This window comes from Algicella marina (assembly GCF_009931615.1).
GTDB lineage: Bacteria > Pseudomonadota > Alphaproteobacteria > Rhodobacterales > Rhodobacteraceae > Algicella > Algicella marina.
Window position 1 is genome coordinate 506,386 of record NZ_CP046620.1, and the last position, 57,304, is coordinate 563,689.

Below are 57,304 nucleotides of genomic sequence, written 5' to 3' on the forward strand. Positions count from 1 at the left end.
CTCGCTGTTCCAGCCGGATTGCAGGCCGAGGAGATGAGCGGCATCGCTGGGGGTGAAGGCGGCAATACGGATGAGACCGCGGCTGGCGAGGCGGCGGAGGTGGGCGCGGTCGGTTCGGTTAACCAGCAGGACGGAGAGGGGTAGCGGCCCGGCGGCGAGGCGGCTCAACAGCGACGTTTCCGAAGCTGGAAGGCTGCCAGGCACCGTGTGGCCGGTGGCGCGGGCAAAGCTGGCATCAAATTCAGACGGCAACGGGCGAGCGGCTTCCGCCTCCAGTACGGTCAGGAGATGCGGGTGCTCGCTCACCAGCAGCGAAAGCGGCAGGGCGCGGTCCGGGCCGAGCGTCAGACTCGCTTCGAGGGTGGGATCCAGTCGGACTCGGCTGTCGCCGCCAAGACCGACTGCCCGCATGTCCACGGCCTCGACCATGGTGCGGAAGCCGCCGACCTCGGCACCGTCGGGACTGAGGCGAGGGCGACCGCCCTGAAGGATGGCGATGTCCGTGGTGGTGCCACCGATGTCGGCGACGACGGCATCCTGCGCACCGGTCAGCACGGCGGCCCCGACAAGGCTGGCGGCGGGGCCGGAAAGGATGGTTTCGATCGGGCGCTGGCGGGCGAAGGCGGCGGAGACGAGGGCGCCGTCGCCCCGCACCAGCATCAGAGGTGCGGTGATTCCGCGGGCCGCGAGCGCGGATTCGGTGGCGGAGATCAAACCGCTGATCAGGCCGATGAGCCGGGCGTTGAGCAGGGTCGTTACCGCACGTTTAGGTCCGCCGAGGCGCGCCGAAAGCTCGTGGCCGCAGGTAACGGGCAGGCCGGTTGCCGCGCGGAGCAGGCGGGCCGCTTCTTCCTCATGGGCGGTGTTGCGGCTGGCAAAGGCGGAGACGATGGCGATGCCCTCGACCTGTCCCTTCAGGGTCTTCGCTGCGTCTTCCAGTTCCGCGAGACCGAGGGGCACGCAGGGCTGGCCGGATGGGGAGTGACCGCCAGGAACGTGGATGAGCGGGTCACCAGCAAGCGCTTCTGCAAGGCCGCCGCGCGTGGCGTCGGCCTCTTCGAACCCGATGAAGACGAGAGCAGCTCGGCCTCCGCGACCTTCGACAAGTGCATTGGTGGCCAGCGTCGTGGACAGCGAGACAAGGGCAATGGTGACCGGATCGACGTCACCATCCGCCAGAACGGCATCAATGGCAGCGGCGAGACCGCAGGAAAGGTCTTGGTGGGTGGTCAGGGCCTTGGCCGTCTGGCGTACCGGCTCAACAGCGCCTTCTTCGAACAGAACGGCGTCTGTGTAGGTGCCGCCGGTGTCGAGGCCGAGAAGCAGTCCCATTTCAGAACCGGCCCAGCCGGGTTTGCAGCAGGTGCAACAGTACGCCGATGACCAGCCCCCAGACGGCCGCACCGAGGCCCAGGATGGTGATGCCCGAAGCGGTGACCACGAAGGTAATTGCAGCCGCTTCGCGCGTGATCTCGGGTGTGAGGGCGGCGGTGGCGGATTTGATGAACACGCTGATCAGGGCGATGCCCGCGAGGGTGCCAAGCAGCAAGGTTGGTGCCAGGCCCGCGAAACCGGTGATCACTCCGGCGAAAATACCGAAGACGGCGTAGAACAGCCCGGCAAACACAGCTGCCCAGTAGCGCAGGGCCGGGTCGGGGTGGGCCTCGTCGCCCGAACACATGGCCGAGGTGATGGCGGCGAGGCAGGTGGCCGGCGCGCCGAACGAGGCCGAGAGCAGACTGGCGACGCCAACAGCGGTGAAGCCGTGGCCGGCCTCCGGTGCGTATCCGTTGGAGCGCAGGACGGCGACACCGGGGATATTCTGGGTAGCCATCGTTACGATGAACAACGGAATGCCGATGGAAATGGCAGTGCCGGGATCGAGCGCGGGTGCAATCAGGAGAAACGGGGTCACCAGAGTCGGTGGCAGTGTCGCGCCGCCGGCATGAATCAGGGTGACGATGGCGGCGGCGATGACGGCAGCAGGCACGGCGAATAGCGGCCTGATGAAACGGGCGGCAATCCAGGTGAGGACGACGGGCAAGGCAAGCAGCGGGATTTCGGCGATGCCCTGAAAGGGCTGCATCGTGATCTTCAGAAGTACGCCGGCAAGCATGGCATGGGCGAGCGGGATCGGGATGGCGGCGGCGAGTCGGGCGAAGGGACGCCAGAGGCCGGCAATGACAGTAAGTGCTCCGGCAAGGATGAAGGCGCCGATAGCCCCGGCAAAACCGCTCTCGGGCGTAGCGGTGACGGCGAGGAGGGCGACGCCGGGTGTCGACCAAGCTACCGAGATCGGCTGGCGTTTCCATAGCGCAAGAAAGACGCCCGTCAGTCCCATGGCGATCGCGGCAGCAGCAAGGGCCGAGGCGGCCTGCGCATCTGTCGCGCCGACCTGCCGGACGCCCTGGAGGACGATGGGAAAAGAGCTGAAGAAGCCGACGATGGCGACGACAAGGCCGGTAGTTATGGTCTGAAACGGGGGCAGGGACATTCGGGCCTCGGCGGTCGCGGTCGGGCGGACCTTAGGAGGCGGCAGAGGTGAGTGCAATCTCCGCCATGTTCAGAATCTGAAGCCGGGAGGGTAACTGTGCTGGCCATCAAAATCCGACTTGCCGATGGACACGCCCTGTGCGCGGAGCGTGGCGTAGCCGAACGTGAGGTGGAAGAAGAAATTCGGCAGCCCGTAGCATGTGGCAAAGGTATCCGCGGTCTGACGGAGTTCGGCGAAACCGGCGGTGTGGGTGATGGTGCGGGTAGTGGCTCCGGCGAAGTCCGCCTCTGTGAGCGGTGTCAGATGCGCACGGGCCGTATCCGCGCGGGCAGCGAGCGCGGTTTCCGGCAACTCCGGGGCATCGCGCCCGATCAGCGGAAAGACGGTGCGGAGCGTGAAGCCTTGGGCGGTGGCGAAGTGCTCCGCTGCCGTGCCTGTGTCCTCCGTCAGTCTGGATGCCAATGCGGTGTCTGGTGCCTTGGCGATGATTGAGTTCAGCCGTCCGAGATAATGGAGAAACACCGGGACGGTGGCGCGAAACAGACCCGCGTCGCCAATTCCCATGCTGGCTCAGCCCGGACTCATGCCACGCAGACGCTCCGACCGGCGGCGAAGGAGTTCGATTGCTGTCAGCAACATCACCGAGAGGACCACGAGGATCGTCGCCACGGCCAGAATCGTCGGGCTGATCTGTTCGCGCAGGCCGGTGAACATTTGCCAAGGCAGCGTTTTCTCGGCCGCAGATCCGACGAAGAGGACCACCACGACTTCATCGAAGGAGGTAATGAAGGCGAAGAGCGCGCCGGAGATCACGCCGGGCAGGATCAGCGGCATCTGGATCTTGAAGAAGGTGCGAACCGGGCCTGCGCCCATATTGGCTGCAGCGCGGGTAAGGCTTTCGTCGAACCCCACCAGAGTGGCGGTGACGGTGATGATCACGAAGGGCACGCCGAGCGCGGCATGGGCAAGGATCACGCCGATCTTGGTGCCCTGGATGCCGATGGTGGAGTAGAAGAAGAACATGCCCGTGGCCGAGATGATCAGCGGCACGATCATCGGCGAGATAAGGATCGCCATGATTGCGCCCTTGAAGGGCACATGGCGTTGCGAAAGGCCGATGGCGGCGAGCGTGCCGAAGGAGACCGACAGAAGCGTGGCCCATGGCGCGATCGTCAATGAGTTTTTGAGCGCCAGTTGCCAATCGGAATTGGAGAAGAAATCCCGGTAGTGCTTGAGGCTGTAACCTTCCGGATCCAGCGCCAGCATTTTCGGCGTGAAGGTGAAGAAATTCTCTGCATTGAAGCTGAGCGGGATGATTGTGAGGATCGGGAAGATCAGGAAGAAGAAGATCAGCCCGCAGATCACCCGGAAGCTGTAGTACCAAAGTTTCTGATGGGGTGTGGCGTAGACGGGAAGGCTCATGTTTCTTTACCCCAGCTTCACGTTGTCGATGCCGACCATCCGGTCGTACACCCAGTAGAGCGCCAGCACGATGACCAGCAACGCGGTGCCAAGGGCCGCGGCGAGGCCCCAGTTCAGGCTGGTCGAAATGTGGTAGGCAATGCGGTTCGAGATAAACGTTCCGTCTGTCCCGCCGACGAGTTCGGGCGTGATGTAGTAGCCGATGGCGAGGATGAAAACGAGGATCGAACCCGCGCCGATTCCCGGCACTGACTGCGGGAAATAGACCCGCCAGAAAGCTGTCCAGTTCGTCGCGCCGAGCGATTTGGCTGCGCGGAGATAAGTGGGCGGGATGGTCTTCATCACCGAGTAGAGCGGCAGGATCATGAACGGCAGCAGAATGTGCGTCATCGCGATGACGGTACCAAGCTGGTTGTTGATCATGACGAGGCGGCCGCTGTCGGAGACGATGCCGACCCATACAAGGATGTCGTTGATCACCCCCTGTTGTTGCAGCAGCACCTTCCACGCGGAGGTGCGGACGAGAAGCGATGTCCAGAACGGCAGGAGCACCAGGATCATCAGAAGGTTCGCCGTACGCATCGGCAAGTTCGCCAGTATCCAGGCCACCGGGTAGCCAAGCAGGATGCAGGTGCCGGTAATGGTAAGCGAGAGGATCATCGTACGGATGAACAGCTTGATGTAGATCCGCTCGTCCTCTGGCTTGAGCGCGATGCCCTCGCCGGTAAGTTCAAGATCGGCGGCATTGAGGAAGTAGCCGGACGTGAACGGCGGCGAGAAAGTCTTGATCGTGGCCCAGGTCTCGTTGTCACCCCAGTCTTCGTCGATGTCGATGAAGGCGTCCTTGGTGCTGATCGGCGTGAAGCCGGAAACAGCGTCCGCCGCGGCGGAGAGCCTGGCATCGCCCAATGCTTCTGCGGCAGCCGGGTCGGCGCTGAGATCGTCGTAGAGGGACAGATAGACCATGTGCCATGGGTCTTCTTCGTAGGCGCTTTCCTCATCCTCGGTCCGAAGGGTTGCGGCAAAGGCGGCGTAGGCGTCGGCCGTGCGCGGCAGCGCCTCTCGGGCGGCATCGGAAAGGCGCGGCACGGGGGGAAGTTCATCGAAATCTCGGCCTTGCTCTTCCTTGCGGGCAATCCAGTCCTGCGTATTCGCCAGCCAGGCTTCACCACCGAGCAGGGTGGCCAGTGTCCGGGGTTCCTCCCACGCGGGGTCGAGCGCCACGAATTGCTCCGTGATCTCTTCGCCGATGTCGTCGACGCTGCGGCCGGATTTGCGGAACAGCGACGACATGCCTGCGCTCTCGTAGTTCAGGCGGCTGCCGAGCCGGGTGTGCATCTTGCGTTCCGTCGCGATCATCAGGTCACGGGTCAGGGCGGCGAAGACCGGCTCTCCCGGCGTTCCACTCTCCGGCTCCCAGTCGGCGACCACGCGTACCGTACGGGGTATCGTGTCCGCCACGATCTCGTTCTTGACCGAGCGGAACAACATGTCGGCAATGGGGGCAATGAAGGTGATCAGCACGAAGAGGAGCAGCGGGGCGATGAGCATCAGCGCCCGCAGTTTCTGGCGGCGCAGGGCGCGGGCGAGCGACTTTTTCAGCGGAACACCCTGATTGTCGACCATTATTGCCGTTGTTTGGCCGGTATCGGACATCAGTGACCCTCCACGATCAGAATATCGGACATGGCGTTGGCCTGACGGATTTTCAGAACTTCCTGATATTCATCGGAATAATAGGCTTTGCGTGCGGTCTGGTAATCGGGAAACTCGATAATGACGTGGCGCTCCTTCATGGGGCTTTCGGGTGTTTCACTCTGGCCGCCGCGGACCAGGAATATGCCGCCGAAACTCTCGATGATCGGGGTGTCGCGCTCGACATATTCCTTGTACGCGTCGGGATTGGTGACCGTGATGTGGCCAACCCAGTAGCCTTTGGGCATTCGCATTCTCCTGGATGAAGCGGGGCCGCGCCGGGTGGCGCAGCCCCAAGGGCCGATTACTGGATCAGCCAGGCTTGGAATTTCGCATCCAGATCGTCGCGGTTGTCTGCCCACCATTCATAGTTGAACAGGAAGGTGTTTTGCGCGTTGGCCGGATCGGTCGGCATGTGCGGAGCCATGTCGATGCCAAGTTCGGCGTGCTGGCCGACGAGCGGTGCAGAGGATGCACGGGCCGGACCGTAGGAGATGTAGGCTGCCTGATCGGCGAGACGCTGGGTGTCGGTCGCGAAGTAGATGTAGTCCAGCGCACGAGCCTGACGTTCGTCGGACAGACCGGCGGGAATGATCCAGCCGTCCAGATCGAACATCTGCCAGTCCCAGAGCATCTTCACCGGCTGGTCCTGCTCCTCGATCACGGAGAAGAGGCGGCCGTTGTAGGTGGAACCGATGGCGACTTCACCATCCGCCAGAAGCTGCGGCGTCTCGGCACCGGCCGTCCACCAGACGGTCTGATCCTTGATCGTGTCGAGCTTGGCGAACGCGCGGTCAACGCCCTCGTCCGTCTCCAGCAGGTCATAGACCTCCTCGATGGAGACACCGTCACAGATCAGGGCCCATTCCATGTTGGCGATCGGACGCTTTTCCAGCGCACGCTTGCCGGGGAATGTTTCCGTGTCGAACACGGCGCAGACGCTGTCCGGCTCGGAATCCCAGCCTTCATTATCGGTGCGGTAACCGAATGTGGTGGAGTAGACGATCTGCGGAATGAAGCAGTCGGAAACGATCAGGTCGCCGAAATCTTCGGACGCTGGGGTGCCGTCCGGTGCCGGAGCAAGCTGCTCGTCCGCGTCGATTTCCAATGCAAGGCCTTCATCGCAAAGGCGCATTGCATCTGCGGCAACCACGTCCACGACGTCCCATGTGACGTTGCCGGCTTCTGCCATGGCGCGCAGCTTGGCGACGGCTTCTGCGGAGCTTTCGTCGTTGACGATCGAAACGCCGGTCTTCTCCATATAGGGGTCGTGATACGCTTTCTGCTGCGAATTTGAATAAGCGCCGCCCCACGAAACGATCGTCATCTCGTTTGCCATGTGGCCGTCGGCACTGGCTGCGGAGGCAATTGCCATCGCGCTGGCTGCGCCTGTGAGTGCATATCTGAGTTTCATTCAACTCTCCCGTTACGTTTTGGTTGGTCCTTTGACTTCAACTTCACGACGCGCCGGACACTCGCGCGTCGTTGTTCCGGAAATTTTTCAGGCCGCGTCGAGGGCGCGGCAATCCTCACGCGCCCATGTCAGGCGGGTGGTTTCGCCGACGACCAGATGCTTGTGGCCAGCGGCGTTCGGAACCTTGACGATAAAATCCTCATTGCCGTGCACGTTTACGCGGCAGCGGATGTGATCGCCCAAATAGATGAGTTCCAACACCTTGGCATCGACACTGTTGTGATCCGCCGGGCCGTCGATCACTACCCGCTCGGGTCGGATCGACAGCAGCGTTTCGTCGCCCACGTCGCCGCAGTTCACGGCCAATGCGCTGCAGTTCTCGCCGTTCGCGAACTGAACATTCACCGTGTCGCCCTCGCGTGCCGTGATCTTGCCCGACAGCTTGTTATTTTCGCCGATAAACTGGGCGACGAAACTGTTCTCGGGCCGCTCGTATAGATCCTCGGGCGGGGCGAGTTGCTGGATGCGGCCATCGTCGAACACAGCGACGCGGTCCGACATGGTGAGCGCCTCGGACTGGTCGTGCGTGACGTAGACCACAGTGACGCCGAGGCGTTCGTGGATGTGTTTGATCTCGAACTGCATGTGCTCCCGCAGCTGCTTGTCGAGTGCGCCGAGCGGTTCATCCATCAGTACCAGTTCCGGCTCGAAGACCAGCGCGCGGGCCAGCGCGATTCTCTGTTGCTGGCCACCTGAAAGCTGGGCCGGACGGCGACCGGCGAATTCGCCCATCTGAACCATGTCGAGCGCCCGCATCACCTTGGCTTCGCGATCAGCCTTGCTCATTTTGCGCACTTCGAGCGGGAAGGCGAGGTTCTCGCCAACCGTCATGTGCGGGAAGAGGGCGTAATTCTGGAAGACCATGCCGATTCCACGTTTGTGAGGCGGAATGTTGTTGATCGGTTTGCCGTCGAGGCGGATATCGCCGGTTGTGGCAGTCTCGAAACCTGCGAGCATCATCAGGCAGGTCGTCTTGCCGGAGCCGGAGGGGCCCAGCATGGTGACGAATTCGCCCTTGGAAATGAAGAGGTTGAGATCTTTGACGACGAGGGTTTCGCCATCATAACTTTTCTGGACGCCATCAAAGGCGACAAATGCATCCTCGGGGGAAGCTACCATGTAATATTCCCTGTTCGTGTGGCCTTTTGTGACCTTGGCTAAAGCTAAACAGCTTCAAACCGGTGTGTAAAGTCGATTGCCGGTTATCTGGGCAACTCTCTGGCAGCTTCGGGCAATTGCGTGCATTTGCGACAGGTTCTTTATGAATATTGTGCAGAACCGGATTTAGCGGCAGCTTTCCGTAGCAAGAACGCGGGGTTGCGGCGTGCGCTTGCACGAAGCGGGACAATCGCCTAAGCGAAAGGCCGCATCAACGTGAGACGGGAATACGGGCTGTGGCCGCGATGAAGCTGACCCTCCATTTCGGGGCGCACAAGACCGCTTCCAGTTACCTGCAGCGCACGCTTGCCCACAACCGCGACCTGTTGCGTCGCAATGGCGTCGGATACGTACATCTGGCGATGATGCGCCAGAAAGTGACCAACCCGCTGGCATGGGCGCGCAACTTTCCCGACGACAAGGCCCGGGTGAAGGCATCGAAGACGCGGGCGGCGAATTTCCTTCAGCGTATGTGGGGGGAGCGGCTGCTGGGAGATGGAGAGACACCCCAGCGGCATCTGTTGTTGTCCGATGAAAATCTGATCGGTGTGCCCCGAGAAATGGTCAACTGGCGACGCCTATACCCGACGCTGACAGAGCGGATGGAGGTGTTGCAACCGATGCTTGGCGACGCAGTGCCGCGCATCTATCTGTGCATTCGCAATCCCGTCACTTACGCGCCCTCGATCTTCTGCGAAGCCCTTGTCGCCCGCAACGCGGCGGAATTCGACCTGCGTAGCTATCGCAAGGACTGGCTGAAGCATCAGCCACGCTGGAGCAACGTGATCGGAAAGCTTCGGCATACCTTTCCGAATGCGGAAATTCGCGTCTGGGATTTCGCGGACTTCCGGGCGTTGGAGAGCCGCATCCTGCACGAGATGGCCGATGTGCCGAATGGCGAGACGTTCGAACCGCTGACTGACATCATCCGGCCCTCAATTACCGACAAGGCGGCGCGCAAGTTGTTGTGGATTCAGCGGTGGAAGGGCAATCAGGCTCGGTTCGAGGCGTTGCCGGAGGTTCGTCGCCAGTACGCCGACGGGCCCAAGCTGCAGCTCTGGAAATCCAAGGACTTGCCGCTGCTGGAAGACCTGTATGCCGAAGACCTGGCCGGGATCGCGGCCATGGAAAACGTGGTGTTGATCCGGCCCTGATCGCTCATTTCGAAAGATCGGCAATGAGGCGGCTGATGAACGCGCTGCCCGCCGCCAATTGCGAAACCTCGATGAATTCATTCGGCTGGTGGGCTTGCGCGATCGAACCGGGGCCGCAGATCACGGTGGAATAGCCGCCGTCCTGAAACTGGCCCGCCTCCGTGGCGTAGGAGACGACATGGGTGCCGTTGTCACCCGTCAGTCTGCGGGCGATGGTTTCGGCGGTTCCGTTTTCTTCCGCCCGGCAACCGGGGACGGCGCCGACGATTTCGACGGTGATGCCGGCCTCGGGCCTTACTTTGCCGATCCTGTCGGCCAGACGGGCGGCTTCGGCCATATAGGCCTCGATCCAGCTGGCCTGGCTTTCTGTTGGCAGGCTGCGGATGTCGCAAGAGAAGGTGCAGTCGCGGGCCGTAATATTGTGGGCGGTGCCGCCCCGGATTTCGCCGACATGAAGGGTGGTCCATGGCGGTTCGTAGCCAAGTGTGGTGCCGGCGGCTTCGCGGCGGTTCGCCTCTGTCTGCGCGGCGATCCAGTTGATCATTTCCGCTGCGGTCATCACGGCCGAGACGCCTTGGTGCATCAGGCTGGAATGCACTTCGAAGCCGCGAACGTGCGTATGGAGTTCGCAGATGGCCTTGTGACCGGTGACGACTTGCATCTCCGTTGGTTCGCCGACAATGACGGCTGCGGCGCGGGGAAGGACGGCCATGGCCTCGATCAGCGGCGGTGCGGCGAAGCAGCCAACCTCCTCGTCATAGGTCAGGGCAAACTGGATCGGCCGTTTCAGGTCGGCTGCAAGCATTTCCGGAACGGCGGCCAGTGCGCAGGCCAGAGACCCCTTCATGTCGCAGGTGCCGCGCCCGTAGAGGCGTCCTTCCCGCTCCGTCAGCGTGAAGGGATCCGAATCCCACGGCTGGCCGGCGACCGGCACAACGTCGGTATGACCCGACAGAATGACCCCTCCGGCGACCTCCGGCCCGATCTGAGCGAACAGCGAGGCCTTCATGCCCGTTTCGTCGGGCACGCGCGTTGTCGCCACGCCGTGGGACTGGAAATAGGATTCCACGAAGGTGATCAGGTCGAGGTTCGATAGGTCCGAGATGGTGTTGAAGCCGACCAGTTCGGCAAGCATGGCCTTTGGTTCAATGGACGTGGACATTCGGGGGCGTGCCTTTCGATTGGGCATCACCTTTAAAACCGCACATCGTGGCGTCAAGCGAAGAAATTGTGCATTGCGGAAGTACAATTTGCGTGCTTCTTTGCCGCTCAGGTGATTGAATTCACGTCAGATGGTTCCGCAAGAGAGCCGCAGGTAAAGACAGGGGTCTATATGCGAGATGGGTCTGCCCCCATCCTCGACGTGCATGATCTGAAAACGATCTTTCGCACCCGCGACGGCGAGGTGCATGCCGTCAACAACGTGTCCTTTGCCGTCAATCCGGGTGAGCTTCTCGGGGTGGTGGGTGAGAGCGGCTCGGGCAAATCGGTGACCATGATGTCACTGATGGGACTTCTGCCCAGCCCGCCTGCCGAAATCGTCAGTGGTCAGATCCTCTTCGATGGTCGTGATGTACGTGCGATGACCAAGGCGGAGATGCGTGACTTGCGCGGCGGCGATATCGGTTTTGTATTCCAGGATCCGATGACATCTCTGAACCCGGTCTTCACCGTCGGCTATCAGATCATGGAGCCGTTGCGTGTGCATCTGGGCCTGTCGAAGAAAGCGGCGCGGACGCGTGCGGGGGAACTGCTGGCCCTTGTCGGCATTCCGGACGCGCATCGGCGCCTTGGCGACTATCCGCACGAGTTTTCCGGCGGCATGCGGCAGCGGGTCATGATCGCAATCGCGCTGGCCTGCGACCCGAAGGTTCTGATTGCCGATGAACCGACGACGGCGCTGGACGTCACCATTCAGGCACAGATCATAGAATTGGTGAAGGACCTGCGCGAGCAACTGGGCATGGCCATCGTCTGGATCACCCATGACCTCGGGGTCGTCGCCGGCATCGCCGACCGGGTTATCGTGATGTACGGTGGCCAGATCGTCGAGCATGGGCCGGTGCGCGACCTGTTCGCCCGGCCGCAGCATCCTTACACGCGCGCACTTCTGGAAACGGTGCCGCGCGTCGACGGCAGCCGCGATGCCCGTCTGCGCTCCATCGAGGGGCAACCGCCAAATCTGGCCGCGCATCCGGCATTCTGCCCGTTCGCGCAACGTTGCAGCCATGTGATGGACAGGTGCCGGGTGGAAAACCCCCTGCGCCGACCCGTGGGCAACGGCCATGATGTCGCCTGTTTCTGGGATGCCGAAACCGGAGGCATGGCCCATGTTTGACGCCGTCGGTACGGACCGCAAGGTGTTGGTGAGGGTCGAGGGGCTGAAGATGCACTTCCCGATCCACGCCGGGGTGCTGCGGCGGCAGGTTGGTACCGTCAAGGCTGTCGACGGGCTGACGTTCGATATCTACGATGGTGAAACGTTGGGGCTGGTGGGGGAGAGCGGCTGCGGGAAGTCGACCGCCGGCCGCGCCATTCTGCGCCTCTACGATCCGACAGAGGGGCGGCTGGAGATCGAGGGCAGGGACATCAGCACTTTGCAGGGTGACGCCCTGCGACGGATGCGGCCGCGGATGCAGATGATCTTTCAGGACCCACAGGCCTGCCTGAACCCGCGGATGACCGTTGGTTCGATCATCGCCGAACCGCTTGACGAACACGAGGGTCTTACCAAAAAGGACAAACGTGCGCGGGTGCACGAATTGATGGATCAGGTCGGGCTGAACCGAGATTTCGCCAACCGCTATCCGCACGAATTCTCTGGCGGCCAGCGGCAGCGCATCGGTATCGCCCGTGCACTTGCACTCAACCCGAAATTCATCGTGTGCGACGAGCCGATAGCGGCGCTGGATGTCTCCATCCAGGCGCAGGTTGTCAACCTGCTGGAGGATCTGCAGGAAAAGCTGGGGCTTACGTATCTGTTCATCAGTCACGACCTGTCGATGGTGCGGCATCTCGCGACACGTGTGGCGGTGATGTACCTTGGCAAGATCGTGGAACTGGCCCCGCGGGAGCGGCTGTACGCAGCACCGCAGCATCCCTACACACAAGCACTTCTGTCAGCAGTGCCCAACCCTGACCCGGAGACGGAGGCTGACCGTCGGCGCATCATTCTGAAGGGCGATGTTCCAAGTCCGGCCGATCCGCCGAAGGGATGCAACTTCTGCACCCGCTGCCCGAAGGTGATGGATATCTGCCGGGAGGTCGTGCCCGAATTCAAAGATGTCGGTGGCGGAACGCGCGCGGCTTGCCACCTGCTGGAAGAGGCGTAACATGCTTCGCACGGAATGCGGGACCAAACCCGCGACCATTTCAACCAACAGAAACAGGGAGTCATTCATGACACTTGCAAGAATGCTGACTGGCGCAGCCGTGCTCAGCCTGACCGCGGGGGGTGCTCTGGCGGAGCGGGCCTCGGACGGCCAGCTGAACATTCTCTACTGGCAGGCGCCTTCGCTCCTCAACCCTTACCTTTCGGGCGGGACAAAGGAACTCGAAGCGGCCTCCCTCGTGATCGAGCCGCTGGCCCGCTATGACGAGACCGGCACGATGGTGCCCTATCTGGTGGATGAGATCCCGACCGTCGAAAACGGCGGAGTGGCCGAGGATCTGACGTCGATCACCTGGACGCTGTCCGAGGGGCTTGTCTGGTCCGACGGCACACCCGTGACGGCTGCGGATGCCGTGTTCACGTGGGAATACTGCACCCATCCGGAGGGCGGCTGCGCGCAGGCCTCCAACTTCACCGACGTAACGAACGTGGAAGCGGTGGATGACAGCACCATCAAGATCACCTTTGGTGTCGCAAAGCCGTTCCCCTACGGCCCGTTTGTCGGGGGACAGTCGCCAATCCTGCAAAAGGCGCAGTTCGGCGATTGTCTCGGCGCCAAGGCCGTGGAATGCACGGAGCAGAACTTCGCACCCATTGGCACCGGCCCGTTCACTGTAACGGAATTCAAGGCCAATGACGTGGCGCTGTTCGCAGCAAACGAAAATTACCGAGATGCAGCGAAGCCGGCATTTGCCACCGTGCTGTTCAAGGGGGGCGGAGATGCGGCCGCGGCGGCCCGATCCGTGCTTGAGACCGGCGAATTCGACTATGCCTGGAACCTGCAGGTGGAGCCCGAAGTGCTGAGCCAGATGCAGGCTGCCGGCAAGGGCGAGATCATCTCTGCGTTCGGCACGTCGGTCGAGCGGATCATGGTCAACCAGACAGACCCCGACCCGGCCCTGGGTGACGAGCGCGGCACCGTTGCGCATCCGCATCCGTTCCTGACGGACTCCCGCATCTCCCGCGCTCTGAGCCTCGCGATCGACCGCGAGATCATCGTCGAGGCTGGTTATGGTGCTGCTGGTCAGGTGACCTGCAACGTGCTGCCGGCGCCTGCGGCCTATGCTTCCACCAACAATGACTGGTGCAAGACGCAGGACGTGGAAGCGGCCAAGGCATTGCTGGATGAGGCGGGCTGGGTGCCCGGATCGGATGGCATCCGCGAGAAGGACGGCGAGCGTTTGTCGCTGCTGTACCAGACGTCCACCAACTCCGTGCGTCAGGGCACGCAAGCACTGATCAAACAGATGTGGAACGAGATCGGCGTGGAAGTCGAACTCCGCAACGTCGACGGGTCGGTGTTCTTCGGCGGCGATCAGAGTTCTCCGGACACGTTCCAGAAATTCTTTGCCGACGTCGAGATGTACACCAACAACTTCGACGGTACCGACCCGGAAACCTATATGGCGAACTGGGCCTGCAACGAAATCCCTTCACCCGAAAACCAGTGGCTGGGCGACAACATGCCCCGCTTCTGCTCCGAGGAGTATGACGCGCTGGTGGCGGAGTTCGGCAAGACCTCCGGCATTGAGGCACGCGGCGAGATCGCCAAGAAGATGAACGACATGCTGATGGAAGCCGGCGTGATCATTCCTCTCGTTCACCGCGGCAATCCGTCGGCGAAGTCGAACACACTCGGCGGTGTCAAGATGTCCGATTGGGACAGCGAGTTGTGGAACATCGCTGACTGGCACCGTATCGACTGATCCGTCAGGCAGAGCCATTTCCCCGCCCGGATGACCGGGCGGGGGACGCTCATCCCCAGAGGTGTCAAAATGCTTCCGTTTTTCCTTCGATGCACGTCCCCTGCCACGCAAACTTTCCTTACGAAATGCGACCGGTTCAACCTCGATGAAGCGCTCGTTCTGCGTAGTGGCCGGCCAGTGACAAGTGCGCACATCGGCGCGCCGGCCGATGTCGTGTTCGGGTTCACGGCGAAGAAAGACTAGCCGATGCTCAACTACACCATCCGCCGCCTCCTCTTTGCATTCCCGACACTTCTGGCGATCAGCTTCGTGATCTTCGCGATCCTCGACCTCTCTCCCGGCGACCCGACAGGCAACCTGCCACTGACGATCCCACCGGAGGTGCGTGAGCAAATTCGCGTCTCGCTGGGCCTCGGTGAGCCGTTCCCGATCCGCTACCTCAAATGGTGCCAGCAGTTCTTCATCAACGAACCCTTGAACATGATCGAGCACTGGTTCGGTATCACCATCGGTTCAGGTGACCGCCTTCGCGTGCTCTCGTGGTCCACCCGCTCACCCGTGGTCGATCTGGTGGTCGAGCGGATGCCGCAGACCCTGTGGGTGGTGGGCATGAGCCAGGTCGTGGCGGTGATCATCGCCGTACCAATCGGGGTGATCTCGGCCTACAAGCAATACTCGATCTTCGATCAGGTCGGCACACTGATATCCATGATCGGCTTTTCGGTGCCGACCTTCTTCACCGGCCTCGTGCTGATCGTCATCTTCTCGGTGCATCTCGGCTGGCTGCCATCGGTCTACGACACGACGCTGGTGGTCGACAGTTGGGGCAGCTTCTGGATGCAGGTGAAGCAGATGGCGATGCCGACAATGGTTCTGGCACTGGCCACGACGGCGCAGATCAGCCGGTTCATGCGTGCTTCGATGCTCGACAACCTCAATCAGGATTACGTGCGCACCGCACGTGCCAAGGGGCTGAAGGAGCGCAGCGTGGTTATGATCCATGTGTTGCGCAACTCGATGATCCCGGTGGTGACGGTGATCGCCCTGGGAATACCCGGCATCTTCGGCGGCGCGATCATCACCGAGAACATCTTCAAGGTGAACGGTCTCGGCCAGCTGCTGATCAACGGCATTCAGGGCGCGGACATTCCGCTGGTGCAGACGCTGACCTTCATTTTCGCCTTCCTAATTGTCATGTTCAACCTGATCGCAGACGTGCTCTACGGTCTGCTCGACCCGAGGATCCGCTATGACTGAGGCCGGCGCACCCTCCCTGGCCATCGTCGAACGCGAGAGCCGCTCGCTCTGGGGCGATGTGTGGCAGCAGTTTCGCAGTCACCGCGGTGCGATGGTCGGCTGTTTCATCTTCGGTTTCATCATCCTTTTGGTCTATCTCGGCCCATTCATCCATGACGTCGATCCGACATATCCCGACTACAAGGCGCGCAATTCCGGCATTTCGCTGGCGCATCCCATGGGCACCGACAACCTTGGCCGGGATCTGCTGGCGCAGGTGCTGCAGGGCGGGCGCACGTCGCTGGCCGTTGGTATCACCGCCATGCTGCTGGCGCTGGTGGTCGGCACGATCGTGGGCGTTCTCGCGGGTTTTTTCCGCTGGCTCGACGGGCCGCTGATGCGCCTGACGGACCTGTTTCTGGCACTGCCGCTGCTGCCGCTTCTTCTGGTGGTTGTGATGCTGTTTCGCGACACGCTGCGCACGGCCTTCGGCCCGGAAACCGGCATCTTCATCCTGATTGTCGGCGTGATCGGCATCACTTCATGGATGCAGACCGCGAGGATCGTGCGCGGCGACGTGCTGGCGTTGAAGGAACGCGAATTCGTGCTCGCGGCACGCTCCATCGGTACGCCTTCGCGGCGGATCATCACCCGGCACGTCTTGCCCAACATCCTGTCACCAATCATGGTCTCTGCAACGCTGGGAATTGCCAACGCGATCATCACCGAAAGTGCTGTCAGCTTCCTCGGCCTCGGCTTCCCGCCGGACTACCCGACATGGGGGCGACTTGTGTCGGACAACCAGAACTTCATCGCGCTCAGCCCGGAACGCGCTCTGATCCCGGCGGTGGCAATCTCGCTGACCGTGTTGTCTGTGAACTTCATCGGAGACGGTTTGCGCGATGCGCTGGATCCGCGGATTCGCGGCCGTTGAACCGGGGCGGGCGTTGACAGAACGTCATCAAGAATTGTTCGCCCTTACTGCTGCCCGAAATTGATCTGGAACCTGGGCTAGCTCGTCGTCCACTGCGCGCAGAATTCAGCGCAATTGGATCCGTAAAATTGCGGCCGTCGCAAATGGCGCCAGAGCTATCGTGGCCAGTGTCAGTGCCGTCGTCAGTGCCAGCGCCGGCAGCGGGTCGCGTCCGTCGGCGGCTGCAATGGCGGTCTCCGCGCCGAAGATCAACGTCGGAATATAGAGCGGCAGGGTCAGGATGGCGATCAGCAACCCACCCTGGCGCAAACCAAGTGTCAGCGCTGCACCGATCCCGCCGATGGCGGACAATGCCGGCGTACCGAGTGCGAGTGCAGCCATCAGCCACGGCAGGGCTGCCACGGGCAGGTTCAGGGCAAGTGCCAGCAGCGGGCTGGCCAAGGTCAGTGGCAGGCCGGTGCTGAGCCAGTGGGCGGCAGCCTTGGCGGCGGCGACCAGTTCCAGCGGCAGTGGCGCCAGCGCCATGACGTCGAGGGAGCCGTCCTCGAGATCAGCCTGGAACAGCCGGTCGAGCGACAGCAGACAGGCGAGCAAGGCCCCAAGCCAAAGCGTACCGGGTGCGATGCGGGCGAGGAGTTCGGTGTCCGGTCCGATGCCCAGCGGTATCAGCAGGATCAGGATGAGGAAGAACATGAGAGCCTGCGCCGTGCCGGCGCCAGACCGGAGGCCGAGGCGCAGGTCGCGCAAAAGGATCGCGCGGGCGGCGCTCACGCGATGCTGCCTTCGAGGAACGGATCCGTGTCACGGCCAACGGTCAGGGGCGAAAGGCAGAGTGTGCGGCAGTCGGGCAGCCCCAGCGGGAGGTGGCTGGCGATCACTGCCATCCCGCCGGCCGCCAGGTGTTCTGACAACAGGTCGGTCAGGCGGGCGGTGTTATCCCCGTCGAGTGAGACCGTCGGTTCGTCCATGAGCCAAAGCCCGGCCCCTGTCAGCGGCAGACGGGCGAGGCCTAGGCGGCGTTTCTGACCCGCGCTCAGCCGGCCCGCAGGCCGGTCGGCCAGAGAAGCGAGGTCGAACCGAGCAGCGATATTTCCCGGAGCCGCGCCATACAGATCGACCCAGAAGGCCAGCGTCTCCCGTACGGTCATCGCCGGCTTGACTGCGTCGAGATGGCCGGAGAGGGCAATGCCTTCGAGATACGCGGCCCGTTCCGTCAGTAGATCGTGGCCATTGTGGTTGGCGTGGCCTTCCGCCGCACCAAGACCCGCCAGTGCTCGCAGTAGCGAGGTCTTGCCAACGCCGTTCGGACCGCGCAGCAGCAGTGCCTCGCCGGGCGAGAGGCTGAAGGCGATGCCGGTCTGAACGGGGCGTGCCTGCCGGTAGGTGGCGAAGTCGGAAACAACGAGGCTCATGTGGCGAGAGTTACAGGGTAATTCCGCAAATCTGAATCGATTTCTCCCCAAACTGCTCTACAGTCAGCCAGAATGCAGTGCCGGAATGTTGACTGAGTGGGGAATCCGGAAAAAATTGCCATTGTGCACTGCCGAACCGTTGAAATGGTATGCAATTGCATACATATCTCTACCATCACCTTGTCGGGCCACCGCGATTGCGGCATACCGACATCAGGATCAGCCATTTCTCGTGACCAGAGGGAGACAGCCCATGCCCATTACCGTCGGAACCGATAGCGCCAAGACCCGGAGAACCCTTTCGGTCGGCGGCTCCAGCGTCGCCTACTACTCGATCGCGGCGGCGGAGGAGGCGGGGCTCGGCTCGTTCGGCAAGCTGCCCGCGGTGCTGAAGGTCGTGCTGGAAAACATGCTGCGCTTCGAGGACGGCAAGACGGTCAGCCTCGACGATATCCGCGCTTTCTCGGACTGGGCGGAGAAGGGCGGGCGGAACCCGCGCGAGATCGCCTATCGCCCTGCGCGCGTGCTGATGCAGGACTTCACGGGCGTGCCCGCGGTGGTCGATCTTGCCGCCATGCGCGACGGCATCAAGGCGCTGGGCGGCGACCCGCAGAAGATCAACCCGCTGAACCCGGTCGACCTCGTGATCGACCACTCGGTGATGATCGACGAGTTCGGCAACCCGCGCGCCTTCCAGATGAACGTGGACCGCGAATACGAGCGCAACATGGAGCGCTACGTCTTTCTGAAATGGGGCCAGAAGGCCTTCAACAATTTCCGCGTGGTGCCGCCCGGCACCGGCATCTGCCACCAGGTGAACCTTGAATATCTGGCGCAGACGGTCTGGACCGACAGCGACCAGAACGGCGAGGAAGTGGCCTATCCCGACACGCTGGTCGGCACCGACAGCCACACGACGATGGTCAACGGCGCGGCTGTTCTGGGCTGGGGCGTCGGCGGGATCGAGGCCGAGGCGGCGATGCTGGGCCAGCCGATCTCGATGCTGATCCCCGAGGTCGTGGGGTTCGAGCTGACGGGTGCGATGATGGAAGGCACCACCGGCACGGACCTCGTGCTGAAAGTGGTGGAGATGCTGCGCAAGAAGGGCGTGGTCGGCAAGTTCGTGGAGTTCTACGGATCGGGCCTCGACACGCTGCCGCTGGCCGACCGTGCGACCATCGCCAACATGGCGCCGGAATATGGCGCGACCTGCGGCTTCTTCCCGATCGACGCCGAGACGCTGCGCTACCTGCGCAACACGGGCCGCGACGAGGCGCGGGTGGCGCTGGTGGAAGCCTACGCCAAGGAAAACGGCTTCTGGCGCGGGGCGGATTACGCGCCCGTCTACACCGACACGCTGACGCTCGACATGGGCACCATCGTGCCCGCCATTTCCGGCCCCAAACGCCCGCAGGACTACATCGCACTGGATCGCGCCTCGACCGAGTTCGGCAAGTTCATCGCCGGTCTGCGCGGTGCCAAGGATGCCTCGGCCAGCGCCGAAGTGCGCTGGGAAGGCGAGGGCGGTGCGCCCGAGCCGCGCGACATTCCGGGCGATGAAGGCCATCACAACAAGGGCTGGTACAAGGATGCGCAGGAGGCCGCGCATCAGTTGCACGACGGCTCGATCGTGATCGCGTCGATCACCTCCTGCACCAACACGTCGAACCCTTACGTGATGATCGGCGCGGGCCTCGTGGCCCGCAAGGCCCGCGAAAAGGGCCTGACGCGCAAGCCGTGGGTGAAAACCTCTCTGGCGCCCGGCTCGCAGGTGGTTTCGCACTATCTGGAAGCGGCCGATCTGCAGAAGGATCTGGATGCCATCGGCTTCAACCTCGTGGGCTACGGCTGTACGACCTGCATCGGCAACTCCGGCCCGCTGGAAGAGCCGATCTCGAAGGCGATCAACGACTACGACCTCGTGGCGACCTCGGTGCTTTCGGGTAACCGCAACTTCGAGGGCCGCATCAGCCCGGACGTGCGGGCCAACTACCTCGCCTCGCCGCCGCTGGTGGTGGCCTATGCGCTGGTGGGCGACATGAACGTAGATATCACCACGGAACCGCTGGGCGAGGATCAGGACGGCAACCCCGTCTACCTCAAGGATATCTGGCCCTCGCAGAAGGAGATCGCCGATCTGGTGGAGCGGACAGTGACGCGCGAGGCCTTCCAGTCCAAGTACGCCGACGTGTTCAAGGGTGATGAGAAGTGGCAGGGCGTAAACACGACCGACAGCGAGACATACGATTGGCCCGCTTCCTCCACCTACGTACAGAACCCGCCATATTTCCAGGGCATGTCGATGGAAACGAAGCCGATCGAGGACATCAAGGGCGCTCGCGTGCTGGCACTGCTGGGCGACATGGTGACGACCGACCATATCTCGCCCGCTGGCTCGTTCAAGGAAACGACGCCTGCCGGCAAGTATCTGGTGGAACGGCAGGTTCCGCTGCGGGAGTTCAATTCCTACGGCTCGCGGCGCGGCAACCACGAAGTCATGATGCGCGGCACCTTCGCCAATATCCGCATCCGCAACGAGATGCTGGACGGCGTCGAAGGTGGCTACACCAAGGGGCCGGACGGGGAACAGACTTCTATCTATGATGCCGCCATGGCCTATCAGGAGGAGGGTACCCCGCTGGTAATCTTCGGCGGTGAGCAGTATGGCGCGGGCTCGTCGCGCGACTGGGCGGCCAAGGGCACGGCATTGCTCGGCGTGAAGGCGGTCGTCGCCGAAAACTTCGAGCGCATCCACCGCTCCAATCTCGTGGGCATGGGTGTGATTCCGTTCGAGTTTACGGGCGGGGACACACGCAACAGCCTCAATCTGACGGGCGAGGAAACGGTGGATATCGAGGGGCTTTCGGGCGACCTCAAGCCGCTGTCGGAAGTTCCGGCGCGTATCACCTATGCAGATGGGACGGTGAAGGAAATCACGCTGAAGTGCCGGATCGATACCGCTGTCGAGATCGAGTATGTCGAGAACGGCGGCGTGTTGCACTACGTGTTGCGCAATCTCGCGGCGGCCTGAATCCAACGTGTCGGCGCGAGACGGACTGCCGTCGCGCCCGACACCCATCCGGTCGCTCCCTCGAAAACGTGAACAGCCGCAGGCCCCTTTCCATGACGGACTGGGGCCTGTTGTTCGTTGAAGAGGGGAACTGAAGGAAAGGAACAGTCATGTCCGACTCGGCACCAACCAATCAAGGCACCCACGCGCACGGCCTGAAATACGACCTGCCGCATCTCTTCGGCAGGCGGCGGGCAATCTCATCTCTGGCAGCATTGACGCTGGTATCCGCTGCGGGACGGGGCATGGCTGCGGACGGAAGTTGCGTTGCGATACCAGCGGAGACGGCGGGGCCCTTCCCCGCCGATGGCAGCAACCGCGCCGCTGGCCAGACGGTGAACGTTCTGCAGGAGAGCGGTGTCATGCGCGACGACCTTCGCACAAGCTTTGCCGGTATGAGTCCCGTAGCGGAAGGCGTCGAAGTGCAGCTAATTCTGCATCTGGTAGAAGCGGGCACGGCCTGCACACCACTTGCCGGACGGGCAATCTATGTCTGGCATTGCGATGCGGCGGGGCGCTATTCGCTCTACGAGGACAGGGACCGCAACTACCTGCGCGGACTGGGTGTCAGCGATGCGAATGGTATTGTGCGCCTTACCACCGTGTTTCCGGGATGCTACCGGGGACGCTGGCCCCACATTCACTTCGAGGTATTCGACCGGCCCGCGGATGCCGTCGCTGGCAGCGCTGGCCGTCTGACTTCGCAATTGGCCCTTCCGGCAGCGGCCTGCAATGATGTCTATGCTCGTGATCCGCGCTACCATAACAGTGTCGCCAACCTGCGCGGGCAATCGCTGGCGCGGGACGGTATTTTTCGGGACAACACGCCAGACGAGATTGAACAGCAGACGCTCTCTCTGTCAGGGTCACCGGCAACGGGGTTTGAGGCACGGGCAGTAATCGGTCTCGGCTGAGCAATCGCCGACAATGCAGGTGATAAAAACATGGTTCTGTGTGTCATATACCTCTCAAAGGCTTGACTGGCATGTCAGGGCGGGCAGGAGTAGGCCTGTGTCATGATCAAGTCCCTGTTTCTCCCCGCGCTCGTTGCGATTGCTTTAATGGTTCCGGTACAGTCGCGTGCCGAGCAGCCGGTTCTGGTCGAGCTCTTCACCTCACAGGGATGTTCCTCCTGTCCGCCGGCCGACAGGATGTTGGGCGAATTGGTCAGTGACCCGCGTGTTATAGCTCTGTCGTTCCACGTCGACTATTGGGACTATCTCGGGTGGAAGGACACTTTTGCCAGCAGGGCGTTCACCATGCGCCAGCAGGAATACGTGGGCCACACCGACCGCTCCGGCATCCGTCAGAAATTGCGCGGAAAGTTCACGCCGGAAATCGTCATTCAAGGCACCGACAGTTTTATTGGCCACGATGGCAAGTCCATCAGAACAAATTTGGAAGCTCATGCCGGTGCGGTGGCGCGGGCCAGTGTCACGGTTGCGGGCCGGCGGGCCGTGCTCACACCGCTCGCAGCCGGTCTGCCCCGTCTGACCGTCATGCTGGCCTCAGTGCTGCCGAAGGAAACCGTTGCCATTCAGCGGGGCGAGAACAGCGGCCGCAAAATCAGTTATTATCAGGTTGTCACGGATCTGAGCGAAATCGGTACTTGGGACGGGGCTTCGGAAATGGCAATCGATCTGCCCGGTACCGGCCCTGCCGTAGTTTTCCTTCAGGCGGGCAAGGGTGGCCCGGTTCTGGCCGCGGCTAAGGTGAAGTAGCGGCCTGCCTGGCCCGCGCTTCAAGTTCTTCCAGATGCCGGGGATTGCGAATCTGCCAGCGGCGATGCAGCCAATAATACTGCTCCGGGTGGGTCCGAACCCGCCGCGCAAGCCCGTCATTCATCGCTTGCGTCATCTCCGCCGCATCGGTGTGCGGGATAGGAGGATCGAACTCGATGTGGATGGATTGCAAATCCGGCCCGCGCGTGGCGTAGCTGGCCACGAGCGGTCTCTTGAATTTCAGCGCCAGTTCGGCGGCCATGGGTGCCGTCGCCGCAGGCTGGCCAAGGAAATCCAGCAACAAACCGTCGTCGATTTTCTGATCGTGCAGGATTCCGAGCGTCTTTCCTGAAGAGACATGCTTTATCAATGCCCGTGTGCCGCTGCGACCCTTGGGAAAAAGCGGCGCACCGAAACGCTCATACCGTTGGGTCAAGTCGGCGTCCGAAAACCGGTTTTTCAACGGGCGGTAGATCGCGCCCACCTCGACGCCCTGATGCTGCATGAAGGCGCGTGTCGCCTCCCACTGGCCGTAGTGGGCCGACAACGTGATTGCGCCCTTGCCGGAAGCATGGGCCTCCATGATGGCGTTGTACCCTTCCTCGCCCTCCCAGGTGAAGTCCCCCGCCCGAGCAAGCAAGTCGCCAGGATGCAGAATCTCAATGAATGTCCGGCCCAGGTTGGTGGCCATACCTTCAAGAATCGCTTCACGTTTCTTGGCGTCCATCTCCGGGAAAACATGGGCGAGATTGTCCACCACCCGCCCGCGCAGGTGCGAGACATTGCGCAATACCCGGCGCGCGCACCAAGCCGCCACGGCCCCGCGCCGTTCTGGCGGCAGCGGCCGCGTGGCAGCGATGAGCGCCCGGACGGGCAGGTTTTCGAGATAATCGCCGAAGGCGGTACGGTTGCCCATGATGCCTCGCAGCGGCCGGTTCGGATGAATGCGAGAGGGCAGGGCGCCCTCTCCCGTTAGTTCAGGACTTCAGAGGGTTGATCATCATCACCATCTGACGGCCTTCCATTTTCGGAATGCTGTCGACTTTGCCAAGCTCGGTGGTGTCTTCTGCCACCCGCTCCAGCAGGCGTCGTCCGAGTTCCTGGTGGGCCATTTCACGGCCACGGAAGCGCAGGGTGATCTTAACCTTGTCACCGTTCCCAAGAAACTTGGTGACGTTGCGCATCTTGACTTCGTAGTCGTGCGTGTCGGTGTTGGGGCGGAATTTCACCTCCTTCACCTCGATGATCTTCTGCTTCTTGCGCGCCTCGGATTCCTTCTTCTGCTGTTCGTACTTGAACTTGCCGAAATCCATGATCTTGCAGACGGGCGGCGAGGCATTGGGGGAAATCTCGACGAGATCGAGCCCGGCGGCTTCGGCCAGTTCCATACCGCGTTCGGGTGTCACGACCCCGACATTTTCCCCTTCGGCTCCGATGAGCCGTATTTCCGGTGAGCGAACGCGTTCGTTGACGCGGGGCCCGGTATCGCGCGTTGGCGGCGCGTGGTGTGGTCTGCGAGCTATAGCTTGTCCATCCTTTTGTTGTTGTCAGAAAGCGAGAAGAGGCGCAAAAAGCGCCCCTGCCAGACAACATAGTTTAATGCGACCGGTTTTGGAAGGGCGACAACGCTTTATCGCCAAGAATTCGGCAACGCTTCCGACTGCACGACTTCCCCGTTTATTCGCCGCTGTTTTGCGAAAATTGGTGCCGCCGGGAACAAACAGGCGGTGCAACCTGCTGCCATAGGCCTTTCCGGGGGGTTAGCGCGCCATCGGGCGCGATTCACTGACCAAGGGTGGCCGGACCGGCTGCCGGAGAGGACGAAAATGACCGATTTCAAAATGGTTGTCGAAAAGCAGAACGGAACCGCAACGCTGTGGGATCAGGACAGCTACCTAGGCAGCCAAACTTACAGCAGCGGCGGTATTTGCGGACCACTGGCGGCCAAATGGATGAGTGCACGCAAACTGGGGCAAAGCTTCGTGGCGGAGATGTCGCAGCAGGAAGCCCGCGAGGAGGTTATGCAATTGCGCATGAACCAGAATCACGAAGGCGACAACTTCGTCGCCAACTACCTGGCCATGTTCGGTTTGCGCCGGGCGCAGACCGGCTACTACAAGGACAATGTCTCGATCGGCAGTGTCATGGCCAACGCAACCTCCGGCTACGGCTTCTTTTTCATTGGCCTTTTACAGGAAGCGGACGACAAACCGGGCCATGCTTTCGCCGTCTGCAGCGAAGCCAATTCATATCAGTTTTTTGATCCGAATTTCGGAGAAGCGCGTTTTGGAGTTGCCGAAGATGCCAGAAAGGCATTCATCGACTGGTTCAGGTTGATCTACCTGCACCTGAACGGCCCGGCCGTCACCGAATATTATCTCTGAGAATTGCGGGGCAAGGCCGGAAGTTGCCGCCCGACCTTGCCCGCTGCATCAAATTATTCACGGAGATCCGGGGGTGTAGCTTCCGCGCGCAGGTTTGCCACCACCGTATCCAGCGCTTCAACGCTGGTTTGTTTTTCCCCGAGACGCCGGATGGAGACGGTCCGTTCCTCGACTTCCTTCATGCCGATGGCAAGGATCACCGGCACCTTGCCGACAGAGTGTTCACGCACCTTGTAATTGATCTTTTCGTTGCGCACATCGGCCTCTGCCCGGATACCGGCAGCCCGCAAGGTAGCGACGACCTCGTGCACGTAGGCATCGGCATCGGAGATAATCGAAGCAACAACGACCTGTCGCGGGGCCAGCCAGAACGGGAACCTGCCGGCGTAGTTCTCGATCAGGATGCCCAGAAACCGCTCGAAAGACCCGAGCACGGCGCGGTGCAGCATGAAGGGGCGGTGCTTGGCACCGTCTTCGCCGATATAGGTTGCGCCAAGGCGTTCCGGCAGGTTGGGATCCACCTGGAAGGTGCCGCACTGCCAGACCCGGCCGATTGCGTCAGTCAGCTTGAAATCGAGCTTTGGCGCATAAAAGGCGCCCTCGCCGGGGTCGAGCGTGTACTCGTGCCCTGCCTTGCCGATCGCGGCTTCGAGCGCCGCTTCCATGCGATCCCAGCTTTCCTCGGTTCCAACGCGCTTTTCGGGGCGGGTTGCGAACATGATCTCGAACTCGGTGAAGCCGAGATCCTTGTAGATCGCAGAAAGGAAGCGGATGAAGCGGGCGCATTCCTCCTCGATCTGGTCCTCGCGGCAAAAGATATGCGCGTCGTCTTGAGTGAACCCGCGCACCCGCATGATGCCGTGCAGCGCGCCCGATGGTTCATAGCGATTGCACGAGCCGAACTCTGCCATGCGCAAGGGCAGGTCGCGATAGCTCTTCAGGCCATGGTTGTAGATCTGCACGTGGCAGGGGCAGTTCATCGGCTTCAGAGCGTTGATCGTCTTCTCGCGGGCGTGGTCCTCGTCCACCTCTACGATGAACATGTGTTCCTGATAGTTTTCCCAATGCCCGGACTCTTCCCACAGCCGCCGGTTGACGACCTGCGGCGTGTTGACCTCTACATAACCACCGGCACGCTGCTGCCGGCGCATGTAATCCTGCAGGGTGGTGTAGAGCGTCCAGCCATTGGGATGCCAGAAGATCTGGCCCGGCGCCTCTTCCTGCATGTGAAAGAGTTCCATCTCGCGTCCAAGGCGGCGATGGTCCCGCTTCTCGGCCTCTTCGAGAAAGTTCAGATGGTCTTTCAGTTCCTGCCGGTTGCGAAAGGCAACGCCGTAGATGCGCTGAAGCATCGGGCGGTTGCTGTCGCCGCGCCAGTAGGCCCCTGCGACGGACATCAGCTTGAAGGCATCCGCCGGGACCTGCCCTGTGTGGGCGAGGTGCGGGCCGCGGCAGAGATCCTGCCAATCGCCATGCCAGTACATCCGGATCGGCTGACCCTCGGGGATCATGCCTACAAGCTCGACCTTGTAGGGTTCGCCTGTGCTCTCGTAATGCGCGATGGCGCGATCCCGCTCCCACAGTTCGGTGCGTACGGCATCGCGCAGGTTGATGATCTCGCGCATCTTGGCTTCGATCTTCTCCAGATCTTCGGAGGAGAAGGGCTCGGCGCGGTCAAAATCGTAATAGAAGCCGTTCTCGATTACCGGTCCGATCGTGACCTTCACGTCCGGCCAAAGTTCCTGTACGGCGCGGGCCATGATGTGGGCGCAGTCATGCCGGATCAGTTCCAGAGCGGGCGCTTCATCCTTGATCGTGACGATCTCGATGGCCGCGTCCCCGGTGATCGGCTCGGACAGGTCGGCCAGCCGCCCGTCGAGCTTCACCGCGAAAGCGGATTTTGCCAGCGATTTTGAAATTTCGGCGGCCACGTCGGCACCGGTGGTTCCGGCTGCAAAAGTGCGGTTGGCACCGTCGGGAAAAGTCAGGGAAATCTGTGCGCCGTCCATGGGCGTTTCTCCTTGCGGTTTGGCGCCTACGAAACGCCCGGTTGCTGATGGAGGCTGGAATGCCCGCTCGTCCGTGGGCTGTCAACCCTGCCTTGCTAGTCCGCAAATCACTCCGGCCATGGCGGCAAGCGTTTTCCAATGTCTCCCAAGCACCGATGCCGGAAACAAGGGTGAGTCCCGTTTCTTGCTCGCCCAGGTATCCGTGCCGGAGGTTTAGGCAGTTTCACCGGGCGCAGGATCAGCGCAGGGGCGCTTCCAGCCAGTCACGCCCGAGGTCTGCCCAGCCTTTCGGCAGCCCGTGACCTCCGTCGTGAAGGCACAGCTTCAGGGCGCCACTATCGCAACTTGTCCACTCGCGGCAACGGAAGTCGGCGTCGAGGGTGATCTCGTCGGGCTGGGAGCGGCAATTGGCTGTCCTGCGGGCGAGGCCGAAACTCTCGAAAACGTCACCCTGATGCCAGTCTCCTATACCACGGCCCTCGAGCGGCACCGTGCGGTCCGCGAAGCCGTGGATCTGCAACAGTCGCACCGGTCCCGCCGGGCAGGTTTCTTTGGGCACCGGCCTTCGCAAGGCACCGGAGATCGAAACGAAACCGGCAAAATGTTCGCCTGCGTAACAGGCCATCATCCACGCCATGGACCCGCCGGCGGAAAAGCCGCTGGCATAGACGCGCTCCCGGTTGATCGGCACACGTCCGGCAGCATCTTCCAGCACGGCCAGCGAGAAAGCGACGTCATCTCTTCCCGCTCCGGGCCGGGCCGGCCAGCGGCGGACATCAGAGCCGGGCGCGGTGGCACCGTTTGGCGCGATGACGAGGTAGCCCGCCTCGGCGAACACCGATTTCAGCGCGCCGCCGCGAAACACGGAGGTGCCGGACGAACGGTGGCCGTGATAGAAAAATATCGCGGGCAGGGCTTTCTCGCCATCCCACTCGGGCGGTGTCAGCAGGTGATAGCTGCCCCCCTCAATCTCGCATGCCGCCTCCGGCCCGCAGGGCGCTTCGCTGGCCTGGGCAACGCTCGGCAGCAAATACGATAGCACTGCCAGCAAGAAAAATATCCGCATCACCTGTCTCTCCTTTTCGTTAAGCCTATCGACATGCGGTGATGTCGCGCCACCATCGGCGCTGACGCCGCACGCGAATGTGAAGCGTTGCGGGCGCGGCGCATCCCTGCAACAAAGGCGCAACGACGGTGAAAGGAGACCGACATGCCCGCCTATCTCGACACGCCCCAAGGCCGCCGTATCGCCTATCACCGCAGCGAGGGGCAGGGGCCCGGCATCGTCTTCCTCGGCGGGTTTCGCTCCGACATGGAAGGCACGAAGGCCTTGCATCTCGAGGCGTGGGCAAAGGCACATGGCCGTGCCTTCCTGCGGCTGGACTATTCCGGGCACGGCGCATCATCGGGGCAATTCGAGGATGGCGCCATCGGCGACTGGGCTGAGGATGCCGCGGCCGCGCTTGGCAGCCTCACACAGGGGCCTCAGGTGCTCGTCGGATCCTCCATGGGCGGCTGGATCGCACTGCTGCTGGCCCGTGCCCATGCCGAGCGAATCGCCGGCCTGGTCGGTATCGCCGCCGCACCGGATTTCACCGAAGACAGCATGTGGTCCGGCTTCTCAGACGCGCAGCGGCGCGAAATGGCGGAAGCGGGACAGGTGGCACTGCCATCGGACTACGACGACGGCCCCTATATCATCACCCGCCGGCTGATCGAGGAAGGCCGCAACCAACTGGTGCTGCGCGAACCGTTGTCGCTTCCGTTCCCCGTCCGCCTGCTGCACGGCACCGAAGATGTCGACGTCGCCGAGAGTGTGCCGTTGCGTCTGCTGGCCCATGCGGACGCGGCCGACATGCGGCTGACGCTGATGAAGGGGGCCGATCATCGCTTTTCCTCGCCCGAAGCCTTGGCCCTTATTGAAGCAGCGGTGTCGGACGTGCTTGCGGCGCACCGGCCGTGAGATTGAGCGAAACAGCACTTTTCATTCGTCTTCCCGCCCCATATCCTGTGCGCAATCCTCTCGGGACCCACTGATGAAATTCGTGATCTACGGCGTTCTTTTCCTTGTCTGCATCGGGGCGGCCATTTTCTATCTCGGACCGAAAGAACCGATCACGGGCCCTTTTACCTATGACAGCGCGGCCATCTCCGGGGACGTGGACGGCTATCTCTACCGGTCCGAGCAGACGGTTCCCAACCTCGTGCGTGGTGCGCAGAAACATGTGCAATGGTATGATCCGGCCCGGCGCAACCGCACCGAATGGGCCGTGGTATACATCCACGGTTTTTCGGCCACTTCCTTCGAGGTGCGGCCGTTGCCGAAACTGGTGGCGGATGCGCTGGAGGGTAATCTCTACTACACGAGGCTGAAAGGGCACGGGCGGGACGGTGCCGCGATGCTGGAGGGGTCCGTGCCGGCATGGATGAACGACGTGGCCGAGGCTCTGGAGATAGGTCGGCGGATTGGCGACAAGGTATTGGTGATCGGCACGTCCACGGGCGGGTCGCTTTCCGCACTGGCCGCCTTCGACAACCGCTTGAAGGACAAGGTTGACGCGCTGGCATTCATATCCCCCAATTTCGGGGTCAAGGCCGGCGGGGCGAGGCTGCTGACGCTGCCTTTCGCCCGCAGTTTCGTGCCATTGATTGCCGGCAAGACGCGCAGTTTTACCCCCCATAACGAAGAACACGGCCGCCGCTGGACGACATCTTATCCCACACGAGCGTTGCTGCCGATGGCCGCGGCGGTCAAGGCTGCGTCGGGCCTGCCATTCGAACAGGCGGAGGTTCCGGCCCTGTTCGTTTTCGCCGATGCCGATCAGGTGGTCGATGCCACCCGCACGAGGGAAGTTGCGGCACGTTGGGGCGCGAGCGTTTCGTTGTATCCCGTGGCAATGAAGAAGGAGGATGACCCCTCCAGTCACGTGATCGCGGGCGATATCATGAGCCCCGGCCAGACATATCCGATTGCCGAGCGAATTCTTCTGTGGGTGACGGGGCTGAAGTTCGAGAATTGATCTCGTTTTCAGAGTATCAGGCCGACCACGACAAGCGCCAGCCCCATGAACGCCACGCCCACTGATGCCATGTTCAGCGCCACCAGCCCGTGCATTCCGGCCTTCTGCGCCTCCGGATCATCTTTCAGCGCCCTGAGGGCGGCGGCCTTGCGGATGCACAGGCCAAGCCCGGCGAGGCCGAGAAGTGTGACGATTGCACCTATGATGACAAGGATACCCATGCCCCTGCGCCTACCCGATCCTGGCGGGCGCCGCAACTCCCTGCTGGCGTGCCGCGTTGCCCAAAGCAGCGCTTCCCTTCGCCGCGCCCTTCCGCTACCCAAGAAGCCGGAATGAGGCCCCAGCAGGAAATTGCACATGGATATCGTCGAAGACACTACCGAAAGCAAACCCGACAGCTACCGCGTGACGGCAGGCGAGCTGCGCGCCTTCGTGGAACGGTATGAGCGTCTGGAAGCGGAAAAGAAGGACATCGCCGATCAGCAGAAGGAAGTGATGGCCGAGGCCAAGGGCCGGGGATATGACGTCAAGGTACTGCGCAAGATCGTTGCCCTGCGCAAGAAAGACCCGGCCGAGATATCAGAGGAAGAGGCGGTGCTGGAACTCTACAAGGAAGCGCTGGGGATGTGATGCGCAGCGTCTTTCACCTTGCCTATCACGTCACCGATCTGGAAGCGGCACGGGCTTTTTACGGTAGCCTGCTCGGCTGCCGGGAAGGTCGCAGCACCGACACCTGGGTCGATTTCGATTTCTTCGGCCATCAGATCAGCCTGCACATCGGCCAGCCGTTCGCCACAAGTGATACCGGCAAGGTCGGCGATCACCTGGTGCCAATGCCTCATCTGGGTCTGGTCCTCGACTACGAGGACTGGAGACAGGTGGCAGACAGGCTGGAGACGGCGGAAATTGCCTTCGTCATCCCGCCAAGTGCCCGTTTCTTGGGCGAACCCGGTGAGCAGTGGACGATGTTCTTCCGCGATCCCTCGGGAAATCCAATAGAAATCAAGGGCTTCCGAGATGCCTCGAAAATTTTCGCTGTAGACTAAATTAATGAGTTGCGCCTTATTGCAGGAACTTGCCCAGCGCGAGCGACTTTTGCACTGGCAAGCATTCGGACAGACAGGATACTCATGGATCAGGCACCCATCACGGACATGACCGGCAGCGCCCTTGCGCGAGACATGCAACGGCACCTGCAGTTCTCCTTTGGCAAGGATCCCGCGCACGCACAGGTGCGCGATTGGCGGCTGGCGTTGTCACTGGCCGTGCGAGACAGGATCGTGGAGCCGTGGTTCAAGGCGACGCGGGCCGCCTATGCCGGTCATCACAAACGGGTCTATTACCTGTCGATGGAGTTTCTGATCGGGCGTCTGCTGGAAGACGCCATCGTCAACCTCGGTCTCGGCGACGAGGCAATGGCCGCCTGCGCGGAAGCCGGCGTTGATTTCGACGCATTGCTTGCGGACGAACCCGATGCGGCACTGGGCAACGGCGGGCTCGGCCGGCTGGCGGCTTGTTTCCTCGATTCCCTCTCCACGCTGGGCTGTCCGGCCATGGGGTACGGCATCCGCTACGAACACGGCCTGTTTCGGCAGACCTTCCACCATGGCCACCAGGTGGAGCAGGCAGAAGCTTGGCTTCAGCAGCCGCATGCGTGGGAATTCGAGCGCGCGGAGGCCAGTTTCGAGATTGGCTTCTACGGCGATGTCCGCGAAGAGGACGGCCGCAGCGTCTGGGAGCCAGGTGATGCCGTCGTCGCCCGCGCCTACGACACGCCGATCATCGGTTGGCAGGGACGCTGGGCCAACACCCTTCGTCTCTGGGGGGCAAAACCTACGAAACTGTTCGACCTCGCGCGATTCAACGTCGGCGATTTCAATGCGGCCGCGGAGCCGGAAGCACAGGCACGGACCATTTCCCGCGTGCTGTATCCCGACGACACCACCGATCAGGGGCGTGAACTGCGTCTGAAGCAGGAATACTTCTTCACCGCCGCGTCGATCCGCGACATCATGCGCCGCTACCTCGACGAATACAGCGACATCCGCAAGCTTCCGACCAAGGTTGCAATTCAGCTCAACGATACCCACCCGGCTATTGCCGGGCCGGAACTGGTGCGTATCCTGCATGACGAACATGGCCTGCCGTTTGACGAGGCAGCGGAGACGGCCCGGCTGACGCTGAACTACACCAACCACACCCTCTTGCCCGAAGCGCTGGAGAGCTGGTCGGAGGGTCTGATGTGGCACCTGCTGCCCCGCCATATGCGTCTGATCGAACAGATCGACGACTGGCACGCCCGCAACCATCCGCGCCGTACCCGCTCTACCATCGATCACGGCGTCGTCCGCATGGGTGACCTTGCCTTCGCAATGGCCAACAAAGTCAACGGCGTATCTGCCCTGCACACCGACCTCGTGAAGACCACGGTCTTTGCCGAGCAGCACAAGTTGCATCCGGGCCGTGTCATCAACCAGACCAACGGCGTCACGCCCCGCCGCTGGCTCGTCGCATGCAACCCCGGCCTCAGCAACCTGATCACCGACACGATCGGCACCGGCTGGGAGGCGGATCTCGAACGCCTGTCCGAACTGGAGCCGCACATCGACGATGCGGGCTTTGCCGAAGCCTTCGCCGCCGCAAAACGGGCGAACAAGATCGAACTCGGCAGCTGGCTGAAGGAAGAGATCGGCCTGACCGTGAATCCGGACGCGATGTTCGATGTGCAGATCAAGCGGATCCACGAATACAAGCGTCAGTTGATGAATGTTCTGGAGACAATCTCGCTTTGGCAGGCCATTCGCGAAGAACCGGAAAAGGACTGGACTCCGCGCCTCAAGATATTTGGCGGCAAGGCGGCGCCGGGATACAGGACTGCCAAGGAAATCGTGCACCTTATCAATGACGTGGCTTCGGTTGTTAACGTAGATCCGCTGATGCGTGGCCGCCTTGCTGTCGCCTATCCTCCCAACTACAACGTCACGATGGCGGAGCGGCTTATCCCCGCCGCCGATCTGTCGGAGCAGATATCGACGGCCGGCAAGGAAGCGTCGGGAACTGGCAACATGAAGTTTGCGCTCAACGGCGCGCCGACAATGGGCACGCTCGACGGTGCCAACGTCGAGATCCGCGATCTTGTCGGCGCCGACAACTTCTTCCTGTTCGGCCTTACGACTGACGAGGCGGAAGAGCGCCGCGAAACACCCGGCCATGCCACGCGCGCAATCGCCGCCAGCCCGCGGCTCACCGCAGCCATCGCCGCCATCGAAAAAGGTACCTTCAGCCCCGATGATCCGGCCCGCTACCACGGTTTGGGCCGCATCCTGCGCGATAGCGATTACTTCCTCGTCTGCTCCGATTTCGACAGCTACTGGCAGGCCCAGCGACGGGCGGACGAGATCTATCGGGATCCGGCGGCCTGGGGGCGGATGGCCGCCTTCAACACCGCTCGATCCGGATGGTTTTCGTCGGATCGGACGATCCGGGGCTACATGCGGGACATCTGGGATGTCGAGGCGATTGACAGCTGATGGCGGACGTCAGCGGACGCGAACGAATGATGCGTTCCAATTGTAGGTTATGGCCAGCGGCTCGAGACAATCGCGGAGCTCCCACTCCGCGAACGCGCGCTTTTCCCAGTGTTTGGACGGATCAGGTTCGTCTCTGAAACTGAACCAATCGTCAAAAATTATCACGCTGCCCACGTCAACGAGTGGAGCGACAATGGCGAGCGCTTCACGGGTGGAAACGTAAATATCGCAATCCATGTGGACGATGTGGGCGCCACAACTTACGCCTGCATCAACCAACGACGTTTGGTTTTCTCTTTGTCATGAAACCCGGCGATCCTGGTGATCTTCTCTTGCGGGACGCCGGCCTTTTCGGTGAACTTCGCAAACTCCGCTTCGCTGTAGCTGTAATCGCCCTTCTTGAAGACCTTTTATCCTCAGGCAACCCTTCGAAGGAATTGCAGGCGTACAGGCGCATCTTGTCAAACTTGGATCCGAACTCACGGGCCAGCCCTGCTGCTGTTATGATCGGTGTGCCGCGAGCCACGCCGAACTCGATATAGTGGCCGACAACTGGCTGCTTTGCCAGTTCTGAGAAGGCAGCCCTTTAAGCAGGAAGACGGTTTTCGTTGTCTCTAAATACTGTCCGCCGCATCAGCCGGTAAACAAGCGGTGAAACTGCGTCAGGCAATGCCATGAAAAAGCCTGCTCCGCCTTCCCTCAGGCCCGGAATAGCCATCACCGCGCGTTTTACCAACAAATATCTGGCCGTTGGAATTCCTTCGACTTGTGTTCCTATGGGGAATTTCTTGCACGGAAGAGTTCAGGTTGCCAGTTAAGACTTGAAATTCAGAAATCTGTTGAAAATTCGTAAGGTCGTACTGAGATCGGTGACGCCCAAAATTTGTTTTCATTATCCGGGCTTGCTTTGCCACGCCATTGTCATAGGCTCAAGGTAATGGATAACAAGAAAGCAACGGGTGGGGATGTTGATCCTGGTGCAGCAGCGGCGATAGTCGCGGGCACCCATACCGATCCTTTCGCTGTGCTGGGACCGCATGCAATACCGGGTGAGGCTGCCAGACGCCTGACCGTCTTCGATCCCGGCGCCAACCGGATCACTGCCATTCAAGGAAGCGAGCGGCTGTCGCTTGAACCGGTGCCGCAGGCGCGTGGCCTCTTCTCGGGTGAAATCCCCGATGGTCCCTACGAACTGGAAGGCGAGGCTTGGGGCCGCACCTGGATGTTTGAGGATCCCTATCGCTTCGGCCCGGTGCTGGGCGAGATGGACGAACACCTCTTTGCGGAAGGCACTCACACGTCACTCTGGCGTGCGCTCGGCGCGCATGTGATGGAGCACGAGGGTGCATTGGGCACCCACTTCGCGGTCTGGGCGCCAAACGCCACGCGAGTCTCGGTTGTCGGAGATTTCAACGCCTGGAACGGTCGGCAGCATATCATGCGACGGCGAGGTTCCACGGGCATATGGGAAATCTTCATGCCAGGTCTCGGCGAGGGCACGTCTTACAAATATGAAATCCTCGGCGCGGATGGACGGCCGCTGCCACTGAAGGCGGACCCGGTGGGTTTTGGTGCTCAACATGCGCCAGAAACGGCCTCGGTGGTTCGGGACATCGGCGGTTATGGCTGGCACGACAAGGCGTGGATGGAAAGCCGCGCGGCGGCTAACAGCGTACGGACGCCGATCTCGATCTATGAGGTTCATCTCGGCTCCTGGAAGCGTGCGGACGGTGGCCGTCCGCTTTCGTACAAGGAACTGGCCGAAGATCTGGTGCGCTATGCGAAGGATATGGGGTTCACGCATCTGGAATTCCTGCCCGTCTCGGAGCATCCGTTCGATGGATCATGGGGCTATCAGCCGGTCGGTCTTTACGCACCGACGGTCCGCCACGGACCGCCGCACGAGTTTCGCGATCTTGTCGATGCGGCACATCAGGAGGGGATTGGCGTGATCCTCGACTGGGTTCCGGGACATTTTCCGACTGATGCCCACGGGCTGGGTCTGTTCGACGGCACTCACCTTTACGAGCACTCGGACCCGAAGGAAGGCTTCCATCAGGACTGGAACACGCTCATCTATAATTTCGGCCGGACCGAAGTGCGGAATTTTTTGACGGCCAATGCGCTCTATTGGCTGGAGGAATATCATGTCGATGGTCTGCGCGTGGATGCGGTTGCCTCGATGCTCTACCGCGACTACTCCCGCAAGGAAGGCGAATGGGTTCCGAACAAGGATGGCGGCCGCGAAAACCTTGAGGCGATTTCGCTTCTGCAGGAAATGAACAGCCTCGTCTACGGTCGGCAGGACGGTATTCTGACGGCGGCCGAAGAGAGCACTTCCTTTCCAAAGGTCTCCCGCCCCGTGCACGAGGGTGGCCTCGGCTTCGGCTTCAAGTGGAATATGGGCTGGATGAACGACACCCTGTCCTACATCGAGAAGGATCCGATCTACCGACAACATCATCATCACCAGATGACGTTCGGTATGGCCTACCATAACTCCGAGAACTTCATTCTGCCGATCAGCCATGACGAGGTCGTTCACGGCAAGGGCAGCATGATCGCGAAGATGCCGGGCCATGGCGACGACCAGTTTGCCAACCTCCGCGCCTATTATGGTTTCATGTGGGCGCATCCGGGCAAGAAACTATTGTTTATGGGATGCGAATTTGCGCAGGGCCGGGAGTGGAACCATGCCGGAAGCCTCGACTGGCACCTGCTGGACTATCCACAGCATCAGGGCGTGCAGGCATTGATCCGAGATCTGAATGCCCTCTATCGTGAAACTCCGGCACTCTACGTCCACGATTGCGAGCCTGGCGGATTTCAATGGCTGGAAGCCAACGCTGCGGACCAGTCGGTCTATGCGTTCTTGCGGGAGGGTGGAGAGTCTGATGCGCCGGTGGTGGCAATTTCCAACTTTACGCCCGTGCAACGTGACTGGACGGTAGGCCTGCCGCTGGCCGGGCGTTGGTCGGTGGCATTGGACACGGACTCCCCGGCCTACGGCGGTAGAGGCAGCGGAACTGGCAGCCATACCGAAACCATACCAAAACCATACCAAAACCAGCCGCATTCCGCGGGTGTCACTCTTGCCCCCCTCTCAACAATCTTCCTCAAACATGAGTCCAGTTCGGAGGCCCCACAATGAACCCTGCCAACCACCGCCTGACAAATCGCTCCATGGCCTTCGTTCTTGCCGGTGGTCGTGGCTCGCGCCTCAAGGAATTGACAGACAGCCGTGCCAAGCCGGCCGTCTACTTCGGCGGCAAGACCCGGATCATCGATTTTGCACTTTCCAATGCCTACAATTCCGGTATCCGCAAGATGGCGATCGCCACTCAGTACAAGGCCCACAGTCTGATCCGCCACATGCAGCGTGGCTGGAACTTCTTTCGTGCCGAGCGGAACGAGTACCTGGATATTTTGCCGGCGTCCCAAAGGGTTGCGGAAAACAAGTGGTATCTGGGAACCGCGGATGCCGTGACGCAGAATATCGACATCGTTGATAGCTACGACGTTGATTACGTTGTGATCCTTGCCGGGGATCACATCTACAAAATGGACTATGAAATCATGCTGCGGCAGCATGTGGAAACCAAGGCCGACGTGACCGTCGGTTGCCTGACGGTGCCGCGGCTGGAGGCATCGGCCTTCGGCGTGATGGATACCGCACCTGATGGCAAGATCACACGTTTTCTCGAAAAACCGGCCGATCCGCCGGGTATGCCCGGCGACCCGGACAAGGCGCTTGCCTCAATGGGCATTTATGTCTTCAACTGGAAGTTCTTGCGTGAACTGTTACTGGAAGACGCGGAAGACCCTGAATCGCAACACGATTTTGGCGGTGACATCATCCCCGACATTGTCGCCAAGGGCACGGCGATGGCGCACAAGTTCGACGACAGTTGCGTGCGTCACTCCCCCGATGCTCCCGCCTACTGGCGAGATGTCGGGACCGTCGATGCCTTCTGGCGGGCCAACCTCGACCTGACCGATTTCATTCCGGATCTGGACCTCTGGGACACCGAATGGCCGATCTGGACCTATTCCGAAAGCGTGCCGCCTGCCAAGTTCATCCATGACGAGGCAAAGCGTCGGGGGTCGGCGGTTAGCTCAATGATTTCAGGCGGTTGTATCATTTCCGGCACTGAGGTGCGCAATTCGCTGTTATTCACAGGTGTCCACACCAACTCCTTTGCCTCTCTCGATCACGTCGTGGCCTTGCCCTATGTGGTGATCAATCGCCGGGCCAGCCTTACCAATGTGGTAATCGACCGCGGTGTCGAGATTCCTGAAGGTCTCGTCGTCGGGCAGGACCTCAAGGATGATCAGAAATGGTTCAGGGTGACAGATCAGGGCGTGACGCTGATCACCCAGTCGATGCTCAATGCCCGCGCCGCAGCACTCGGCTGATGCGCCGGGTTCTTTCCGTCGTCTCCGAATGCGCTCCGCTGGTCAAAACGGGCGGTCTGGCGGACGTCGCAGGGGCGCTGCCCGCCGCTATGGCGGTAGAAGGGTGGCATCTGCGCACATTGTTGCCGGCCTATCCGGCCGTACTTGGCAAGACGGGGCCAGGTAATCTTCTGCACGAATGGAACGACCTGTTCGGCTATCCTGCCACACTGCGGGCGACAAGCTATAACGGGCTGGATCTGCTGCTACTGGAAGCACCGCACTTCTTCGACCGTCCCGGCAATATCTATCTCGACGGACATGGGCTGGACTGGCCAGACAATCCGGAACGGTTTGCCGCGCTGTCCTTCGCGGCAGCGGAGATTGCCCAGGGTTTGTTGCCGGATTGGCGGCCGGAACTCCTTCACTGCCACGACTGGCAGGCAGGGCTGGCACCACAATATCTGGCTCAGGCAGGCAGTTCCTGCCCCAGCCTGATGACCGTTCATAACATTGCCTTCCATGGCCTTTCGCCGCCGGAAAAGATCGATGCTCTGAAGCTTGACGGTGGTGATTTCAATCCCGGCGGATACGAATTTTGGGGCAATATCAGTGCACTGAAGGCAGGGCTGACAAAGGCAACGCGACTCTCCACAGTATCGCCGACATACGCCAAGGAACTGACGACGCCCGAGTTCGGCATGGGGCTGGATGGAGTAATCTCGGCGCGCGCCGACGTGCTCAGCGGCATATTGAACGGCATCGACCTGGATGCGTGGTCACCTAAGGCGGACCCTGCGATCTCTCCGTTCTCTGGCCTGAAAAGTAAGGCGAAGAACAAGGTTTTGCTGCGTGAACGCTTCGGCTTGCCCGCAACGGACGGACCGCTTTGCGTAGTGGTTTCGCGGCTGACCGAGCAGAAGGGTCTGGACCTGTTGCTTGCCGCATTGCCGGCCCTGCGCGAAGGGGGCGGGCAACTTGCGCTGTTGGGTTCTGGTGATCCGTCGCTGGAAGCGGCCTTTATTGATGCTGCGTCCGCCGATGACGTCGGCGTCATTATCGGCTACGACGAACCACTCTCACATCTCATGTTCGCTGGCGGCGACGTGGTACTCGTGCCGTCGCGGTTCGAACCTTGCGGCCTGACGCAGCTCTACGGCCTTCGCTACGGTGCTGTTCCTTTGGTGGCGCGGACTGGCGGCCTCGCCGATACTGTCATTGACGCCAATGCGGCTGCTCTCCGGGCCGGCGTGGCGACTGGCATCGTTTTCTCCCCTGTCACGGCCGAAGCACTTTCGGGTGCGTTCGACCGTTTGCACGTGCTGTATCGTGACAGTGAGGCTTGGGCGAAGATGGTCAGGCGGGCAATGCAACACTCTGTTGGATGGGATGCATCTGCGCGGGATTATTCCGAGCTTTATGCAAGGCTTGTGGAGGACAGATGACCGAGCGGTTCAGTGTGGGTGCCGGGCGCGACCAACCGCTCGGTGTGACCCTGACGGAAACGGGTGCAAATGTTGCGGTCTATTCGGAATACGCTGAGGGAATATCTCTGTGCTTGTTCGATGACAGCGGCGATGAGATAGCGGAGTTGCCGCTGCCGGAGCGGATTGGCCACGTGTGGTGCGGGCATGTGGAAGGGCTGCGCGAGGGGCAGATCTATGGCTTGCGGGCTTCCGGGCCGTATTCGCCGTCAGAGGGTCAGCGCTTCAATTCGAACAAGCTGCTGCTGGATCCCTATGCACGCCAGATAATCGGGCCGCTGGAATGGTCTGACATCCTGACCGGCGGCAAGGCCAAAAAACCGGACCCGCGAGACAGCGCATCAGCCGCGCCAAAGGCTGTGCTGGTGTCACCGCCACCGCGGTACGACGGTCCGAGGCCCAGAACGGACTGGCGGGATACCGTGATCTACGAGGCACATCTGGAGGGACTGACGCGGCAGTGGCCCGGTCTGGAGGAAATGCCGCCGATGGAGGCGGTAACTTCGCCACAGGTTTTGGAGCATTTGCAGACTCTGGGGGTGACGGCTATCGAGTTCCTGCCCGTCCATGCTTTCATGACCGACCGCTTCCTTGTGGAACGGGGACTGCGAAACTATTGGGGCTATCAGAGCATTGGCTTTTTCGCACCGCATCCACCTTACCTTGGGGATGCCGGGATATCGGCATTTGCGGAAATGGTACGCCGGTTCCACGAAGCGAGGATCGAGGTATTGCTCGACGTGGTCTACAACCACACGGCAGAAGGGGACGGCAAGGGGCCGACGGTTTCCTTTCGTGGGCTGGACAACCGGAATTATTACCGCCTGCTGGGTGACAATGTTCACTATGACAACCTGACGGGCACCGGAAACGCCATGCGGACGGACCACCCTGTTGTTCAACGACTGATCCTCGACAGTTTGCGATACTGGGTTGAGTTCATGGGGGTCGACGGTTTCCGCTTCGACCTTGGCGCAACTCTTGGAAGAGAGGAACATGGCTTCACGCCACGTGCCGGCCTGTTCGATGCGATGCTGCAGGATCCGGTGCTGTCACAGGTGAAGCTGATCGCCGAGCCATGGGATATCGGTCCCGGCGGCTATCAACTCGGCCAGTTCCCGCATCCCTTCGCTGAGTGGAACGACCAGTTTCGCGACGGGGTCCGGCGCTACTGGAAGGGTGACAGGGGCATGGTGCCGGCGCTGGCAGAGGCGCTGGCGGGCACGGCCCATCGGTTCGACAGGGCGGGGCGGATGGCGACCAGTTCCATAAACCTCATCACTGCCCATGACGGGTTCACACTTGCGGACCTCACCTCTTTCAACGACCGCCACAACGAGGCCAACGGCGAGGACGGACGCGATGGCCACGGAGCCAATTTTTCCGACAACATGGGCCACGAAGGCCAGGTGGAGGATGCGGCCATCATTGCCGCGCGCCTCCGGCGGCGCAAGAACTTGCTCGCTACGCTCTTTCTTGCCCAGGGCACACCGATGTTGCTGGCCGGCGACGAGGCCGGCAACAGCCAGGATGGCAATAACAACGCGTATGCACAGGGCAACGCGACGGGATGGGTGCGTTGGGATGGTGCTGATCTCCGCTCGTTTGTAGCGGCGCTGACGGCACTTCGGCGACGATTTCCGGTGTTGCGGCAGTCGCTTTTCCTGCACTCGGAACGGCGACCCGATGGCAAACCGGACTTAATTTGGCGCTGTGCAAATGGCTCGGAGATGCAGCGTGAAGACTGGCTTGATCAGTCACGCACCTTCGTGGCTTTCGAGTTGCGGGCAGCGGCCGAAACGCCGGTACACGGACAAACGGAAGAGGCACTCTACCTTGTGTTCAACTCGGGTGAAGAGCGGACAGTATCACTGCCTGCTGGCGAATGGGTCCGGGTTTTCGCGACCGCCGAGGAAGAAGCGGCGGATGAGACAACGATCCCGGCAAGTTCCGTTGCCGTCTTCGAGAGAACCGCCTAAACCTTTGCGCAGGGCCGAAGAGGGGGAATAGCGCCATGAGCATCACCAGCGTCACAACGCAACCGATCGAGGGCCAAAAGCCGGGCACGTCCGGGCTCCGCAAAAAGACCAAGGTTTTCATGGGGCCGCACTACCTCGAAAATTTCGTGCAGGCGGTCTTCAATGCCATTGGCGGTGTCGAGGGCAAGACACTGGTGCTGGGTGGCGACGGGCGGTATTTCAACGAAAGGGCTGCGCAGGTTATCCTGCGAATGGCAGCGGCGGGCGGTGCCGCGCGGATCATCACTGGCCAGAACGCACTTCTTTCCACGCCGGCCGCATCCAATCTTATACGCAGGCGTCGCACGGATGGCGGTATCATCATGTCGGCGAGCCACAATCCGGGCGGGCCGGAGGAAGATTTCGGCGTGAAGTTCAACACTCCAAACGGTGGGCCGGCGCCGGAGGATGTGACGGGACGAATTTTCGACGAGACCAAAACGCTTACCAGCTACAAGATCCTCGAAGCGGGCGATGTCGATATTGCCAGTCCCGGTGAGCGGATGCTGGCCGATATGGTCGTGGAGGTGGTTGATCCGGTGTCCGATTACGCCGAACTGATGGGTGAATTGTTCGACTTCAAGGCCATCCGCGAATTGTTCGCGTCGGGGTTCACCATGCGGTTCGATGCCATGCATGCCGTTACCGGCCCGTATGCCAAGTCGATTCTTGAAGGCGCGCTTGGCGCGCCTGCTGGCACGGTGATGAATGACGTGCCGTTGCCTGATTTCGGTGGCGGCCATCCAGACCCGAACCCGGTTTGGGCCAAGCCGCTGGTCGACCTTGTCATGGGGGCGGACGCGCCGGATTTTGCGGCTGCCTCCGACGGGGATGGAGACCGTAACATGATCCTCGGCAGGGGTGTCTATGTGACACCGTCAGACAGTCTCGCGATTCTCGCGGCCAATGCCCACCTTGCGCCCGGCTATGCCGGAGGACTTGCCGGGATTGCTCGATCGATGCCCACGTCGCGCGCGTCTGACAGGGTGGCGGAGGCCCTGAACATTCCGGCGTTTGAAACACCGACAGGATGGAAGTTTTTCGGCAACCTGCTCGATGCCGGTCGCGCGACCCTGTGTGGGGAAGAAAGCGCAGGCACTGGTTCGGACCACGTGCGTGAAAAGGATGGATTGTGGGCCGTGCTCCTGTGGCTCAACATTCTGGCGGTCAAGCGGATGAGCGTTGCCGAGCTGGTGGCTGAGCATTGGGCGCGGTTCGGGCGGGACTATTATTCGCGCCATGACTACGAGGCAGTCGATGCGGAAGCAGCCACCAAACTGATGGCGGATTTGAAGGCGGCAGGACCGGAACTTGCGGGGCAGACGTTCGCCGGTCTCACCGTCTCGAACGTCGACGAATTCGGCTACACCGATCCGGTGGACGGCTCAATCTCCTCCAGCCAGGGTATGCGGATATTCTTTACATCCGGAGAGCGGGCTGTGTTCCGACTGTCAGGAACGGGCACGGTTGGCGCGACCTTGCGTGTCTACCTCGAAAAACCGGAGCCGGACCCGGAAAAGCAGAATTTGGACGCGCAGGATGCACTGAGCGAACTTATCACAGTAGTGGATGACATTGCCGGGATTTCAACGCGGACCGGTCGGGATGCGCCCGATGTCCGCACCTGAGCAGGACGGCCCGGAATTTCGGGGCGAACGGGCCGCTTTCCCGCTTGACCACAAGGTTCACTACCCCTAAACAACCGGCACTTTGGCGGAGTAGCTCAGGTGGTTAGAGCAGCGGAATCATAATCCGCGTGTCGGGGGTTCAAGTCCCTCCTCCGCTACCAATTTCCCCGCACACCAATGACTTGAAGATTCATGTCTGGCCATGTTCGGCAGGCTCACCCGCCACCCGGCAAGAAGGGGGGGCGGCAGTGGCTCGCGGGATGATCCGATTATATCGTTCCGCCGATGATGGGAGTAAAAGCGCCGACACCGATAACGGCGCCGGCGTTCGCTGATAGAGCTTACCGATACTGCTTCACGTCTGCCGGTGGCTTCGGCACTATCAGCACTAGGCTACCAACGAGATCGATGCACAACGTGAGCGATCAAAGAACACGGCGTGCATAGCCTGAATGGCAGGATCCCGGTCGTTGCGGTTCACTATGAACTGGGCATCGACGTTGCGAGGACCCTGGGTTGCACCCAATGGTGATAGTCCCTCTTGTTCCATAGCCTGGAGGCCGCGCGAGACAACGCGCAGGTCGCTGAGGTCGCGCCCCAGAACGGAAACGATCGCCAGCTTGCGCGTCGTTATCTCCGCCTGCGGGTACTTCGCCGCAAGATCGGCTTCGACGCGGCGCATCGTTTTCAAGGACGCATCGACGTAATGGGTGATCGTGTTTGCGTTCGAGACTTTCGAGACGATGCGGACATTGTGGCGCGTCAGAACTTCAAGAATGGTGGCGTCGTAGCCCTTTACGCCCACCATGTCCTGTTCGAACAGTTCCAACGCAATGATGTCGAGACCGGTGACCATCTCGACTGCCGGTGTGGATGCAGGCTGGTCGTCGATGATCGTACCTGGATCGCCAGGCTCAAACGCATTCGTCACACGCAATGGTACGCCGGCCTGTCGCAGTGTCTTGGCAGCCGAAGGGTGAATCGCTTCCATTCCGAGGTTGGCCATCTGATCGGCCACATCGTAGTTTGTATGGCCAAGTGTCCTGACAGCATCTTCACCGACAAGTTTCGGATCGGCGGAAGACAGATGGAACTCCTTGTGGATGATCGCTTCGCTTGCGCCCGTGATGGCCGCCAGTTGCGAAAACGTAACTTCTGAGTAGCCGCGATCAAACTCGCGCATCAGGCCTTCGCTACATTGTGCATAGCCAGTGACGATTGGCATTTCGATGCTCGGGTCGATGTCCTGCATCGCCCCCTCAATCCTTTCGCGCAAGGTTATGTCGCCGTCGTCGCGCCATCCCGACAGATCCACCAGCCTTCCGTTAATTCCGGCGCGCTGCAACAACAGCGTTGTCACGAAGGCGGAATGTGCCTCGCCCAAACCGGAAAGTAGCTCGCGAATATGCATAAGGTGTGCATTCAGCCGAAAGTGACCGTAGGAACAAAGCCTTTGAAGATCGATCAGGCAGTTGCGGGCGCCTTCGATACGTTCCTGTACGAACGCGGTCGCCTGAGCCTGATCGCCCGGATGGTCAAGTACGGATTCATGCGCGGAGACCATCGCTGATCCAGCGCGGCTCAGCGCGTCGTGCCAGCCATGATGATTCTCATCGTTGGCGAATGCGGCATAAGCACCTGCCTCGCCTGTCTTCTTGTGTTCCAGCAGCAAGTTGGTGATGCCGCCGAATGCCGAAACGACGAAGATCCGTCCGTATCGCACAACACCATCTTCGAGGAAAAGGGTGTCGCGCAACTCATGCAGGCGAGACATGGATGTCCCACCGATCTTTTCCACACTATGGGTCATTTCAAGCCTCGGCGGTCTCTGGAGCGGCGTAGGAGCCATCTTCCCGGTGCACCTCGTTTCCGGTGACCGGAGGGTTGAAGCAGCAGGCCATTACCAGTTCGGTATCTGCGCGCAACGTGTGGCGATCATGCTTGTCGAGCGCGTACATCACGCCGGGTTTTATCGCATGCGTCTCACCAGAGGCCAGATCGATGATCGAGCCGGTCCCCTGCATGCAGTATACGCTTTCGAAATGGTTCTTGTATTCGAACGTGTGCTCGGAACCGGCTTCTAAAAACGTGATGTGGAAGGAAAAGCCCATACCGTCATCTGCCAGCAACATGCGCACGCTGGTCCAGTTCGCATCGGACACAACGCGGTTCTGATCGGTTTTGGCAATCTCGTGAAAATCCCTGACAATCATCTGCTTACTCCGCTGCAATCGTGGTTTGACTGGTGACGCTCTGGGCTGCATCAATGAGCACATTCAGGCCCTTTTCCAGAAGGGCATCGGGTATCGTCAAAGGTGCGAGGATCTTAACCACCTCGTCATCAGAACCTGACGTTTCCACGATGAGGCCCTTGTCGAAGGCGTGTGCGCATATCTCTCCTGCAAGTTCACCTGAACCAACGTCAACCCCGCGCATCATGCCGCGTCCCTTGAGGTAAGCACCTGGAACCATGCCGGCGATGGTCCTGAGCCCGTCTTCGATCAAAGAAGCTCTGCGCTCGATGTCGGCTTTCAGGCGTTCGTCCGACCAGAATTTTTCGATGGCGACCCGCGCGGTTACGAAGGCATGAGTATTGCCGCGGAAGGTTCCGTTATGTTCGGCCGGCCCCATTACATCGTGTTCCGGTCGCACCAGGACGAGCCCCATCGGCAGGCCGAAGCCCGAAACGGACTTCGCCAGCGTCACGATGTCCGGCGTGATGCCCATGTCGTCGAAAGAGAAGAACGAGCCCGTCCGCCCGCATCCCGCCTGGATATCGTCAATGATCAGGAGTGCGCCATGCTTTCTGGCCAGTTTTGCTATCGAAGTGATCCAGTCGGCACTGGCGGCATTCAGCCCCCCTTCGCCCTGAACCGTCTCCAGCAAAATGGCTGCGGGTGCATCCATACCGGAAGAGGGATCTTCCAGCATCGCCCTCAACAAGTCGGAGGTATCGACATCCGTGCCCATGTAGCCATCGTAAGGCAGGCGCGTGACATCGTTGAGGGCAGTGCCCGCACCGCCTCGGTGATAGCCATTGCCAGTGGCTGCCAAAGCACCTTGCGTGACGCCATGAAAGCCGTTGGTGAACGCGATAATGTTGGTTCTGCCCGTGGATTTGCGGGCGATCTTCATCGCTGCCTCGACCGCGTTGGCACCTGTTGGTCCAACAAACATCAGCTTGTGATCCATTGCGCGCGGCCTAAGGACGTGCTCTTCGAACGTCTCGATAAACGCGCCTTTTGCTTCGGTATGCATATCAAGGCCGTGGGTAACGCCGTCGCCGGAGATGTGCTCGATCAGTGCTGTTTTCATATCCGGGTCATTGTGCCCATAGTTCAACGAAGAGCAGCCGGCCAGGAAATCTATATATGTTCGGCCCGCCGTATCGGTCATCTCGGCACCGCTGGCTGTTGAGAAGACCGTATCGAAGCCGCGGCAATAGCTGCGGGCATTGGATTCACGGCGTTTGAAAATGGGCATGTGGGAGGTTTTCGTAGACATACGACCTCTTTCAGGTTTTGAAATGTGGAAGGGTTGAGTGCGCCGCGATCAGGCGGCGTTCGCAAGGCTTTCGGCCAGTGGAATGGTCACCAGGTTTTCTGTCTGGTGCCTGTTCTGGAAGTGCGATGATTTCTTGTAATGTGGCTGAATATCCAGTGGGGAACCTTGCAGTCTGCCAAACTTGCGGAAGAGTGCCCAAGATGCCTCGTTGTCGGCAGTGATGGTCGTCTGGATGCGTCGAACGCCCTCGCAGGCATCTCGTTCCAGAATCTCCTGAAGCATGGTTGTTCCGAGGCCCATTCCGCGGGCGTTTTCCGAGACGGCAACTTGCCAGATGAACAGTGTATCCGGATCGTCGGGCAGGACATATGCAGAAATCCAGCCGACCACTTCACCTCTGAGTTCTGCCAGAACGCAGGTTTCTGAGAAGTGGTCGCATTGGATCATGTTGCAATACATGGAGTTCTCATCAAGAGGCTTGCACGACCTGACCAATTCCCAGACGTCGGCGCCATCTTCTGAGAGTGGCGTCCGCAGACAGGGAATCTTTACGCTGGCAAGGTCGCGTGGGTGTTGCATTCAAGTTTCTCCATTTTGCTTCGCGCATCTAAATATCATCGGCGCCCCACAGCTTCAAGAGGCTAAGCGAATTTACCGAAAAATATGGAATATTGGTGTAAAAAACTTAGATTGTTGGTGCGGAAGCTGAAAGTGGGCAGTAGGGCTGCCTCTAATTCATTAGAAAGACTAAATAGTTTGGTCTTCCCATTCGAGAACTATCCGTGTAGCGTTGACGCCAAACTTGTTTCAGGTCTCAATGGATCGCATCGACTCGAGCCTTGTCGCGCTTCGCCGTATCCTTCGCGCCACCGAACTTTTCGGCAGGGAAATTAAGAAAACCGCGGGCGTCACACCGGCGCAGTTCCGGGTGTTGCAAATTATTTCTGAACATGGATATGCGACGGCTACAACGATCGCACTCCGCATGCGCGTTACTCAAGCCACGGTCACGTCGCTTGTAGACAAGCTTGTGCGCGAAGAGATGGTCGAGCGTGAGAAATCCACGGCAGATCGGCGCCAGATCAACATTCATATCACGTCAAAGGGTGTGAAGACCGTCACTGAAGCTCCCGATCCCCTCCAGCAGCGCTTTGTACGCAAGTTCTCCGCGATGGCGGACTGGGAACAAATGATGCTGGTCGCAAGCTTGGAGCGTGTGGCGGCAATGCTTGACGCCGAGGAGATAGACGCATCGCCGGTACTGGACACCGGCGATTTCAAATTGTCCGAGAGTGACTAGCTGCGATGGGTGTATGGAGTGTCTGGAAATACGACATCTGGTCGGAGCAGCCAAAGAGCCATATGGCGTAGTGGTTCGATCCGGCTCGACAACGCGAAGAGAAGGTGCCCCATCATCTAGGCCGCGACGTTCCGATTTTGCGAAAGGCGGCTGTCGATGGTGGACGCGATTTCATCCACCGCTTCGTGGGACATACCCAATTGATCGCCGATCAGTTTCACGAGCAGATCAACCCGCTCCACATCCGTCGAGCCGGCATCGATAGAGCGGGCAACAGACGAAGGTTTTAGCAGGCCATTGGCGGCACGGGCATATTTTTCGAACGGGACCTGATCATCCTCAGATGCGCCGAGACGCAGCGCGATGGCATCGATATGGTGATAGATCGCTTCCGAAAGTTCGAGATCGCTGTGAACGGCCTCCTTGATCGGGCGGACGCCGGACGTGGTGACGCAGCGGTAGTTGCCTGTCAGTAGCATGCTCCACTTGGCGAAGGGAACAAACAGGCTGTTGAACACCCGTAATTTGACCGGCACATCGCTGTCGTCCAAGCGTACTTCGGCTATGTCCTGTTCCAGTTCCCGCAGCATCAACGTGTGGGTAGGGCTCTGGAAGGCCGCGGCCTTGAAGTTTGTCGGAAGGCCGACATGCAGGATGTTGGCACCTTCGCCTGGGACTCGGAATGCCTGCGGATCCGGGCTGCAAAGAGTGACGAGACCTGGCTCGAAATCGTTCCAGACCTCGGGGCAGGTGTACGCGCTCTGAAGAGAATTCGCGTCCAGTTTCGGTATCCGGTGGAGATAGGCCAGAGGCGGCATGTTCATGATCGAAAGGCACGGAATGTTGGCCTTGGCAATGCGGGTCATCAGGGCGCGGATTTCTTCCGTACCGTATTGCGGTTCAGCCATTGCGAGGGCGACAAGATCGTAGGCATCCACATCAACATTTGCTGGCACGACAGCATCGAGCTTGCCGGTCTGCTCGTTGGATCGGATGGCGCGTGCCTCATCCTCGCCCCTCAGCTTGATGCGGACATCCGTGCCCTTGGAATTGATCAGGCTGGCAGTCTTAGAACGGCAAACGAGTGTTACGTCATGCCCTGCCATCAATAACTTTGTTCCAAGCAGGGACCCGTAGGACGCTCCGAGGATGAGAATTCGGTATGCCATGGTGTCGCTCCTTTTGCCAATCAGCCGGTGTGTGCCAAGCACACACCGCTGTGATCTGAAATAAACCACAGCGGTGCTCCCTCCAATGCATAGAAAAGTCGGAAGAGGGGACTCAGGCGTTCGCCCGTTTGCCCCCGATCCGATCCTTGATCAACTTCAAGAGCGGCAACAGGATCAGGATGATCGCGATTACCGTGATCGGTCCCGCAATCGGGCGGGTGAAGAAGATCGAGGGATCCCCCGACGACAGCAGAAGGGATTGCCGCAGTGTCGGTTCCGCAATCGGGCCCAGCACGATGGCCAGAACCGCCGGCGCAAGAGGATAGTCGAACTTGCGCAGGAAGAACGCTGAGAGACCGAAGAGCAGCATCAGCCAGACATCATGCATGTCCTTGGTTGCCGCGTAGCCACCCGTCACCGAAAGCACGAAGATGATCGGTGCGAGGATTGTGAAAGGCATGCGCAGCATCCAGATAAACAGCGGAATGAACGCGAGGTTGACCACCACCGCCGCCACGTTGGAGACATAGAAGGATCCGATCAAGCCCCAGACGAACTCGCTCTGATCGACGAAGAGGCGGGGTCCGGGGGTTAGCCCCCAGATCACCATGCCGCCAAGCAGAATTGCCGTCGTGGGAGAGCCCGGAATGCCAAGAGTCAGCATCGGCAGCATAGCACCGGTGGAGGCGGAGTTGTTCGCCGCTTCTGGTGCGGCGACGCCGCCCGGATGGCCTTGGCCGAATTCCTGCGGGTTCTTGGCCAGCATCTTTGCCACGCCGTAGGACATGAGTGAGCCCGGTGTTGCGCCGGCTGCAGGCAGAATCCCGACGAAGAAGCCGAGGAAGGAGCCAACAGCCGTGCCCTTCCAGCCGCGACGCATGCCCTCCTTGCTGTCTGCGACGATACCTTTCACGGACATCTTGGCCTCGGTGGACGTTATCTTTCCGCGAGTGCTGTCGATCGTCCAGATCATTTCGCCGATCCCGTAGACACCGATCGCCAGTACGAGGAAATTGATACCGTGGAGGAAGCCGGAGATGTCGAAGAACACCAGGCGAGGTGCGCCCGAAATCTGGTCGAAGCCGACAGAGGCCAGAACGAGGCCGAGGCAGATCGAAAAGATCGTTTTTGGGATGTCATCACCGCCAAGTCCAACGAAGGTGGCGAACGCCAGCAACATAAGGGCGAAGATTTCCGGGGGCCCAAAGCTGAGCGCGACCGATGCCAGCAGCGGAGCGAACAGAGTGAAGAGGATGTTCGCGACCGAACCACCGATGAACGATGCAATCGCGGCTGTCACCAGCGCAAGGCTGGCTCTGCCCTTCAAGGCCAATGGCCGGCCATCGAACGTTGTAGCCACGGCCGTGGATGCGCCGGGGATACCAAGGGTGATCGAGCTGATCGCCCCGCCGTACATCGCGCCGTAGTAGATGGCGGCGAGGAAGATGATTGCCGAGGACGGGGGCACCAGGAAGGTGATTGGCAAGAGGATTGCCACCCCGTTGACGGAGCCAAGCCCGGGCATGGCACCGATGAAGAGCCCCAGCGTAACCCCGACAAATATCAGCGCGAGGTTGAGCGGTTGCAGTGACAGCAGCATGCCGTCGCCTAAAAGTCCTAAGATTTCCATTGGTTAGCCCCGTCAGCCGGTGATCTTGTTCATTTGAAGAGCCATGTTTTTCGTCTCAGTAGATGATATCGTACAGGACGTTGAAAACAGGCGACGTGAAGTCCATTCCCTTGGGCATCGTGATCCGCATCAGACCTTCAAAGAAGAAGAAGAAGGCGATGGGGAAGGTGATCGCAAAGACGAGCGTCAGGAGCCAGGAATGCCTGCCCAGAAACTTCAGATAGTACGTCAGGAATACCATCATCGCACCGTACATCGAGATGATGTTGATGAGCGCGATGAAGCCGAACAACCCGCCACCGACAAAGATGAGCGTCTTCTTGCCCTGTGAGTCGAGCACGGGTTCTTCGGATTGGGACGGCGGAGAAGTCCGCCGTGCCCAGTTGATTGCGATCAGAACCGTCGAAACAAGCATGACCGCGGCCAGCCAAAATGGCCAGGCACCACCTCCGGGGCCTTCGCCCCTGATGTAGCCGATATTGAGTTCTGTGCTTTCCCACATCAGATAGATGGATAAGAGAGCAAGAATTCCAGCTGTTACAATTTCACCAAGTCGCATCCGACCCTCCCAGAAAGCAGTGCCAAGCCATTAAAAAAGCAGGCTTATTCGCCCATTGCGGCGAGCAGTTCGGTATGCCGGACCACTTGCGTGTCCCAGTACTCTCTCTGCTCGTCGGCGTTCATCCAAAGGGGGGAGAGGCTCTCGGATTCGAGATAGGCCTGCCACTCGTCGGATTCGTAGATCTTGGTGAACAAGTCCCGATAGTATTCAGCGGCTTCCTCCGACATGCCCGGCGCTCCGACAACCGCACGCTGGTTGTAGTAGCTGAAGTCATGCCCTTTTTCCTTCATCGTCGGGACGTCCGGATAGGCCGGCATACGCTCATCGGAGAACGCGAGAAGTGGGACGAAATCTCCGGACTCGTAGAAGCCTTTGGCTTCCGCCGGGTTGTTCACCGTCGCCATGATCTGCTTACCAGCAAGATCCTTGGCCACGGCACCACCGCCATCGTAGGGGATGTACTTGATGTCGAGATCGAAGGCTTCCGACATGTACGCAATGACGATGCTGTCTTCCTGGCCCTTACCGGTGCCGCCCATGACGAATTCACCATCGCCTTTTACGGTCTCGAGGTACTCCTCGAACGTATTGATGCCCTGGTCCTTGTGCACCCAGAGCACGAACGGATCGACGCCCATCATCGCGATTGGCGTGAAGGTCTGGATATCGATACCAAGGTTGGACTGCCGAAGTGGCGTGGTGAAGAAAGAGTTGAGTGTCACCAAAATTGTATGATCCGGATCACCCGTACCCTGCAGAGCGATCAAGGCTTCCGCGCCGGAACCGCCGCCCTTGTTGTTCGGGATCAGAGGACGATTGGTGAGGTCCTTTTTTTCGGCGACCGACTGGAGAAACCGTGCGATCTGGTCAGCGCCGCCGCCGGCACCCGCCATGATGACAAAATCTATCGGTTTGGTGGGCTCCCAAGCATGGGCCGGGTTTGCAAAACCTGTAAGCGCAAGCGCCGTGGCGCCCATCATCGTTACGAAAGTACGTTTAGTCGTTTTCATATCTCACTCCCATTGGTTCAGTGTTCAATCCGGCGAACTTCTTCTTCCGAGAAGCTTTGAAACCGGTCTTGCTCAATTAATGTTGGTCACTCCTCCTTCATCGTTACGTGCCTCAACCAGAAGTTTATCCTAAGCCACTGAAAAGTCAGTGACTAAAAAGGATAGGTATGTCCGATTGATCGACAACGGTTTGTGTATTGCCACCGAGCAGCGTCTCCCGCTCGTGACTGTCTCCATATGCGCCCATAATCAGCATGTCAGCGCCGATTGATGACGTTTCGGCCAGCAATGCTGCGCCGATGTTACGGGTCGCCTTAAAGTTGACCACCTGCGCTTTCGTGTCATGGGCGGCCAGGTAGTGCAAAACTTCATCAACTGTCGTTCCGGGCCCGGCATCCGTTCCATTCGTGAGAATCGATACGTTCTGCGCCTCGTGTATTACCGGCAGGCTCTGGCTGAGAGCCCGTGCGGATTCTGCACTGCCGTTCCAAGCAAGTGCCACGTGGGTTCCGAGCTTCTCGGGCGCCTCGGCGTTCGGCGGGCACATCAGCACAGGTCGACCGGAGTTGAACAGCGCCACCTGCATTGTGTTGATGCCAATGTTCCGGTCGCGGTCGGGTTTGGCGACTGCAATGACGTCTACCAGACGACCTTTCCTCTTGATCACATCAACCTGGCGGCCCGTCGCATCCGAAAAAGAGACAGACGCGCCGACGCCGTTCGGGCCATCGACGACCGGAAGCGAAAGCTCCGCCGCCAGCGAGATGAGTTCCTTGCGCACCGCCATGTCTTCATGCTCGGCAACTTGTGCGGAGTTCTTGAGGATCTGCTCTTGGAGCTTCTTTGAAATCGGTACGCCGTAAGGCAGGAGATCTTCCGGGCGCGGTCGGCAATGCACGGCGGCGATGTGCGCGCCATGGGTTCTGGCCAGTGCCGCGGCGAAGCACAGCACGTTAGGTGCTTTGCCATCGCCGCGAACGGGCATCATGATCGTGCGGATCATGACAGTTTCTCCTCAGAAGAGGCCATCTATTTCACCCTTGTCGTTGATGCGGATGTTCTCAGCGGACGGCACGCGGGGCAGGCCCGGCATCGTCATGATCTCACCGCAGATTGCCACGATGAACCCGGCACCGGCAGAGAGCCGCACTTCGCGAACCGGCAGATCGAAGCCGGTAGGTGCGCCGCGGCGGTTCGGATCGGTGGTGAAGGAATACTGGGTCTTGGCCATGCAGACGGGCAGGTTGCCGTAACCGGCATCTTCCCACTGCTTGAGCTGATCGCGAATCTTGCCGTCGAGCACCACGCTGTCGGCGCGGTAGATTTCCTTGGCGATGGTCTCGATCTTCTCGGCCAAAGGCATGTCATCGGGGTAGAGCGGCTTGAAGTCAGCGGTGCCGCCTTCGCAGAGCTCAACAACCTTTTCTGCCGTACCTTTGATACCGGCTCCACCATCGGCCCAGTGCTTGTTGAGTACGGCATCGACACCGCGCTCTTTGCAATAATCCTGGATCGCGGCAACTTCGGCATCTGTGTCGGTGACAAAGTGATTGATGCCCACGACAAGCGGGACGCCAAACTTCTTCAGGTTCTCGATGTGACGCCCAAGGTTATCGCAACCGGCTTTCACCGCGTCCGGATTCTCGGTACCGAGATCGGCCTTGGCAACGCCGCCGTTCATCTTCATGGCCCGAACCGTCGCGACCAAAACCACCGCATCCGGCTTGAGACCAGCCTTGCGGCACTTGATGTCGAAGAACTTCTCGGCCCCGAGGTCGGCACCGAAGCCTGCTTCGGTTACCACATAGTCGGCCAGTTTCAGTGCAGTCGTCGTTGCCACAACCGAGTTGCAACCATGTGCGATGTTGGCGAACGGGCCGCCATGAACGAAGGCCGGGTTGTTTTCAAGCGTCTGCACCAGGTTGGGCTGCATGGCTTGCTGAAGCAGAACCGCCATGGCGCCGTCTGCCTTGATGTCGCGGCAGTAGACGGGGGAGCGGTCGCGGCGGTAAGCGACGATGATGTCTCCCAGACGCTTCTCCAGATCCTTCAGGTCGGTTGCGAGGCAAAGAATCGCCATGACTTCCGACGCGACGGTGATATCGAAACCGCCCTGACGCGGGAAGCCATTTGCAACGCCGCCGAGGTTGTGGACGTTGTCGCGCAGAGCGCGGTCATTCATGTCCATCACGCGACGGTAAGCAATGCGGCGGATGTCGATGTCCAGCTCGTTGCCCCAGTAGATGTGGTTGTCGAGCATGGCTGCCAGCAGGTTGTGCGCTGAAGTGATCGCGTGAAAATCACCGGTGAAATGGAGGTTCATGTCCTCCATAGGCACAACTTGAGCGTAACCCCCGCCGGCTGCTCCACCTTTCATACCGAAGTTGGGACCGAGCGAAGCTTCGCGGATACAGATCGCGGCCTTCTTACCGATGGCGTTCAGGCCATCGCCCAAGCCAACCGTTGTGGTAGTCTTGCCTTCTCCCGCAGGTGTCGGGTTGATCGCGGTTACGAGGATCAGCTTGCCATTTGGCTTGTCGGCGAGCGATTTGATGAACTCTTCTGAGATCTTGGCTTTGTCATGGCCGAAGGGCAGCAGATGTTCGTTGGGGATGTCCAGTTTGGCGCCGATTTCCTGGATCGGTTTCTTGTTGGCTTTGCGGGCAATTTCGATATCGGACATTGTGTGATCTAGCCTTTGTGAGGGATTTGGTGGCGTTGACTTGATTTTAACCGAGGGAGTTGAACCATTCTGAAGCCGACATTTTCTTGCCGCCCTGCGGCTTAAGGCGCTTGATCAGCACGCGTCCGCCTTCCGCCTGCATGACAATGCCTTCGTCAGTCACTTCGACGACTTCGCCTGGCGTGCCCGAGCCCTCGCGCCGCTCGGCATCGTAGAGTTGCACCGGCTGATCCTTGATCGTGGTTGAGGCACCGGGGGCTGGGTTCGCCGCGCGGATGATGTTGTAGACGTCAGCAACCGGCTTGCTCCAGTCCACAGCTGCGTGATCGCCCTTGAACCAGCTCTCGTAGGAGCCTTCGTCGAGACGCTGATCGTGCTTGAGGATGACACCGGCCTTCACAAGTTCGAGCCCTTCGATCATAGCATCGACGCCCATGGGGAACAGCTTGTTGAAGTACACGTCCCCGATGGTTTCATCCGGTCCGATCTCACAGGTTTTCTGCAGCATGATCGGCCCTTCATCCAACCCGTCATCGGGCCAGAAGATTGTTAGGCCGGTACGGGTTTTGCCCATGGCGATAGGCCAGTTGATAGAAGACGGGCCACGATGCTCGGGGCAGAGCGACGGATGATATTGGAACGTTCCATATTTGGGGGCGTCTCGTACCGCCTCCGGCACGAACAGAAGCACGTATGCCATCATGCAGACGTCTGCTTCGAAACTCTGCATAAGTTCCAGAGCTTCGGGTGTCTTCCAACTCGCGGGTTGGTGGACGGGCAGACCCTTTTCGCGGGCGAATTCCACCAGCGGATCCTCGGGTCTGCCTTCCTTGGTCGGGGCGCAGCAGACAGCCACGACGTTCTCGCCCCGCTCCAGAAGTCTTTCCAGCACGGCTTTACCAAAGGCCTGTTGGCCGTGAACTACAATTCGCATTCTTACCCCTCCCTGTGTGGGTTCGGCGGTCGATCTCGGCCGACTCGCCGGCTCAGTTATTCAGCAGCAAGCTTGTTGGGGTCGCCCACCGCTCCGCTCTCGATGATCTTGGCGAGGTCTTCGCCCTGATAGCCCAGCACCTGGCTGAGGATCTCCGTCGTGTGCTCGCCGAGCAGGGGCGATCTGACCACCTCCACCGGGCTTTCCGATAGTTTGATTGGGCAGCCGACAGATGTGTAACGTCCTCGCTCGGGGTGATCGACATCGACAATGGTGCCGGTGGCACGCAGCCCTTCATCCTCGATAATTTCCTTGGTGGAAAGGATCGGGCCGACGGGGATGTTGAGAGGATTACAGATGTCCATGACTTCGAATTTCGTCTTGGTCATTGTCCACTCTTCGATCCGGCCGAAGATCTCGTTCAATTTGTCAAGCCGCTCCGGCGGAGTGGCATAGCCCTCCTTCGTCTTCCACTCAGGCTCATCGATCACATCGCAGATCGCCTCCCAGACAGCGGCCTGGGTGATGAAGTAGGTGTAAGCGTTCGGATCGGTCTCCCAGCCCTTGCATTTGAGGATACGGCCAGGCTGTCCTCCGCCGCTGTCGTTGCCGGCGCGCGGCGTAGCTTCGCCGAAGGGAATACCTTCGCCGAACTGGCTGTATTCTTTCAGAGGTCCGGCATCCAGGCGCTGCTGGTCGCGCAGTTTCACGCGGCAGAGGTTTAGAACACCGTCCTGCATCGCAGCGGAAACCTTCTGACCTTTTCCGGACTGTTCCCGGTGATAAAGTGCCGTCACGATTCCGAGGGCAAGGTGCAGGCCAGTACCACTATCGCCGATCTGCGCACCGGTAACGAGCGGGGGGCCATCGAGAAAGCCGGTGGTGGAAGCGGACCCGCCCGCACACTGTGCGACGTTCTCATAAACCTTGCAGTCCTCGTACTTGCCCGGTCCGAAACCCTTGATCGAGGCGAGGATCATGCGCGGGTTGATCTCCTGGATGCGCTCCCAGGTGAAGCCCATGCGATCAAGGGCTCCGGGGGCAAAATTTTCCACCATTACATCGCAGGTTTCGATCAGCCGGGTCAGAACCTGCTTGCCCGTCTCATTCTTGGAATTGAGTTCGATCGATCTCTTGTTGTGGTTCAGCATCGTGAAGTAGAGGCTGTCCGCGCCCG

Annotated in this window: 51 protein-coding genes and 1 tRNA gene (2 of these 52 running past the window's edge); 22 read left to right on the plus strand and 30 right to left on the minus strand. The window is 60.5% G+C overall.

The features are described 5' to 3' along the window. The 8 genes from GO499_RS02555 to GO499_RS02590 form a co-directional block, all read right to left on the minus strand. Positions 1 to 1,332, minus strand: the 5' portion of a protein-coding gene (locus GO499_RS02555) for a hydantoinase/oxoprolinase family protein (RefSeq protein WP_161860717.1). Its footprint begins 657 nt before the window's first position; only the first 1,332 of its 1,989 coding nucleotides appear in the window; it begins with the start codon at positions 1,330 to 1,332; its stop codon lies beyond the left edge, outside the window. A gap of 1 nt (position 1,333) precedes the next feature. Continuing rightward, positions 1,334 to 2,494 carry a benzoate/H(+) symporter BenE family transporter gene (locus tag GO499_RS02560; protein WP_161860718.1) on the minus strand — a complete coding sequence of 387 codons (1,161 nt, stop codon included), beginning with the start codon at positions 2,492 to 2,494 and terminating at the stop codon, positions 1,334 to 1,336. A 69-nt stretch (positions 2,495 to 2,563) separates the two neighbouring features. After that, the gene (locus tag GO499_RS02565) at positions 2,564 to 3,058 is read right to left on the minus strand and encodes a DUF1993 family protein (RefSeq protein WP_161860719.1); all 495 of its coding nucleotides are present in this window, start codon (positions 3,056 to 3,058) and stop codon (positions 2,564 to 2,566) included. Between the two features lie 6 nt (positions 3,059 to 3,064). Next, positions 3,065 to 3,916, minus strand: coding sequence for an ABC transporter permease (locus tag GO499_RS02570; RefSeq protein WP_161860720.1), 852 nt, complete (start codon positions 3,914 to 3,916; stop codon positions 3,065 to 3,067). 6 nt (positions 3,917 to 3,922) lie between these two features. Next, positions 3,923 to 5,572, minus strand: coding sequence for an ABC transporter permease (locus GO499_RS02575; RefSeq protein ID WP_161860721.1), 1,650 nt, complete (start codon positions 5,570 to 5,572; stop codon positions 3,923 to 3,925). Next, positions 5,572 to 5,859: a DUF1330 domain-containing protein gene (locus GO499_RS02580; RefSeq protein WP_161860722.1), complete on the minus strand. Its 288-nt coding sequence runs from the start codon at positions 5,857 to 5,859 to the stop codon at positions 5,572 to 5,574. The genes GO499_RS02575 and GO499_RS02580 overlap by 1 nt, the downstream gene beginning before the upstream one ends. A 56-nt stretch (positions 5,860 to 5,915) precedes the next feature. Beyond that, positions 5,916 to 7,025: an extracellular solute-binding protein gene (locus GO499_RS02585; protein WP_161860723.1), complete on the minus strand. Its 1,110-nt coding sequence runs from the start codon at positions 7,023 to 7,025 to the stop codon at positions 5,916 to 5,918. A gap of 87 nt (positions 7,026 to 7,112) precedes the next feature. After that, entirely contained in the window at positions 7,113 to 8,204 is a 1,092-nt protein-coding gene (locus GO499_RS02590) for an ABC transporter ATP-binding protein (protein ID WP_161860724.1), read from the minus strand. 284 nt (positions 8,205 to 8,488) lie between these two features. On the opposite strand from GO499_RS02590, the gene GO499_RS02595 reads away from it, so the two are divergent. Continuing rightward, positions 8,489 to 9,397, plus strand: coding sequence for a hypothetical protein (locus GO499_RS02595; protein ID WP_161860725.1), 909 nt, complete (start codon positions 8,489 to 8,491; stop codon positions 9,395 to 9,397). Positions 9,398 to 9,401: 4 nt separating this feature from the next. On the opposite strand, the gene argE is transcribed toward GO499_RS02595, so the two are convergent. Further along, complete coding sequence (argE, locus tag GO499_RS02600; protein WP_161860726.1) at positions 9,402 to 10,559, minus strand: acetylornithine deacetylase; 1,158 nt, start codon at positions 10,557 to 10,559, stop codon at positions 9,402 to 9,404. A gap of 171 nt (positions 10,560 to 10,730) precedes the next feature. Between argE and GO499_RS02605 the strand changes: the two genes are divergently transcribed. The 5 genes from GO499_RS02605 (at position 10,731) to GO499_RS02625 (ending at position 16,664) form a co-directional block, all read left to right on the plus strand. After that, positions 10,731 to 11,735 (plus strand): ABC transporter ATP-binding protein, encoded by a 1,005-nt coding sequence (locus GO499_RS02605; RefSeq protein WP_161860727.1) that lies wholly within the window; start codon positions 10,731 to 10,733, stop codon positions 11,733 to 11,735. Continuing rightward, entirely contained in the window at positions 11,728 to 12,729 is a 1,002-nt protein-coding gene (locus tag GO499_RS02610; protein ID WP_161860728.1) for an ABC transporter ATP-binding protein, read from the plus strand. Before GO499_RS02605 ends, GO499_RS02610 begins: the two co-directional genes overlap by 8 nt. A 67-nt stretch (positions 12,730 to 12,796) precedes the next feature. Beyond that, positions 12,797 to 14,494: a peptide ABC transporter substrate-binding protein gene (locus tag GO499_RS02615; RefSeq protein WP_161860729.1), complete on the plus strand. Its 1,698-nt coding sequence runs from the start codon at positions 12,797 to 12,799 to the stop codon at positions 14,492 to 14,494. A 246-nt stretch (positions 14,495 to 14,740) separates the two neighbouring features. Continuing rightward, positions 14,741 to 15,751 (plus strand): ABC transporter permease, encoded by a 1,011-nt coding sequence (locus tag GO499_RS02620; protein ID WP_161860730.1) that lies wholly within the window; start codon positions 14,741 to 14,743, stop codon positions 15,749 to 15,751. Further along, entirely contained in the window at positions 15,744 to 16,664 is a 921-nt protein-coding gene (locus tag GO499_RS02625) for an ABC transporter permease (RefSeq protein WP_161860731.1), read from the plus strand. Before GO499_RS02620 ends, GO499_RS02625 begins: the two co-directional genes overlap by 8 nt. A 105-nt stretch (positions 16,665 to 16,769) precedes the next feature. Here GO499_RS02625 and ccmB read toward each other — a convergent pair whose 3' ends face one another. Further along, complete coding sequence (gene ccmB, locus GO499_RS02630; RefSeq protein WP_161860732.1) at positions 16,770 to 17,435, minus strand: heme exporter protein CcmB; 666 nt, start codon at positions 17,433 to 17,435, stop codon at positions 16,770 to 16,772. Further along, on the minus strand, positions 17,432 to 18,076 hold the full coding sequence (gene ccmA, locus GO499_RS02635; RefSeq protein WP_161860733.1) for a heme ABC exporter ATP-binding protein CcmA: 645 nt from the start codon (positions 18,074 to 18,076) through the stop codon (positions 17,432 to 17,434). Before ccmA ends, ccmB begins: the two co-directional genes overlap by 4 nt. Positions 18,077 to 18,329: 253 nt before the next feature. On the opposite strand from ccmA, the gene acnA reads away from it, so the two are divergent. From acnA to GO499_RS02650, 3 genes are all read left to right on the plus strand, one after another. Then, positions 18,330 to 21,107: an aconitate hydratase AcnA gene (acnA, locus tag GO499_RS02640; protein ID WP_161860734.1), complete on the plus strand. Its 2,778-nt coding sequence runs from the start codon at positions 18,330 to 18,332 to the stop codon at positions 21,105 to 21,107. 149 nt (positions 21,108 to 21,256) lie between these two features. Beyond that, complete coding sequence (locus GO499_RS02645; protein WP_161860735.1) at positions 21,257 to 22,060, plus strand: dioxygenase family protein; 804 nt, start codon at positions 21,257 to 21,259, stop codon at positions 22,058 to 22,060. Between the two features lie 102 nt (positions 22,061 to 22,162). Continuing rightward, complete coding sequence (locus GO499_RS02650; RefSeq protein WP_161860736.1) at positions 22,163 to 22,867, plus strand: DUF1223 domain-containing protein; 705 nt, start codon at positions 22,163 to 22,165, stop codon at positions 22,865 to 22,867. Here the strand turns inward: GO499_RS02650 and GO499_RS02655 are convergent. Both GO499_RS02655 and infC read right to left on the minus strand, forming a co-directional pair. Further along, a complete protein-coding gene (locus tag GO499_RS02655) occupies positions 22,854 to 23,783 on the minus strand; it encodes a lysophospholipid acyltransferase family protein (protein WP_161860737.1) in 930 nt (309 codons plus the stop codon). The two genes, GO499_RS02650 and GO499_RS02655, sit on opposite strands and share 14 nt — an antisense overlap. A 61-nt stretch (positions 23,784 to 23,844) precedes the next feature. Then, positions 23,845 to 24,390: a translation initiation factor IF-3 gene (gene infC / locus GO499_RS02660; protein WP_161863809.1), complete on the minus strand. Its 546-nt coding sequence runs from the start codon at positions 24,388 to 24,390 to the stop codon at positions 23,845 to 23,847. A 303-nt stretch (positions 24,391 to 24,693) separates the two neighbouring features. Here infC and GO499_RS02665 point away from each other — a divergent pair, with 303 nt between their 5' ends. Continuing rightward, positions 24,694 to 25,251: a YopT-type cysteine protease domain-containing protein gene (locus tag GO499_RS02665; protein ID WP_161860738.1), complete on the plus strand. Its 558-nt coding sequence runs from the start codon at positions 24,694 to 24,696 to the stop codon at positions 25,249 to 25,251. 53 nt (positions 25,252 to 25,304) lie between these two features. Here the strand turns inward: GO499_RS02665 and thrS are convergent, their stop codons facing one another. Further along, positions 25,305 to 27,260, minus strand: coding sequence for a threonine--tRNA ligase (thrS, locus tag GO499_RS02670; RefSeq protein WP_161860739.1), 1,956 nt, complete (start codon positions 27,258 to 27,260; stop codon positions 25,305 to 25,307). Between the two features lie 238 nt (positions 27,261 to 27,498). Next, on the minus strand, positions 27,499 to 28,326 hold the full coding sequence (locus tag GO499_RS02675; protein ID WP_161860740.1) for a CE1 family esterase: 828 nt from the start codon (positions 28,324 to 28,326) through the stop codon (positions 27,499 to 27,501). A gap of 144 nt (positions 28,327 to 28,470) precedes the next feature. Here GO499_RS02675 and GO499_RS02680 point away from each other — a divergent pair, with 144 nt between their 5' ends. Together GO499_RS02680 and GO499_RS02685 are read left to right on the plus strand one after the other, a co-directional pair. Then, positions 28,471 to 29,223 (plus strand): alpha/beta fold hydrolase, encoded by a 753-nt coding sequence (locus GO499_RS02680; protein WP_161860741.1) that lies wholly within the window; start codon positions 28,471 to 28,473, stop codon positions 29,221 to 29,223. Positions 29,224 to 29,296: 73 nt separating this feature from the next. Next, positions 29,297 to 30,280: an alpha/beta hydrolase gene (locus tag GO499_RS02685; protein WP_284154870.1), complete on the plus strand. Its 984-nt coding sequence runs from the start codon at positions 29,297 to 29,299 to the stop codon at positions 30,278 to 30,280. Between the two features lie 8 nt (positions 30,281 to 30,288). Here the strand turns inward: GO499_RS02685 and GO499_RS02690 are convergent, their stop codons facing one another. Then, positions 30,289 to 30,501, minus strand: a complete 213-nt coding sequence (locus GO499_RS02690; protein WP_161860742.1) for a hypothetical protein — start codon at positions 30,499 to 30,501, stop codon at positions 30,289 to 30,291. Between the two features lie 136 nt (positions 30,502 to 30,637). On the opposite strand from GO499_RS02690, the gene GO499_RS02695 reads away from it, so the two are divergent. From GO499_RS02695 to GO499_RS02705, 3 genes are all read left to right on the plus strand, one after another. Further along, positions 30,638 to 30,910 (plus strand): DUF2312 domain-containing protein, encoded by a 273-nt coding sequence (locus GO499_RS02695; protein ID WP_161860743.1) that lies wholly within the window; start codon positions 30,638 to 30,640, stop codon positions 30,908 to 30,910. After that, on the plus strand, positions 30,910 to 31,326 hold the full coding sequence (locus tag GO499_RS02700) for a VOC family protein (protein ID WP_161860744.1): 417 nt from the start codon (positions 30,910 to 30,912) through the stop codon (positions 31,324 to 31,326). The genes GO499_RS02695 and GO499_RS02700 overlap by 1 nt, the downstream gene beginning before the upstream one ends. A gap of 84 nt (positions 31,327 to 31,410) precedes the next feature. Continuing rightward, complete coding sequence (locus GO499_RS02705; protein WP_161860745.1) at positions 31,411 to 33,810, plus strand: glycogen/starch/alpha-glucan phosphorylase; 2,400 nt, start codon at positions 31,411 to 31,413, stop codon at positions 33,808 to 33,810. Between the two features lie 9 nt (positions 33,811 to 33,819). Here the strand turns inward: GO499_RS02705 and GO499_RS02710 are convergent, their stop codons facing one another. Together GO499_RS02710 and GO499_RS19875 are read right to left on the minus strand one after the other, a co-directional pair. Beyond that, complete coding sequence (locus tag GO499_RS02710) at positions 33,820 to 34,047, minus strand: hypothetical protein (protein ID WP_161860746.1); 228 nt, start codon at positions 34,045 to 34,047, stop codon at positions 33,820 to 33,822. A 34-nt stretch (positions 34,048 to 34,081) separates the two neighbouring features. Further along, positions 34,082 to 34,336: a hypothetical protein gene (locus GO499_RS19875; RefSeq protein ID WP_431309881.1), complete on the minus strand. Its 255-nt coding sequence runs from the start codon at positions 34,334 to 34,336 to the stop codon at positions 34,082 to 34,084. A 411-nt stretch (positions 34,337 to 34,747) separates the two neighbouring features. Here GO499_RS19875 and glgB point away from each other — a divergent pair, with 411 nt between their 5' ends. The 6 genes from glgB to GO499_RS02745 all read left to right on the plus strand — a co-directional run bounded on the left by glgB (position 34,748) and on the right by GO499_RS02745 (position 43,496). Next, positions 34,748 to 36,961, plus strand: coding sequence for a 1,4-alpha-glucan branching protein GlgB (gene glgB, locus GO499_RS02720; protein ID WP_161860747.1), 2,214 nt, complete (start codon positions 34,748 to 34,750; stop codon positions 36,959 to 36,961). Beyond that, positions 36,958 to 38,226, plus strand: coding sequence for a glucose-1-phosphate adenylyltransferase (gene glgC / locus GO499_RS02725; protein WP_161860748.1), 1,269 nt, complete (start codon positions 36,958 to 36,960; stop codon positions 38,224 to 38,226). The genes glgB and glgC overlap by 4 nt, the downstream gene beginning before the upstream one ends. Then, positions 38,226 to 39,650, plus strand: coding sequence for a glycogen synthase GlgA (gene glgA / locus GO499_RS02730; protein ID WP_161860749.1), 1,425 nt, complete (start codon positions 38,226 to 38,228; stop codon positions 39,648 to 39,650). Before glgC ends, glgA begins: the two co-directional genes overlap by 1 nt. Beyond that, positions 39,647 to 41,668, plus strand: coding sequence for a glycogen debranching protein GlgX (gene glgX / locus GO499_RS02735; protein WP_161860750.1), 2,022 nt, complete (start codon positions 39,647 to 39,649; stop codon positions 41,666 to 41,668). The genes glgA and glgX overlap by 4 nt, the downstream gene beginning before the upstream one ends. 35 nt (positions 41,669 to 41,703) lie before the next feature. Continuing rightward, positions 41,704 to 43,335 (plus strand): alpha-D-glucose phosphate-specific phosphoglucomutase, encoded by a 1,632-nt coding sequence (locus GO499_RS02740; RefSeq protein WP_161860751.1) that lies wholly within the window; start codon positions 41,704 to 41,706, stop codon positions 43,333 to 43,335. 84 nt (positions 43,336 to 43,419) lie between these two features. Further along, a tRNA-Met gene (locus GO499_RS02745) sits at positions 43,420 to 43,496 on the plus strand. Between the two features lie 227 nt (positions 43,497 to 43,723). Here GO499_RS02745 and GO499_RS02750 read toward each other — a convergent pair. The 4 genes from GO499_RS02750 to ectA are packed head-to-tail and all read right to left on the minus strand — an operon-like array spanning position 43,724 to position 47,418. Next, positions 43,724 to 45,145, minus strand: coding sequence for an aspartate kinase (locus GO499_RS02750; protein ID WP_161860752.1), 1,422 nt, complete (start codon positions 45,143 to 45,145; stop codon positions 43,724 to 43,726). Position 45,146: 1 nt separating this feature from the next. Next, positions 45,147 to 45,548, minus strand: a complete 402-nt coding sequence (locus GO499_RS02755; RefSeq protein WP_161860753.1) for an ectoine synthase — start codon at positions 45,546 to 45,548, stop codon at positions 45,147 to 45,149. Between the two features lie 4 nt (positions 45,549 to 45,552). Further along, entirely contained in the window at positions 45,553 to 46,839 is a 1,287-nt protein-coding gene (gene ectB / locus GO499_RS02760; RefSeq protein ID WP_161860754.1) for a diaminobutyrate--2-oxoglutarate transaminase, read from the minus strand. Positions 46,840 to 46,887: 48 nt separating this feature from the next. Continuing rightward, a complete protein-coding gene (gene ectA / locus GO499_RS02765; RefSeq protein WP_161860755.1) occupies positions 46,888 to 47,418 on the minus strand; it encodes a diaminobutyrate acetyltransferase in 531 nt (176 codons plus the stop codon). Between the two features lie 238 nt (positions 47,419 to 47,656). Here ectA and GO499_RS02770 point away from each other — a divergent pair, with 238 nt between their 5' ends. Next, positions 47,657 to 48,139 carry a MarR family winged helix-turn-helix transcriptional regulator gene (locus GO499_RS02770; RefSeq protein WP_161860756.1) on the plus strand — a complete coding sequence of 161 codons (483 nt, stop codon included), beginning with the start codon at positions 47,657 to 47,659 and terminating at the stop codon, positions 48,137 to 48,139. 116 nt (positions 48,140 to 48,255) lie between these two features. On the opposite strand, the gene GO499_RS02775 is transcribed toward GO499_RS02770, so the two are convergent. From GO499_RS02775 to frc, 8 genes are all read right to left on the minus strand, one after another. Next, positions 48,256 to 49,308 carry a ketopantoate reductase family protein gene (locus GO499_RS02775; protein WP_161860757.1) on the minus strand — a complete coding sequence of 351 codons (1,053 nt, stop codon included), beginning with the start codon at positions 49,306 to 49,308 and terminating at the stop codon, positions 48,256 to 48,258. 112 nt (positions 49,309 to 49,420) lie between these two features. Continuing rightward, on the minus strand, positions 49,421 to 50,938 hold the full coding sequence (locus GO499_RS02780) for a tripartite tricarboxylate transporter permease (protein WP_161860758.1): 1,518 nt from the start codon (positions 50,936 to 50,938) through the stop codon (positions 49,421 to 49,423). Positions 50,939 to 50,993: 55 nt separating this feature from the next. Next, positions 50,994 to 51,497: a tripartite tricarboxylate transporter TctB family protein gene (locus GO499_RS02785; protein ID WP_161860759.1), complete on the minus strand. Its 504-nt coding sequence runs from the start codon at positions 51,495 to 51,497 to the stop codon at positions 50,994 to 50,996. A gap of 44 nt (positions 51,498 to 51,541) precedes the next feature. Beyond that, entirely contained in the window at positions 51,542 to 52,510 is a 969-nt protein-coding gene (locus tag GO499_RS02790) for a Bug family tripartite tricarboxylate transporter substrate binding protein (RefSeq protein WP_161860760.1), read from the minus strand. Between the two features lie 145 nt (positions 52,511 to 52,655). After that, complete coding sequence (locus GO499_RS02795) at positions 52,656 to 53,513, minus strand: universal stress protein (protein ID WP_161860761.1); 858 nt, start codon at positions 53,511 to 53,513, stop codon at positions 52,656 to 52,658. A gap of 12 nt (positions 53,514 to 53,525) precedes the next feature. Further along, positions 53,526 to 55,193: a formate--tetrahydrofolate ligase gene (locus tag GO499_RS02800; protein WP_161860762.1), complete on the minus strand. Its 1,668-nt coding sequence runs from the start codon at positions 55,191 to 55,193 to the stop codon at positions 53,526 to 53,528. A 46-nt stretch (positions 55,194 to 55,239) separates the two neighbouring features. Then, positions 55,240 to 56,127, minus strand: a complete 888-nt coding sequence (locus GO499_RS02805) for a methionyl-tRNA formyltransferase (protein WP_161860763.1) — start codon at positions 56,125 to 56,127, stop codon at positions 55,240 to 55,242. A gap of 56 nt (positions 56,128 to 56,183) precedes the next feature. After that, on the minus strand, positions 56,184 to 57,304 hold the 3' portion of the coding sequence (gene frc, locus GO499_RS02810; protein ID WP_161860764.1) for a formyl-CoA transferase. 154 nt of this gene lie beyond the right edge of the window; the window shows 1,121 of its 1,275 coding nt (coding positions 155-1,275); its start codon lies beyond the right edge, outside the window — the gene reads right to left on this strand; it ends in the stop codon at positions 56,184 to 56,186.

What these genes read in the sequence shown, in the direction of transcription:
- GO499_RS02560 (WP_161860718.1), bottom strand. Translation starts at nt 2,494, where the DNA reads ATGTCCCTGCCCCCGTTTCAGACCATAACTACCGGCCTTGTCGTCGCC.
- GO499_RS02565 (WP_161860719.1), bottom strand. Translation starts at nt 3,058, where the DNA reads ATGGGAATTGGCGACGCGGGTCTGTTTCGCGCCACCGTCCCGGTGTTT.
- GO499_RS02570 (WP_161860720.1), bottom strand. Translation starts at nt 3,916, where the DNA reads ATGAGCCTTCCCGTCTACGCCACACCCCATCAGAAACTTTGGTACTAC.
- GO499_RS02575 (WP_161860721.1), bottom strand. Translation starts at nt 5,572, where the DNA reads ATGTCCGATACCGGCCAAACAACGGCAATAATGGTCGACAATCAGGGT.
- GO499_RS02580 (WP_161860722.1), bottom strand. Translation starts at nt 5,859, where the DNA reads ATGCCCAAAGGCTACTGGGTTGGCCACATCACGGTCACCAATCCCGAC.
- GO499_RS02585 (WP_161860723.1), bottom strand. Translation starts at nt 7,025, where the DNA reads ATGAAACTCAGATATGCACTCACAGGCGCAGCCAGCGCGATGGCAATT.
- GO499_RS02590 (WP_161860724.1), bottom strand. Translation starts at nt 8,204, where the DNA reads ATGGTAGCTTCCCCCGAGGATGCATTTGTCGCCTTTGATGGCGTCCAG.
- GO499_RS02595 (WP_161860725.1), top strand. Translation starts at nt 8,489, where the DNA reads ATGAAGCTGACCCTCCATTTCGGGGCGCACAAGACCGCTTCCAGTTAC.
- argE (WP_161860726.1), bottom strand. Translation starts at nt 10,559, where the DNA reads ATGTCCACGTCCATTGAACCAAAGGCCATGCTTGCCGAACTGGTCGGC.
- GO499_RS02605 (WP_161860727.1), top strand. Translation starts at nt 10,731, where the DNA reads ATGCGAGATGGGTCTGCCCCCATCCTCGACGTGCATGATCTGAAAACG.
- GO499_RS02610 (WP_161860728.1), top strand. Translation starts at nt 11,728, where the DNA reads ATGTTTGACGCCGTCGGTACGGACCGCAAGGTGTTGGTGAGGGTCGAG.
- GO499_RS02615 (WP_161860729.1), top strand. Translation starts at nt 12,797, where the DNA reads ATGACACTTGCAAGAATGCTGACTGGCGCAGCCGTGCTCAGCCTGACC.
- GO499_RS02620 (WP_161860730.1), top strand. Translation starts at nt 14,741, where the DNA reads ATGCTCAACTACACCATCCGCCGCCTCCTCTTTGCATTCCCGACACTT.
- GO499_RS02625 (WP_161860731.1), top strand. Translation starts at nt 15,744, where the DNA reads ATGACTGAGGCCGGCGCACCCTCCCTGGCCATCGTCGAACGCGAGAGC.
- ccmA (WP_161860733.1), bottom strand. Translation starts at nt 18,076, where the DNA reads ATGAGCCTCGTTGTTTCCGACTTCGCCACCTACCGGCAGGCACGCCCC.
- acnA (WP_161860734.1), top strand. Translation starts at nt 18,330, where the DNA reads ATGCCCATTACCGTCGGAACCGATAGCGCCAAGACCCGGAGAACCCTT.
- GO499_RS02645 (WP_161860735.1), top strand. Translation starts at nt 21,257, where the DNA reads ATGTCCGACTCGGCACCAACCAATCAAGGCACCCACGCGCACGGCCTG.
- GO499_RS02650 (WP_161860736.1), top strand. Translation starts at nt 22,163, where the DNA reads ATGATCAAGTCCCTGTTTCTCCCCGCGCTCGTTGCGATTGCTTTAATG.
- GO499_RS02655 (WP_161860737.1), bottom strand. Translation starts at nt 23,783, where the DNA reads ATGGGCAACCGTACCGCCTTCGGCGATTATCTCGAAAACCTGCCCGTC.
- GO499_RS02665 (WP_161860738.1), top strand. Translation starts at nt 24,694, where the DNA reads ATGACCGATTTCAAAATGGTTGTCGAAAAGCAGAACGGAACCGCAACG.
- thrS (WP_161860739.1), bottom strand. Translation starts at nt 27,260, where the DNA reads ATGGACGGCGCACAGATTTCCCTGACTTTTCCCGACGGTGCCAACCGC.
- GO499_RS02675 (WP_161860740.1), bottom strand. Translation starts at nt 28,326, where the DNA reads ATGCGGATATTTTTCTTGCTGGCAGTGCTATCGTATTTGCTGCCGAGC.
- GO499_RS02680 (WP_161860741.1), top strand. Translation starts at nt 28,471, where the DNA reads ATGCCCGCCTATCTCGACACGCCCCAAGGCCGCCGTATCGCCTATCAC.
- GO499_RS02685 (WP_284154870.1), top strand. Translation starts at nt 29,297, where the DNA reads ATGAAATTCGTGATCTACGGCGTTCTTTTCCTTGTCTGCATCGGGGCG.
- GO499_RS02690 (WP_161860742.1), bottom strand. Translation starts at nt 30,501, where the DNA reads ATGGGTATCCTTGTCATCATAGGTGCAATCGTCACACTTCTCGGCCTC.
- GO499_RS02695 (WP_161860743.1), top strand. Translation starts at nt 30,638, where the DNA reads ATGGATATCGTCGAAGACACTACCGAAAGCAAACCCGACAGCTACCGC.
- GO499_RS02700 (WP_161860744.1), top strand. Translation starts at nt 30,910, where the DNA reads ATGCGCAGCGTCTTTCACCTTGCCTATCACGTCACCGATCTGGAAGCG.
- GO499_RS02705 (WP_161860745.1), top strand. Translation starts at nt 31,411, where the DNA reads ATGGATCAGGCACCCATCACGGACATGACCGGCAGCGCCCTTGCGCGA.
- GO499_RS02710 (WP_161860746.1), bottom strand. Translation starts at nt 34,047, where the DNA reads ATGGATTGCGATATTTACGTTTCCACCCGTGAAGCGCTCGCCATTGTC.
- glgB (WP_161860747.1), top strand. Translation starts at nt 34,748, where the DNA reads ATGGATAACAAGAAAGCAACGGGTGGGGATGTTGATCCTGGTGCAGCA.
- glgC (WP_161860748.1), top strand. Translation starts at nt 36,958, where the DNA reads ATGAACCCTGCCAACCACCGCCTGACAAATCGCTCCATGGCCTTCGTT.
- glgA (WP_161860749.1), top strand. Translation starts at nt 38,226, where the DNA reads ATGCGCCGGGTTCTTTCCGTCGTCTCCGAATGCGCTCCGCTGGTCAAA.
- glgX (WP_161860750.1), top strand. Translation starts at nt 39,647, where the DNA reads ATGACCGAGCGGTTCAGTGTGGGTGCCGGGCGCGACCAACCGCTCGGT.
- GO499_RS02740 (WP_161860751.1), top strand. Translation starts at nt 41,704, where the DNA reads ATGAGCATCACCAGCGTCACAACGCAACCGATCGAGGGCCAAAAGCCG.
- GO499_RS02750 (WP_161860752.1), bottom strand. Translation starts at nt 45,145, where the DNA reads ATGACCCATAGTGTGGAAAAGATCGGTGGGACATCCATGTCTCGCCTG.
- GO499_RS02755 (WP_161860753.1), bottom strand. Translation starts at nt 45,548, where the DNA reads ATGATTGTCAGGGATTTTCACGAGATTGCCAAAACCGATCAGAACCGC.
- ectB (WP_161860754.1), bottom strand. Translation starts at nt 46,839, where the DNA reads ATGTCTACGAAAACCTCCCACATGCCCATTTTCAAACGCCGTGAATCC.
- ectA (WP_161860755.1), bottom strand. Translation starts at nt 47,418, where the DNA reads ATGCAACACCCACGCGACCTTGCCAGCGTAAAGATTCCCTGTCTGCGG.
- GO499_RS02770 (WP_161860756.1), top strand. Translation starts at nt 47,657, where the DNA reads ATGGATCGCATCGACTCGAGCCTTGTCGCGCTTCGCCGTATCCTTCGC.
- GO499_RS02775 (WP_161860757.1), bottom strand. Translation starts at nt 49,308, where the DNA reads ATGGCATACCGAATTCTCATCCTCGGAGCGTCCTACGGGTCCCTGCTT.
- GO499_RS02780 (WP_161860758.1), bottom strand. Translation starts at nt 50,938, where the DNA reads ATGGAAATCTTAGGACTTTTAGGCGACGGCATGCTGCTGTCACTGCAA.
- GO499_RS02785 (WP_161860759.1), bottom strand. Translation starts at nt 51,497, where the DNA reads ATGCGACTTGGTGAAATTGTAACAGCTGGAATTCTTGCTCTCTTATCC.
- GO499_RS02790 (WP_161860760.1), bottom strand. Translation starts at nt 52,510, where the DNA reads ATGAAAACGACTAAACGTACTTTCGTAACGATGATGGGCGCCACGGCG.
- GO499_RS02795 (WP_161860761.1), bottom strand. Translation starts at nt 53,513, where the DNA reads ATGATCCGCACGATCATGATGCCCGTTCGCGGCGATGGCAAAGCACCT.
- GO499_RS02800 (WP_161860762.1), bottom strand. Translation starts at nt 55,193, where the DNA reads ATGTCCGATATCGAAATTGCCCGCAAAGCCAACAAGAAACCGATCCAG.
- GO499_RS02805 (WP_161860763.1), bottom strand. Translation starts at nt 56,127, where the DNA reads ATGCGAATTGTAGTTCACGGCCAACAGGCCTTTGGTAAAGCCGTGCTG.